A 57,671-nucleotide genomic window follows, 5' to 3' on the forward strand; every position below is an offset into this window, starting at 1 on the left:
GCGTGCACGACTTCCTGGCGGGCCTGCTGCCCGACTACATGCTCCCGTCCAGCGTGACCGTCCTCGACGCGCTCCCGATCACCGCCAACGGCAAGCTCGACCGGGCCGCGCTGCCCGCCCCCTCCGAGACCGTTTCCTCGGGCGGGCCGACCACGACCGACGCCGAGCGGCTGGTGGCACGGGTGTGGGCCGAGGTGCTAGGGCTCGCCGAGGTGGGCCCGCAGGACAACTTCTTCCGCGTCGGCGGCAACTCGCTGGCCGCGGTGCGGGTCGCCATGCACCTGTCCAGCGCGACCGGGTCCCGCGTCCTGCCCCGGCAGGTGTTCGCCGCACGGACCGTGAGCGCCCTCGCCCGCACGCTCGAGACGACTGGAGCAGCACAGTGAGCACCACAACGCCGGTGTCCGGACTGCAGCGCGGCCTGTGGTTCATGGACCGCTGGAACCCTGGTTCGCCCGCCTACCTCGTGCCGTGGGTCTTCGAGTTCGACGGCCCGGTCGACGCTCGCGTCCTGCACCGCGCCCTGCGGTTGCTGGTCGGGCGGCACGAGGCCCTGCGCACCACCTTCGATCTTGGGGCGGACGGTCCGGTCAGGACAGTCCACAGTGGGGTGCGGCTGCCGTTCGCCTCGGTCGCCGTCGACGGGCCAGCCGCTCTGCGCGTTTTGCTGGACAACGAGGCCCGTGTCGGGTTCGACCTGACCGAGGGGCCGCTGCTGCGGGCCACCCTGGTCACCGGGCCGGGGGTGGCGGACACGCTCGTCCTCGTCGTGCACCACATCGTGTGGGACGGCTGGTCGGCCGGGGTGTTCGAGCGTGAGCTGGCCGAGGTCTACACCGCGCTCGCCGCGGACCGGGAGCCCGACCTCGCTCCCCTGACCCCTGCCGCCGACTCATCGGTGTCCACAGAGGACTCATTGGCCTACTGGACCGGACAGCTCGCCGGAGCCCCCGCCGAACTGACCCTGCCCACCGACCGGCCCCGCCCGCCCAGCCGGACGTTCGCCGGCGGCACCGAGATGTTCGGCCTGCCGGCCGGTACCGCCGCCCGCGTCCAGGACCTGGCCGCCGACCTCGGCGCGACGCCGTTCGTGGTGCAGGTGGCCGCGTTCGCCGCGCTGCTGCACCGTTACACCGGCGCCAGGGACCTGGTGGTCGGCACGCCGGTCACCACCCGCGACCGACCCGAACTCGCCGGAGTGGTCGGCTACTTCGTCAACATCGTCGCCCTGCGCGTGCGCATCGACCCCGCCGCGACCTTCGCCGACCTGGTCGAGCAGGTCCGGGACACCGCCTTCGACTCCTACGCCTACCTCGACGCGCCTTTCGACGAGATCGTCGACGCGCTGGCGCTGGAGCGCACGGCCCGGCACGCGCCGCTGGTGCAGGTGGTGTTCGGCGCGCACGCCGAGGACCCGGCCCCGCTGCGTTTCGGCACCGCCACCGCGTCGCGGCGCATGCACCACAACGACACCAGCAAGTTCGACCTCACCTGGTCGACCTTCGACGACGGCGAGCTGCGCGGGGAGGTGGAGTACGCCACCGACCTGTTCGACCGGGAGACCGTGCTGCGCATGGCCGGCCACTGGCGCACGCTGCTCGCCGCCGCTCTGGACGCGCCGGACAAGCCGTTGTGGCGGCTGAGCCCGCTCGACGCCGCGGAGACCGCTGTCGCGCTGGCACCCCCGCGCGCCACCCAGGCCGCTGTGCCTCCGCTGGCACCGCCGTGCGCCGCCCCGGACACTTCCCCGCCGCTGGCACGACCGCGCGCCGACATGGCCACTCCCCCACCGCTGACACCGCCGCCCGCCGACATGGCCACCCCGCCGCCGCTGACACCGCCGCCCGCCGACATGGCCACCCCGCCGCCCTTGCACCGCGCGTTCGAAGCCGCCGTCGACGCCCACCCAGACCGCCTCGCGCTGACCCACGGCGACCGATCCTGGACCTACGCGGAACTCGACGCCGCCGCCAACCGCGTCGCCCACACCCTGGCCGCTGACGGCGTCCGCCGGGGCGATCGGGTCGGGGTGCTGCTGGAGCGCGGCGAGCGGGTCGTCACGACGATCCTGGGCGTGCTCAAGGCGGGGGCGGCCTACGTGCCCGTCGACCTGGCCACTCCCGCGGACCGGGCCGGCTTCGTCTTCGCCGACACCGGCGTCGAGGTGGTCGTGACCGACGACTACCTGGCCGGCCCGAGGCTGGCGGAAGCCCCGTCGCACCGGCCGGAGACACACGTCGGCCCGGCCGATCTGGCCTACGTCATCTTCACGTCCGGCTCGACCGGGAAGCCCAAGGGCGTCGCCGTCTCGCACGAGCACGTCGGCAGGCTGATGCGGTCGGGCCTGGAGCACTTCGCCTTCGCCGAGACCGACGTGTGGACCCTGTTCCACTCTTACGCCTTCGACTGGACCGTCTGGGAGCTGTGGGGCCCGCTGCTGCATGGCGGGCGGCTGGTCGTGGTGCCCCGCGTGGTCAGCCGTTCGCCCGAGGCGTTCGCGGACCTGCTGGCCACCGAGAGCGTCACCCGGCTGTGCCTGACCCCATCGGCGTTGCGGACGCTCGAGGGCGTGCTGCGCGCCTGGCCGCTGCCGTTGCCCGCGCTGCGCTCGGTCATGCTCGGCGGCGAGGCGCTGGACCCGGCCGTGGTCCGGCGGTGGTTCGCGCTGGAGCACTGCCCGCCCGCGGTCCTGTGCAACCTCTACGGCATCACCGAGACCACGGTGCACGTCACCACGCTCGACCTGCCTGACGCGGACAGGTTCGGCCGCAGCCTGATCGGTGAGCCCATGCCGCACCTCTCGGCGCTGGTGCTCGACGAACGCCTGCGGCCGTGCCCGATCGGCGTCGCCGGCGAGCTGTACATCGGCGGCGGGTCGCTGGCCAACGGGTACTGGGGCCGTGCCTCGCTCACCGCCCGGCGGTTCCTGCCCGATCCGTACGGCGTCGTGCCCGGCGGCCGGCTCTACCGCACCGGGGACGTGGCGCGGCGGTTGCCCGGCGGCGGCCTGGAGTACGTCGGCCGCTGCGACGACCAGGTCAAGATCCGCGGGTTCCGCATCGAGCTCGGCGAGGTCGAGGCCGCCGTCACCGCCCACCCGGCGGTCACCTCCTGCGTGGTGACCGTGCACGACGACAGGCTCGCCGCGTACGTCACCGTCGACGGCACGCCTCCTTCGTACGCCGAGCTGCGCGCGTTCCTCGCGGAAACGTTGCCGGAGCACATGATCCCGGCGACGGCGACCGTGCTCGCGGTGATCCCGCTGACCGTCAACGGCAAGGTCGATCGGGCCGCGCTGCCCGCCCCCGACTTCGACTCCGTGCGCGACACCGGCACGCACGTGGCTCCCTCCACACCGCAGGAGCACGCGCTCGCCGAGGTCTACGCCGACGTGCTCGGGGTCGACGGGGTAGGTGCCCGCGACAACTTCTTCCACCTGGGCGGCGACTCCATCCGCGCCGTGCACCTCGCGGGCAGGCTGCGCGAGCGCGGCTGGACCCTGGAACTGCCGGACCTGTTCGGCGCGCCGACGCCCGCCGAGCTCGGCCCGTTGCTGAAGTCCTGTACCGGCCCCGAGAAACGGTCGGCGCCGTTCGACCTGGTGTCCGAAGCCGACCGAAAAGCGCTGCCCGCCGATGTCGTGGACGCCTACCCGATGGTGGCCATGCAGATGTCGATGATCTTCCACATGGAGCTGTCCGACGACGCGGGCGGTTACCACAACGTCAACAGCTACCGGGTCGCCGGCACGCTCGACGAGACCGCGCTGCGCCGCGCCGTCGGCGACGCCATGACCCGCCACCCCGTGCTGCGGACCACTTTGGACGTTTCCCGCTACAGCGAGCCGCTGCAGCTGGTGCACGCCGAGGCACCGATCCCGGTGCACGTGGCGGACCTGCGCGGGCTGAGCCCCGAGGCGCAGGACGCCGCCGTCGCCGACGTGTTCGACGACAACGTCGCCGCCCGGTTCGACCTGCGCACCGCCCCGCTGTTCCGCGTCACCGCCCAGCACCTGTCCGACGACGCCTTCCAGCTCACCGTCGCCGAGCACCACGCCATCCTCGACGGCTGGAGCTTCACCTCGTTGCTCACCGAGGTCCTGGAACGCCACAGCGCGCTCTCGGCCGACCCCGGCCGGGCGCCACTGCCCGCACCCCGGTCCACGTTCCGCGACTTCGTCGCCGTCGAACAGGAAGCGCTCGCCTCGCAGGACAGCGAGCGGTACTGGAAGTCCACACTGGACGGAGCAAGCGGCACGATCTGGTCCAGCGGACCGCCGGAGCTGGACGAGCCGGAGATCCCGCGCACGATCGAGCACGTCGTCCCCGGCGCCGACGCGATGCTGCGCGACACCGCCCGCCGGCACGGCGTCACGGTGAAGACCGTCGGCCTCGCCGCGCACGTCGCCGCGCTGCACCGGATCACCGGCCTGCCGCGCTTCACCACCGGCCTGTCGGTCAACGGCAGGCTGGAGACCGACGGCGGCACCGAGGCGTACGGCCTGTTCCTCAACACCGTGCCCCTGGTGGTCGACTTCACCGAGAACGGTGCCGACCTGATCAAGGCGATGCACGAGGCAGAGGCGGCGATGCTCCCCCACCGCCGGATGCCCTTCGCCCGCATCGCCCGTCACCTCGCCGACACCCGGCTGGAGGCGTGTTTCGCCTTCCTGCGCTTCCACTCGCTGGGCAGGCTGGCCGACTCCCCGACCCGGCTGCTCGACGACCGCATCGGCTGCGAGCCGACCCTGCGCTACGAGCCGACCAGCTTCGCCCTCGGCGCCGCCCTGGTGCAGGACCCCTCGTCGGCACGGGTGCTCCTCGCCGTCGACCACCTGCCGTCCGTCGTCCCCGACGACATCGCCGACGCCTACGCGGACGCGTACGTCGAGGCGCTGCGAGTGCTCGCCGCCGACTCCACTGTGGACCTCCGGGTCCCGGAGTTCGCCCGGTAGCCCCAGATTTTCCCGTCAGAGAAAGGAACACCCATGGACACGTTCACCGACTTCGCCGTGGTGATGAACCACGAGGAGCAGTACTCGATCTGGCCGACCGAGCTGGACGTGCCGGCGGGCTGGCACACGGTCGGCAAGAGCGGCGCACAGCAGGACTGCCTCGACTACATCGACGAGGTGTGGACCGACATCCGCCCGCTGAGCCTGCGCACCGCGCTGGGGGTCTGACATGACCGCCACCACCGACATCGAGGGCGTGGTCGCGGCTGTCTGGGCCGACGTGCTCGGCGTCGAGCGGGTCGCGCCGACCGACGGGTTCTTCGCGCTGGGCGGCTACTCGCAGCAGGCGGTGCGCACCGTGCACCTGCTGCGCGACCGCCTGGGCGTGGCCGTCACGCTGCGGGACCTGATGTCGGCGGGCACGCTGGCCGACTTCACCGCCGCCGTGCGGGCACGTGCCGAGGCGGGTGCGCCCGCGCGGCCGGTGGTGCGCCTGACCGGTAGGCGCGGCACGCGATGACCACCGCCGTCGCCCGCCCGGTCGTGCTGGACGACTGGTCCTACCTGCCCTGCCCGCGAGGGCCGCGGGCACGGCGCCTCGTGTGCTTCCCGCACGCGGGCGGCGACGTCGGCACCTTCGCCGAACTGGCCGTCGCGGCGGGACCGGACGTCGAGGTGCTCGCCGTCCGCCTGCCCGGCCGGGGCGGGCGCTACACCGACCCGCTGCCGGGGACGTTCGCCGAGCTGACGTCCGCGGTCGCCGCGGGCGTCGGCCCCCGGCTCGGCCCGGACGCGGTGTTCTACGGCCAGAGCTTCGGCGCGCTGCTCGCCTACGAGGTGGCCATCGCGTTGGGGCCCAAGGGTCCCGCGGCGGTCGTGGCCGCCTCGGCCCCCGCCCCTGCCGACTGGGAACGCGCCGTCCGGCCGGTCGCGGCCGACCCCGCCGCCGGGGCGGAGCGGTTGCTCGCCGAGTGCGGGCTGACCGTGCCCGACGACGACGCGGTCCGCGCCATGGTGCTGGCCGTGCTGCGCGCCGACATCGCGGTCGGCGCGACCTACCGGCACCGGCCGGGCCCGCCGGCCCGGTTCGCCGTCCACGCCCTGGCGGGCGCCGCCGACTCCGGCGCGAGCCCGCCCAGGACGTGGGCGAACACCACCACGGGCCCGTTCACCTCGGCGGTGCTGCCCGGCGGGCACCTGCTCGTCGCGCCCGGCGACCCCGGACCGGCCGACCTCCTCCGAACCCTCTGCCTGGGAGCGCGCAGTGACCACCACGACCGTTGACCTGACCGATGCCCGCCTCTGGGCAGACCCCGGCATCGGCGCGCTCGTCGACGAGCTGCGCACCGCCGCCCCGGTCCAGCTCACCCACACCGCCCAGGACGGTCCGGTGTGGTCGGTGCTGTCCTATCAGCACTCCTCCGCCGTGCTCACCGACTCCGCCACCTACGGCTCCACCGGCGGCTCCCTGCTCGGCAGCGGCGGCGCACCCGCCGGCGCCGGGAAGATGATGGCGCTGACGGACGGCAAGCACCACCGCGACCTGCGGGCCCCGCTGCTGCCGTTCTTCTCCCCCAAGGGGGTGCGCGGCAGCACCGAGCGCATCAACGACCTCGCCGCCCAGGTGGTCGCCGACGCGGTCGCCAAGGGGCAGGTCGACCTGGTCGAGGTCATGGCCACGGTGCCGTTGGTGGTCATGTGCGACGTCCTCGACATCCCCGAGGGCGACCGCGACATGGTCGTGTCGGTGTGCGACGCGGCGTTCCTCGGCACCACACCGCAGGACCGCAGGGCCGCCCACCAGCGGCTCCTGCCGTACCTGTTCGAGCAGGCGATGCGGCGCCGGATGGCACCGGCAGGCGACCTGATCAGCGTGCTGGCCACGCACAGGGTCAAGGGCAGGCTGCTGCCGATCGAGGACGTCGTCCTCAACCTGGACAACATCATCGTCGGCGGCGTGCAGACCGTCCGGCACACCGCGGCGATGAGCATCATGGCGTTGCTGGACTATCCCGCGGAGTTCCAGCGGCTGCGCGAGGGCGCCGTCGGCGTCGACTCCGCCACGGACGAGCTGCTGCGCTACACCTCCGTCGGCCTGCACGTGCTGCGCACCGCCACCCGTGACACGCAGCTGGGCGGCGTCGACGTCCGCGCCGGCGACAAGGTCGCGGTGTGGACGTGGGCCGCCGACCACGACCCGGCCGCGTTCGACGCCCCGCACGAGCTGCGCCTGGACCGCGCGCCCAACCGGCACCTGGCACTGGGCGTCGGCCCGCACTACTGCATCGGCGCGCCACTGGCCAAGGCCGAGCTCGGCGCGGTCTACCGGGCGCTGCTGGACCAGGTCGCCGAGATCGAGGTGACCGGGGAGCCGGTGCACAACCAGTCGATCATCAACTTCGGCTTCGACCACCTGCCCGTCACCCTGCACGCGCGCTGAGAGAGGTCCTTTCCCATGTCCCAGACGACTGTCAGCGACGCACGCCCGTCCCCACCCCGAAGGCCCGGCTGGCCCCGCGTCGGCATCGTCCTGGGCGGCCAGGGCGTGTCGCTGATCGGCGATCAGGTGTTCTTCATCGCCGCGGTGTGGGCGGCCGCCCAGATGGGCGGGACCACCGCCGTCACGCTGGTCACCCTGGCCGAGTCGGTGCCGCGCGCCCTGGCGATGATCTTCGGCGGGGTGCTGTGCGACGCACTGGGACCGCGGGTCGTGCTGCTGCGCACCACGTCCGTGCGGATCGCGGTGCTCGCCGTGGCCACGGTGATAGCGCTGAACTCTCCGACGGTGTGGTTGCTCGTCGTCGTGGCCGCGCTGGAAGGCGCGCTGCTGGGACTGGGCACGCCGTCGTTCGGCACGCTCATGCCGCGCATGGTGGAGGGCGACCAGCTCGGCAGGGCGAACTCCATTCGCACCATGGTGGCCAGGTTCGCGCCGATCATCGGGTCGCCGTTCGGCGCGTGGCTCGTCGCCGAGGGGCAGCTCCCGGTCGCACTGGGCGTGGTGACGGTGGGCTGCGTGGTCGCGTTGCTGTGCCTGGCGCCGGTCACCAAGGAGATCTCCGCCCCCACCGCGGCGCCGAGCGGGGTGCCGATGTGGAAGCGCACCGGCGACGGGGTGCGGCTGCTGCGCTCCGACCGCAAGCTGCGGCTGCTGTTCCTCTCCGCGCTGTGCCTCGACTTCGCCTTCGCCTGGCCGATGAACCCCGGCCTGCCCGTGCTCGTGATCGACCGCGGCTGGCAGGTCTCCGCCGTGGGCCTGGTGATCGCCTGCTGGGCGGGCGGCGCGCTGGCCGGGGCCGGGATCAGCGCCGTCGTCGGCGAACGGATACCGCTGTCGGTTCGGCTGGTGGGCAGCGGCGTCGGCATCGGCGTGCTGCTGGTGGGCATGGTGTTCGCCCCGACCCTGGCTTTGACGGCCGTCCTGTCGGTGGCCCTCGGCGTCTGCTCCGGGCTCAACGGACCCGCGGCCGTCACGCTCTACCAGAAGGCAGCCCCGGCCGATCGGCTCGGCACCGCCATGGCGATGCTCGCGCTGGCGGGCATCGGCTGCGCCCCCTTCGCCTACGCCCTCTCCGGCGCCCTCGCCGGCCTCACCTCGCCCGAGATCGCCTGGGCGGTCACCGCGCTGGTCGCGTTCGGCGGGCCCATCACGGCCGCCCGCGCGCTGCGGATCCCTGCCTAGAAAGGAATGCCATGTCCGCACTGTCGTTCGGCCAGCAACGGTTGTGGTTCCTCGACCAGCTCGACGGTCCTGGGGCCGCCTACAACGTCCCGGTCGCCCTGCGGCTGCGCGGACCTCTGGACATCGCCGCCCTGCGCGCCGCCGTCGCCGACGTGGCGGACAGGCACGAGGTGCTGCGCACGGTCATCCCCGTGGTGGACGGGACGCCGGGGCACCTCGTGGTGGAGGACGCGAGACCGCCTTTCGAGGTGGTCGACGCCGCAGCGCCCGTCGTGGTCGCTGATGCCGGGCCACCGGCCGAGGTCGCGGACGCCGGGCCACCCGCCGAGGCCGCGGGCGCCGAACTGCCTGCCGCACTGGTCGCGGCGGCGTCCCGGCCGTTCGACCTCGCCACCGAGATCCCGTTGCGCACCACGCTGTTCCGGGCCGGGCCCGACGAGCACGTGCTGCTGGTGCTGCTGCACCACATCGCCGCCGACGGCGGCTCGTTCGGCCCGCTGTTGCGCGACCTCGACACCGCCTACACCGCCCGTGCGGCAGGCACCTCCCCGGACTGGACGCCACTGGAGGTCCAGTACGGCGACTTCGCCCTGTGGCAGCGCGAGGTGCTCGGCGCCGAGGACGACCCGGCCAGCCTGCTCGCCGAGCAACTGGCGTACTGGACGGACCGGCTGGCAGGCCTGCCCGAGCGGATCTCGTTGCCCGCCAATGGACAGGGCACAGGCGCCGGGATCGTCGAGGTGGAACTGCCCGCGGATCTCTGCGCGCGACTGGCCGACGCGGCCCGTGCGGCGGGCTGCACCCCGTTCGTCGGCCTGCAGGCGGCGGTCAGCGCCGTGCTGGGCCTGAACGGCGCCGGGCCGGACGTCGTGCTGGGCACACCGGTGTCGGGCCGGCAGGACCCCGCGCTGGACGACCTGGTCGGCTTCTTCGGCAACACCCTCGCGTTGCGCACCGACCTCTCCGGCGACCCCGGCTTCGGCGAGCTGCTGCGCCGGGCCAGGGAGACCGCGTTCGACGCCTACGCCCACCAGGACGTGCCGTTCGAGCGGGTCGTCGAGCGGCTCGGCGTGGACCGCGGTTCTCCCGCACATCCGGTCTACCAGGTCATGCTGGTCCTGCAGGAGGACCCGACCCCGCCGCGACTGGGCGGGCTCGACGTCGCCGTGGAACCGCTCGACCTCGCCGCGGCCAAGCTCGACCTGAGCGTGGTGTTCGCCCGCCGCGCCGACGGCGGCATGGACTGCCAGCTCGAGTACGCGGCCGACCGGCTCGACCGCCCGTTCGTGGCGCACCTCGGCGACGTCCTGGTACGCCTGCTCCGCATCGCACTGTCCACTCCGGACGTTCCGCTGTCCCGCCTGGGTCTGCCGGCCGCGCCTGCCGCACCGGTGCGCGCGGAGACGCCGGCGCCGGTCGAGGAAGCGCCGGTCCGCCGGGCACCGCGCGACGAGCGCGAGCGAATCCTTTGTGGACTGTTCGCGGACGTGCTCGGCCTGGAGTCGGTCGGCGTCCACGACGGGTTCTTCGCCCTGGGCGGGCATTCCCTGCTCGCGACGCGGCTGATCAGCCGCGTCCGCGCGGCGCTGGGCCTCGAACTGGGCCTGCGCGTCTTCTTCCGCTCGCCCACCGTCGCCGGGGTCGCCGCCGCCCTCGACCAGGCCTCGGGCACGGCACACCCGCCGCTGGTGGCCCGCCCGCGTCCGGAGACGGTGCCGCTCTCCCCCGCCCAGCAGGGCCTGTGGTTCCTCGCGGGCGTGCGCGGCCAGGACCGCGCCTACACCATCCCGTTGACCCTGCACCTGACCGGGCGTGTCGACGTGCCCGCCCTCGCCACCGCCCTGCGCGACGTCGTCACCCGCCACGAGAGCCTGCGCACGGTGTTCCCCGCCGTGGACGGGCAGCCGCGCCAGCACGTCCTCGCCGAGTTCGGCGACGTGCTCACCGCGCACCGGTGCCCGGCCGCCGACCTCGACCGGCTCGTCGACGAGGCCGCCCGCGCGCCCTTCGACCTCGCCGCCGACCTCCCGCTGCGCGCCACCCTGCTGTCCACAAGCGACACCGAGTCGGTGCTCGTGCTCGCCCTGCACCACATCGCGGGCGACGGCGTGTCGAGCGGTCCGCTGCTGCGCGACCTGGGCACCGCCTACGAGGCCAGGCTGGCAGGCCGCGCGCCCGGCTGGACGCCGCTGCCGGTGCAGTACGCCGACTACACCCTCTGGCAGCGGGACCTGGACCTCGACGGCCGCGTGGACTACTGGAAGGCCGCGCTGGACGGCCTGCCCGAGGAGCTGTCCCTGCCCTACGACCGGTCCCGCCCGGCCGACCCGACGCACGCCAAGGACGCCGTCACCGCCCAGGTCGACGCCGGCACCCACGCCACCCTGACCGCGCTGGCCCGCGCCAACCAGGCAACGCTGTTCATGGTCGTGCACGCCGCCCTCGCCGCCGCGCTGACCCGCATGGGCGCGGGCACCGACATCGTCGTCGGCACGCCCGTCGCGGGCCGCGCCGACGAGGTCCTCGACGACCTGGTCGGGTTCTTCGTCAACTCCCTGGTGCTGCGCGTGGACACCGGCGGCGGGCCCGCCTTCACCGATCTGCTCGCCCGCGTCCGGGAGACCGACCTGGCCGCCTACGCCGCCGCCGAGGTGCCCTTCGACCGGCTGGTCAAGGAGCTCAACCCGCCGCGCGTGCTCGCCCGCCACCCCCTGTTCCAGGTGGCGCTGTCGCTGACCGGCGGCGAGGACACCGGCGGCCCCCGCCTGACCGGACTCGACGTCCGTCTCGCCGACGGCGCGCAGGGCAACGCAAAATTCGACCTCACCCTGACCGTCGACGAGAAGCCCCGCGCCGGAGGTCTGGACTGCACGCTGGAGTTCAGCACCGACCTGTTCGACCCGGCCACCGCACGCCGTCTGCTCACCGCGCTCACCCTGGTCCTCACCGCCGTCGCCGCCGACCCCGGCCGCGCCGTCGACCGCCTGCCCGTGCTCGACCCCGCCGACACCGCGCTGCACAAGTGGAACGACACCGACGCGCCTTTCCCGGACGAGACCGCGCACGCCCTGTTCGCCGTCCGCGCCGCAGCCCATCCCGAGGCCATCGCGCTGATCACTGACGACGGCAGCGTCGGCTACCGCGAGCTGGACGAGCGGTCGAACCGCGTCGCCCGCCACCTGCGCGACTGCGGCGTGCGGCGCGGAGACGTCGTCGGCATCGCGCTGGAACGCGGCGTCGACCTCGTCGCCGCCGTGCTCGGTGTGCTCAAGGCGGGCGCGGCCTACACCGTGCTCGACCCCGCGCTGCCCGCCGAGCGCGTCCGCGAGATCCGCGCCGAGGCCGGCGTCGCCGAGACCGTCACCGCGGAACGGATGGCGGCGGCCACCGGGCTGTCCGCCGCGCCGGTCGAGGTCCCCGGTGCCCCCACGGACGCGGCCTGCGTCATGTTCACCTCGGGCTCCACCGGGCGTCCCAAGGGGATCCTGGGCTCGCACCGCTCGATCGTGGCCAGCCTGCTGTCGCAGTCGTTCCTCGACTTCGGCCCGCAGCAGGTGTGGCTCCAGTGCTCGCCGGCGTCGTGGGACGCGTTCGTGCTGGAGCTGTTCGGACCGCTGCTGTCGGGGGCCGCCTGCGTGCTGCACCCCGGGTCGCGTCCGGAACCCGCGGTCGTCGCCCGGCTCATCCCCCGGCACGCCGTCACCACCGCCTACCTGTCGGCCAGCCTGTTCAACTACCTCGTCGACGAGCACCCGGAGGTCTTCGCCGGGCTGCACCAGGTGATGACGGGCGGCGAGGCCGCCTCGACCCGCCACATCGGCGAACTGCTGCGCCGCCACCCGCACGTGCGCCTGGTCAACGGCTACGGCCCGGTGGAGAACATGATCATCGGTACCAGCCACGTCCTGGCGCCGGCCGACGCGCTCGGCCGGTCGGTCCCGATCGGCCGTTCCCTCGTCAACAAGCGCACCCACGTGCTCGACGCCGCCCTCCAGCCCGTGCCGCCCGGTGTGGTCGGCGAGGTCTACCTGTCCGGCCTCGGCCTCGCCGAGGGCTACCTCGGCCAGTCCGGCCTCACCGCGGGCCGGTTCCTCACCAGCCCGTTCGACGGCCCCGGCGAGCGCATGTACCGCACCGGGGACCTGGGCCGCTGGCGCGCCGACGGCGTGCTGGAGTACGTCGGCCGCACCGACGACCAGGTCAAGATCCGCGGCTTCCGGGTCGAGCCGGGCGAGGTCGGCGCGGTGCTCACCCGCCATCCCGCCGTCTCCCAGGCCGCCGTCGTCGTCCGCGAGGACCGGCCCGGCGACAAGCGCCTGGTCGCCTACCTGGTGCCTGCGGACGGCGCGCTCGACACCGCTCACATCCGCGCGCACGCCGCCGCCGCGCTGCCCGACTACCTCGTGCCCGGCGCGTTCGTCGTGCTCGACGCCCTGCCGCTGACCCCCAACGGCAAACTCGACCGCCGCGCCCTGCCCGCCCCGTCGGCCGAGGCCGCCGCCGAGCAGGCCCGGCCGCGCACGGCCCGTGAGGAGATCCTCTGCGGCATGTACGCCGACCTGCTCGACGTCGACAACGTCGGCGTCCGCGACAGCTTCTTCGACCTGGGCGGCCACTCGCTGCTGGCGGCCAAGCTCATCGCCCGCGTCCGCGCCACCTTCGGCGCGGAACTCGCGCTGGCCGACCTGTTCGCCACCCCCACCGTCGAGGGCGTCGCCGCCGCCGTCGACCGCGCCGAGGGCAGGCCCGTCCGCCCGCCCCTGGTCGCGGGCACCCGGCCGCGGGTGCTGCCCCTGTCGCCCGCCCAGTCCCGGCTGTGGTTCCTCAACCGCCTCGAGAACCAGGGCGGGGGCTACGCCGTCCCGTACGCACTGCGCCTGACCGGGGCGCTGGACCGCGTCGCGCTCGAGGCCGCCCTGCACGACGTGGTCGGCAGGCACGAGGCGCTGCGCACCGTCTTCCCCGAGATCGACGGCACCCCCAGCCAGCTCGTGCTCGACGAGTGGCGGCCCGCCCTGGACGTCGTCGGCCACGCCGGCCTCGACGCCGCCGCCCGGCAGGAGTTCGACCTCGCCGTCGACGCGCCGATACGCACCACTTTGTTCGTCACCGGCCCTGACGAGCACGTGCTTCTCCTGCTGCTGCACCACATCGCCGTCGACGGCGCGTCGCTGGGTCCGCTGGTCCGCGACCTGCGCACCGCCTACACCGCGCGGCTGGCGGGCGCCGAGCCCGGCTGGGCGCCGCTGCCGGTGCAGTACGCCGACTACACCCTGTGGCAGCGCGACCTGCTCGACTCCCTGCTGGCAGGCCAGGTCGAGCACTGGCGCGGCGCGCTCGCGGGCCTGCCGGACGAACTGGCGCTGCCCGCGGACCGCCCCCGCCCCGCCGTCGCCACCCACCGGGGCGGCACGGTGCCCGTCGAGATCGGCGCCGCTCTGCACGCCCGGCTGCTGGAGCTGGCCAAGAACCACCGGGTGACGCTGTTCATGGTCCTGCAGGCCGCTCTCGCCACCCTGCTCACCCGCGTCGGCGCGGGCACCGACATCCCGATCGGCACGCCGGTCGCCGGCCGCGCGGACCGCGCCCTCGACGACGTCGTCGGGTTCTTCGTCAACACCCTCGTGCTGCGCGTCGACACCACGGGCGACCCCTCGTTCACCGACCTGCTCGCCAGGGTCAGGGAGACCGATCTGAGGGCGTTCGAGCACCAGGACGTGCCGTTCGAACGGCTCGTGCAGGAGCTGAACCCGGCCAGGTCCCTGGCCAGGCACCCGCTGTTCCAGGTCTCGCTGGTGCTGCAGAACACCGGCCCGGCCGACCTGTCCCTGCCGGGCCTGGCGGTCGCCGAGCACGAGATCGGCGCGGAGAGCGTCAAGTTCGACCTGGGCCTGGGTTTCGCCGAGGCGCCCGGCGGAGGGCTGGACGGCTCCCTGGCATACGCCGCCGACCTGTTCGACGCCGGCACCGCCCAGAGTCTGGCCGACCGGTTCGTCCGCGTGCTGGCCGCCGTCGCCGCCGAACCCGGCCTGCGCACCCGCGAGATCGACGTCCTCGACCCGGCCGAGCGCACGCTGATCCTGGAGGACTGGAACGACACCGCCGCCGACGTGCCCGCCACGACCCTGCCCGCGCTCTTCGCCGCCCAGGTCGCCCGCACCCCGCACGCCCCGGCCGTCGAGTTCGACGGCACCGGCCTGACGTACGCCGAACTGGACGACCGCGCCACCGAGCTGGCCCGCGCCCTGCACCGCGCGGGGGCCGCCCCGGGCCGCACGGTCGGCGTGGCGCTGCCGCGCTCGCTGGACCTGATCATCGCGCTGTACGCCGTGCACAAGACGGGCGCGGCCTACCTGCCCGTCGACCCCGGCTACCCGGCCGACCGGGTGGCGCACATGGTCGCCGACGCCGCACCGGTGCTGGTCCTCACACCGGCGTCGCTGGCTGCCCTGCCCGCGGCCGCCGACGACACGCCACTGCCGTCGGCGACCCCGGACGACGCGGCGTACGTCATCTACACCTCCGGCTCCACCGGCAGGCCCAAGGGCGTGGTCGTCCCCCACTCCGGCATCGTGAACCGCCTGCTGTGGATGCAGGACCGCTACCGCCTCACCCGGTCGGACCGCGTCCTGCAGAAGACCCCGTCGAGCTTCGACGTGTCGGTGTGGGAGTTCTTCTGGCCGCTGATCACGGGCGCGGTCCTGGTCGTGGCGAAACCCGAGGGCCACAAGGATCCCGCCTACCTGGCAGGCCTGATCGAGCGCGCCGGCGTCACCGTCGCCCACTTCGTCCCGTCGATGCTGGAGGTCTTCACCGCCTCCGTCGCCCCCGGCCGCTGTCCGGGCCTGCGCCAGGTCGTCTGCAGCGGCGAGGCCCTGCCCACTCCCCTGGCCGAGCGCTTCGCGGCGGGCTTCACCGCCCACCTCGACAACCTCTACGGCCCCACCGAGGCGTCCGTGGACGTGACCTGGCAACGCTTCCGGCACGACCCGACCCCGTCCGTCCCCATCGGACGCCCGGTGTGGAACACCCAGGTCTACGTCCTCGACCCGGCCCTGTCCCCGGTGCCCGCCGGCGCGACCGGCGAGCTCTACCTCTCCGGCACCCAGCTGGCCACCGGCTACCTCAACCGCCCCGCCACCACCGGTCAGCGCTTCGTCCCCAACCCCCACCGCCCCGGCGAGCGGATGTACCGCACAGGTGACCTGGTCCGCTGGCACTCCGGCGGTGTGCTGGAGTACCTCGGCCGTACCGACGACCAGGTCAAGATCCGCGGCGTCCGGATCGAACTGGGTGAGGTCGCCGCCGCCGTCTCCGCACATCCGTCGGTGGCCCAGGCCGCCGCGGTGGTCCGCGAGGACCGCCCTGGCGACAAACGCCTGGTCGTCTACGCCGTCCCCGCTGAGCCAGCCGGTTTCGACGCGGCCTCCGTACGCGAGTTCGCGGCGCGGTCGCTGCCCGAGGCCATGGTCCCCGCGGCCGTCGTCGCCCTGACGAAACTGCCCCTGAGCCCGTCGGGCAAACTCGACCGCAGGGCCCTGCCCGCCCCCGACTTCACCCGCGCCCCCACCCGACCCCCGCGCGACCACCGCGAACGCGTCCTCTGCGCCGTGTTCGCCGACGTCCTCGGCCTGGACTCGGTCGGTGTCGACGACGACTTCTTCGACCTGGGCGGCCACTCCCTGCTCGCCACCCGCCTGGTCGACCGCGTCCACCGCGCCCTGGGCGTGCACACCACCATCCGCGCCGTCTTCGACGCCCCCACCCCCGCAGGACTGGCCACGCGCCTCGACGAGACCGGCACCGACCCCCTTAACGTCCTGCTCCCGTTGCGCTCCACCGGTTCCAGGGCACCCCTGTTCTGCGTCCACCCCGCGGCGGGCATCGGCTGGGTCTACTCAGGACTGCTCCGCCATCTCGACGACCGCCCCGTCCACGCCCTCCAGTCCCGTGCACTCACCGAAGCCTGGACCGGCACCCTGGACGAGATGGTCAAGGACTACCTGGCCGAGATCCGCGCCATCCAGCCCGAGGGTCCCTACCACCTCCTGGGCTGGTCGTTCGGCGCCCAGGTCGCCCACGCCATCGCCACCCGCCTCCAAGCCGAGAACGCGGAGGTGGCCTTCCTGGCCCTCCTCGACGGCTACCCCGGCACCCCCGGCCCGCCCTCGGCCTCCGATCCCACCGCGGACCTCCTGGCCTCCCTGGGCCGAACCTCCCTCGACGACCTCGTCCCCGTCCTCGGCGCCCGCGCCGTGGCCGCCCTCCCCTCCGTCTTCGCCCACAACCGCCACCTCTCCGACACGCACACCCCCGCGGCCGCCTACCGTGGCGACGCCCTGTTCTTCCTGGCCACCGAGGACCGCACCGACTCCTCACCCCACCCCGACGCGTGGGCTCCCCACATCACCGGCACTCTCCACCTCCACCCCGTCCCCGCCACGCACGGAGACATGACGCACCCCATCCCCATGGCCGAGATCGGCGCCACCATCGCCGGCCACCTGAACCGCTGACCCCTCCCCGCTGGGCCGAACGAGGTACGCGCTGTAACAGGGCCGCTGCTGACAGCGACCTTCCCCGTACTCGAACACCCGAATCCGGCTTGGAGGTCTCGGTGTCAGTGGTCGCGACGAGTGGCGAGGACAGGCAGCCGATCTACGTCGAGGTAGCCGTGGCGCCCCCGGCGGGCGGGGACTGGGACGACGACACGAGGGCCAACCCCGCCGAGAAGGTCATCGCGGTGGCCAGGGACCTGCTCGGTGACGGCGTCCAGCTCGCCCGCACGTGCGCGGAGCGGTTCACCGACGGGCTCAAGGACCTCGGCAAGGGCGTCGCGCCGGACGAGGTCGAGCTGCAGCTGGGCATCACGCTCGACGCCGAGCTCGGCGCGGTGCTCGCCAAGACGAAGACCAGCGCGCAACTGCAGATCACGCTGCGCTGGCAGCGGCCGGCGGAATCGTGACGGAAGAGCCGGGCACCGCGGTACTCCCCTACTCCTGCATCGTCGGCCAGGAGCAGCTGAAGACCGCGCTGGAGCTCAGCTACATCGCGCCGCGCATCGGCGGCGTGCTCGCCACGGGCGACCGCGGCACCGCCAAGTCCATGACGGTCCGCGCCTTCTCGATCATGATGAACCGGAGCCTGCCGGTCACGTTGCCGATCAACGCGACCGACGACCGGGTCCTCGGTGGCTGGCGGCTCGACGAGTTGGTGCGTGGCCGGGCGGTCGAGCAGCGGGGCCTGCTCGAGGAAGCCGGCGAGAAGGGCGTGCTCTACGTAGACGAGATCAACCTCCTCGACGACCACGTCGTGAACATCATCCTCGACGTCTCCTCCACCGGGATCCTCACGATCCAGCGTGAGGGCGTGGACCGGCAGGTCAACGTCGAGTTCACCCTCGTCGGCACGATGAACCCGGACGAGGGCGGTCTGCGCCCGCAGCTCCTCGACAGGTTCGGCCTCTCCGTCGACGTCCGTGCGGAGACCGATCCCGCCCGCCGCAGGAAGATCCTCGACACGGTGCTCCGCTTCGACGAGGCGCGCGCCAGGCCGGACGACCCGTTCCTGACCAGCGGGATGATCGGGGACTCCAACGTCAGAACGACACTGACGGAGGCCCGTGGACGCCTGTACGACGTCAAGTTCGAGTACGACATGACGTCGCTGTGCGCGGAGCTGGCCGCCGTCTTCGGGGTCAGTGGTCACCGGGGCGACGTGGTCACCGCGCTGGCCGCTCGCGCCCTCGCCGCACGCGAGGACGTGCCGGTTGTCACGCGGTCGCACGTGCGGGCGGTGGCACCGCTCGCGTTGCAGCACCGGCGCTCGCAGGCAGGGCAGCGCGGTCCGGTGCACTGGACGGCGGAGGACCAGCAGCGGCTCGACGAACTCACCGGCTGACCGTGACGACCGTTCCCGAGTTCGTCCTCCCCCGGCTGCTGGTGTGCTGCGCACTCGAGCCGGGTCTCGACGGTGTCCTCCTGCTGGACATGCCCACCCCGGCGTTGCTCACGATCGCCAGGCAGTTCGCCACCATCCTCGGCAGCGGCGCCGCGACCGTCGTCCTCGGCACACACGAGCACGACGACGACCTGTGGATCTCCTACGACAGCGGCACGTTCGTCCCCTCCCCGGGACGGCTGAACCACGACGGCCCGCTCGTCGTGGTCGCACCCGACCTCGCGCGGCTGAGCCTCGCGGCCGGGCCGCCGTAGCCACCCTGGGCTCGCCGGTGCTGCACCTCGAACGCCACGGCGTCTCCTGCACGAGGTCGAACACCACCTACTGGCTGGCGGCCTGCGCCAGTGAGGACATCGGCCGTGTCAGCCCGCACCTGCTCGACCGCTTCACCGCCCGGCTGCCCGCGGCCAGGGCCGTGCCGCTGATCAACCCGATCGCCCGCGTGCTCGCCGCGCTGAACGGCGAGGCCGAGCCCGAGTACCCGATCCCCGACGCGCCTGCCGCCTGGTTGCGCATGCTCGCCGACAAGGTTCCCCCCGCGGCGGTGAGTCCGGTCGCGGTCGGCCGAGCCGTCGCGTTGCACGACGCGGCCGTGGGCATGCGCCGGCCGCTCGCCCTGCTGCGGCTGGCGAGGGCCTTCGCCCGGTTCGACGGCGCGTCCGAGGTGGAGGCCTGGCACGTCGACGAGGCAGCGGCGTTCATCGGCCTGTCCACCACGGCCAAGAACGACCCCGCACGGCCAGCCGAGCAGCACCAGGCCACTGAGGCTGAAACTCCCGAAGCGCGCCCTTCCGCCACACCCCGGCAGCTTCCGGCCGGCGGACCCGGCGGTCGGACCGGCCTCGTGCCCACCCCGATCATGGAGGGCGGCGCCGGCGAGGCCTTGGAACCGATAGCGCTGGCGCTGGCCGGCAACCCCTATCCGGAGGACGTCGCCGAACCCGAACGCGAGGCGACTCCGCTGGTCCTGCCGTGGCAACGCCGCAGCGGCACGCCGTCGGACCGGGGCGAGGTCGTCGGCACCGAGCCCACGAACCGGCTCGTCGACATCGCGTGGAAAGCGACGTTCCGCGAAGCCGCCAAGTACCAGGTGATCCGCGGCCGCACCGGCGCGGACGAACCTCTCCTGCTCTCGCCGTCGGACCTGCGCCGCCACCGGCGCACGCCGAAGGCCGACCACCTGCTGGTGCTGGTGCTGGACCACACCTGTCACCGCGACTGGGACTGGATGCCCGCGCTGGCCGAGCACCTGCGCGCCGCCTACACCCGGCGCTCGACGGTGTGCGTGGTCGACGTCGGCGCGCCCGGTGCCGAGGTTCCCGTGCGCGCCCAGCGAACGATGGCGCGCAGTCTGCTCGACCCGCGCGTCGCGGCGGCGCTGGAGAACACCCACGGAACCGCCACCCCGCTCGCACACGGCCTCGAACTCGCCCGCACCACCCTCTGCCACGCCCTGCAACACGGCCGTACCCCCGTTGACGAGGCCACGCTTGTCGTGGTCACCGACGGGCTCGGCAACGTGCCGCTCGACGCGAGCCTCCGCGGCGCGGTCGACGGGCTCGTGCGGGGACAGGGCATCGACGACGCGATAGCGGCGGGCCGCGCGATCGCGGAGCTCGACGGCGTTCGCCCGGTCGTGGTGCTGCCACCGCGCCTGCCACTCCCGGACGTGCCGCTGGACCTCGCGCGCGCCCTCGGCCCGGATTGCCTTGTGGTGTCATGAGTTCGCTGACCAGACTCCTGACCGGCACCAGCCCGGCCGTCACGGCGGGGCCGGTACCCGCCGCCGCGCAGGAGGTCGTCGCCGAGCTGCCGGACGCGCAGCCGATGGGCGAGTTCGTCGCCGACATCTCGACCCGGCTCGACCAGAGCTACGCGATGCTGGTCGTGAACAGGGCGGGTCCCGACGCGTTCACCATCACCGGCAAGCACCGCGACAACCGGCTGCACCTGCGGGCGAGCACGATGCCGCGGCCCGAGCTGGCACTCGGTGACATGGCGGACAACGAGAGCGCGGCCAGGGAACGGGCCCGCAACATCCGGTACCTGATGCAGAGCTGGTCCCGCCAGGCCGAGTCGTTGCGGGAGTGGGTGGAACGCCTGCGGGCCACCGTGGGTGACGGCAACCTCCGCCTGGTGGTGTGGGACGACACCGGCTACGAGATCCCGTGGGAGCTGCTGTACCTCCCTGGCGACGAGCAGGAAGGCCGGGCGGACGGCTGGCTCGGTCAGCTGCTCGCCGTCACCCGCATGGTCACCATCCACTCGTTCGACCCGCGCCGGCGCCCGAACCCGCTGGAGCTGGGCGACCACGTCTGCACCGGCGACGCGGTCGCGTGGGCCATCGACGACATGCGGGCCGACCTGGCCTCGATCAACCGGTTCAACCCGTTGCGCTGCCGCTCCAACGACGAACTGCTCGACCGCCTCTACGACACCGCGCCGCTCGGCCTGGTCTACATCGCCGCACACGGGAAGTTCTCGGACAGGATGACCGAGCTGACGCTGGACGACCTCGGCCTCGAAGCGTTCGACTACGGCGATCTGCCCGGCCTGCACGCCTCGCACGGGCTGGTGTTCATGAACGCCTGCCACTCCGGCCGGCTGCTCAACGACGTGCGCGTCAACCTCTCGCTCTTCGGCTTCGCGGAGCTGTTCCTGCGCCAGGGCGCCGCCACCGTGATCGGCGCCGCCGGCAAGGTCGACACGGACATCGCGCGGACCGTGGCCGACCAGATCTTCCAGGAGATCGTCCGCGACCCCGCCATCCCCGTCGCCGAGGCCGTGCGCCTCGTGCGGGCGCGTGCCGCGACCAGAGTGGACGGTCGCCGGCCGGCGATGGAAGCGCTCAAGGAGTTCCTCTACACCTTCATGTACGTCTGCTACGGCAACCCCTTCACGCGGCTCGCCGTGCCACCGGACGGAGGCGGCGATGACTGACCGCGCGCTGCCGCTGGAACCAGTCGTGAGCTGGCCGCGGGAGGTCTCCCCCGAGCACGGCTACCTCGTCACCGCCGACCTCCGCGCGCTCACCGCCACGACCGAATGGCCCTACGAGGACGAGGAGTTCGAGTTCACCTGCGTGCTCGACGCCTACCCGTTGTTCGACAGCCGCACGATCGGCGAGCCGACGCTGGTGCTGCACCGGTTCGGCGGCACCTACCGTCCCGTCCGGTTCGCCATCACCCCGCGCGCCTCCGCGATCGAGGAGCTCGACTCGGCGGAGCAGTCGATGTGGCTGACCTACATCAACCGCTGGGGCGCTCCCATCCACACCGTGCGGCTGCCGCTGCGGTTCTCCGACGACGCGATCGCCCAGCCTTCGGCCTACACCTCCATGAGCGAGGAACCGGAACCGCTGACGACCGGCGCGTGGAGCCCCCTGGGCGCCACCTACGACGGCGTGGGCACGAACTTCGCCCTGTTCAGCGAGGTCGCGGAGGCCGTCGAGCTGTGCCTGTTCGATGACGACCGCAACGAGACCCGAATCCGGATGACCGGCCTCACCGACTTCGTCCACCACGTCTACGTGCCGGGCATCGGGCCGGGGCAGCGGTACGGCTTCCGGGTGCACGGACCGTACGACCCGGCGCAGGGCCTGCGCTGCAACCCGAACAAGCTCCTGCTCGACCCGTACGCCAAGGCCGTCTCCGGCGAGCTCGGCTGGGGCCAGTGGGCCTCCGGGGACGTCCACTACGACCAGGCCCTCTACGGGTACGCGATCGACGATCAAGACCAGTACAACGACACCGACTCGGCCCCGTACGTGCCGCTCTCCGTGGTGATCTCCCCGTTCTTCGACTGGGAGGACGACCGGCCGCCCCGAACCCCGATGGCCGACACGGTGATCTACGAGACGCACGTGCGCGGCATGACCATGCTGCACCCGAACATTCCGGACGAACTGCGCGGCACCTTCACCGGACTGACCCAGCACGTGATCGTCCAGCACCTGCAGTCGATCGGTGTCACGGCCGTGCAGTTGTTACCGGTGCAGCAGTTCGTGCACGACCGGAACGTCCTCAACCGCGGCCAGCGCACCTACTGGGGCTACCACACCATCGGCTACTTCGCTCCGCACAACGACTACGCCGTCTCCGACCCGGTACGCGAGTTCAAGGAGATGGTGAAGGCCTTCCACAGCAACGGTATCGAGGTGATCCTCGACGTCGCCTACAGCCACACGGCGGAAGGAAACCACCTCGGCCCGACGCTCTGCTGGCGCGGCATCGACAACCGCACCTACTACCAGCTCGCCGACGACGACCCTCAGTACTACGTGGACTACACCGGCACCGGGAACACGCTCAACAACCAGGCACCCCAGACGCTGCGCATGATCATGGACTCCCTGCGGTACTGGGTGACCGAGATGCACGTCGACGGGTTCAGGTTCGAGTTCGCCGCGACGCTCGGCCGCGACCACGGCGAGTTCAACCGCCTGTCGCCCATCTTCTCGATGCTGCAACAGGATCCGGTCCTCAACAGCGTCAAGCTCATCGCCGCGCCATGGGACGCCGGCGGGGACCAGCTCGGCCGTTTCCCGTCACCGTGGTCGGAGCAGAACAACAGGTACAGCGCGACCGTCCGCGACTTCTGGCGTGGCGAGCGCGTCCAGCCCACCGACCTCGCCGGCCGTCTCGCCGGATCGGCTGACCTCTACCAGCGGCAGGGACACCGCCCCACGGCCTCGATCAACTACGTCACCACTCACGACGGGTTCACCCTGCGCGATCTCGTCTCCTACGACCAGAAGCACAACGAGGCGAACGGCGAGGACAACCGCGACGGCAGCGACGACACCCGGTCGTGGAACTGCGGCGTCGAAGGCCCCACCGACGAACCGGCCGTGCTCGGCCTGCGCGCCCGCCAGCAACGCAACTTCCTCGCCACACTCCTGCTGTCCCAGGGCGTTCCGCTGCTCAGCCACGGCGACGAGCTCGGCCGCACCCAGCAGGGCAACAACAACGCGTACTGCCAGGACAACGAACTGACGTGGATCGACTGGCCCAACGCGGACGCCGAGCTGGTCAGGTTCGTGGCGGAGCTGGTCCAGCTGCGCCGCCGGCATCCCGCGTTCCACAGCGCGAACTTCCTGAACACCGGCAACGAGATCGCCTGGTTCGGGCCGGACGGTGAATCGCTGCGGGACTCCGACTGGATCGCGGACGAGTACCGGACACTGTCCATGCTCCTCGCAAAGAGTGAGCTGCTGTGCGTCTTCCACGCCGGCTTCGACGAACGCGAGGTCGTCCTGCCACAACGCAAGTCGGTCAGGCGCTGGTCAGTGCTGCTCGACACGGCCGGGTACGAGACCCGCAAGGCGATCACGGGATCCAGCATCCGGCCCGGCCGTTCCGTGCTGGTGTTGCGCGGGCTCAGGTGAAGAACAACTGCGAGACCGCTGCCATTGGGTAGGCGGCGAAGCTACCGCAGCTTCGCCGCCTACCCGGTCAGGTCACACACGGCCTAGCAGAGAACCAGGCCGTGTCGATCAGTCGCCGTGGGGGTTCTGAATCGACACGTGGACGTGGTCGTAGTGACCACCGGTCACACCGGACCCGCCGGTGTACGTGCGCCAGCCCTCGGACGCGCGGGCGACGCTCCAGATCTTGCCCTGCCAGATCACGTACCGGACGTCGAGCCTGCCGGCGTACTTCTGCAGCCAGTACGCCAGCTTCCAGCCCTGGGCCTTCTGCGCCGCGGACGGGTAGGAGCCGATCGCGCTCGAGATCGTGCAGTCGAGCGCGTTGCCGGTGTTGTGGTTGCTCGTCGAGGGCTGGTAGCTGCGGTAGGCGCCCACCCAGCAGTGCTTCTCACCGGTCAGCCGGGCGATCTGGTCGTCGACGAACTGCGTGCGGGCCGTCGCACTGGGCGCCCGGCTGGTCGCCGACGGGTGCGGGTTGTTCGGCGGTGCCGCGTAGGTCGCGCCGCCACCGCCGCCGCCACCGTTGTCGTTGAGCCGATGCGAGGCGTTCTCGTTCTTGAGGGTCGCGTTCAGGTTGACCTTGCCGCCGGCCGCGATCGTCTGCTTGGCACCGGCGTATCCGCTGTTGTAGTACACCGTGACCGGACCGCTGGTGCGGTTCCAGGCAGCAGCGGCCTCGTTCTTCACGCACAGGCCCTTGCCGTTGCCCGCGCTCTTGAACTCGTAGCAGCTCGGCTGGCTGTCGCCGTAGTCGGAGATCGACGTGGCGAAATCGGACAGCGAGCCCTGGTGGTTGCTGTTGTAGTACAGGCAGAACTCGCCTGCCTCGCACACCCCGTTGCGGGCCGTCGCCGCGGACGCTGTGGCCGCGCCGAAGGACACGCTGATCAGCGCACCCATCAACGCCGCGACGGTGACTCTCTCCAACACCCTCACGAGATCTCCTGTTCCTCGGTCGGACCTGCGCTTTCGAGGCAGGCACGGCCAACCCTGACGTCCGACCGGCCCAGATCCTGCCCAGATTCCATATCGCATGGAAACCTGCCTGGTCCCAAGTTCAGTCAGACAGGTACGACTGCCCGGCAATTGCCCTGTTTCGCCCACACGTCGTAGTCGGGCCCGGCACACTGGCAACGTGGAATTCCGCATCCTGGGGCCTCTGGAGGTCCGCGACCTAGGTGCGGCCGTCGCGCTGGGGGGCTCGCGACAACGGGCGGTGCTGGCGGCACTGCTGCTCCGGGCCAACCAGACGGCGAGCGTCGGCTACCTCGCCGAAGCCGTGTGGGAGACACCGCCCGCCACACCGGCGTCCAACCTGCGCACCTACGTCGCGGGGCTGCGGCAACGCCTCGGCACGGCGCGGCTGTCCACCCGTCCGGGCGGCTACGCGCTGGCGGTGCAGGCGGGCGAGCTGGACCTGCTGGAGTTCGACAGGCTGAGCACCGCCGGCGACCAAGCCCTGCGGAACGGGGAGTTCACCGCCGCGGCGGAGTCCTACGATCAGGCGCTGCGGCTGTGGCGCGGCTCCGCGCTGGAGGGCCACGCGGCCGGCCCTGCGCTGTGCGCGGAGCTGGCCAGGCTGGAAGAGCAGCGGCTCGCGGTCGTGGAACGGTACGTCGAGGTCCGGCTGCGACTGGGCCACCACGCCGATCTTGTCGGCGAGCTGCGCAAACTCGTCACCGAACAGCCGCTGCGCGAGAAGTTGTGGGCACAGCTCATGCTCGCCCTGTACCGCTGCGGCAGACGGGCCGACGCGTTGAACGCCTACCAGCAGGTCTACCGCGTGCTGGACACCGAACTCGGCGTCACGCCCGGCCAGTCCCTGCGCGAACTGCACAGCAGGCTGCTCTCCGACGACCTGGCTCCGCAGCGCGTTCCGACCGACCAGCGCCCGCGGCAGCTCCCGCCGGAGGCCGATCACTACACCGGCCGGGACGCGGCGCTGGACGAGCTGTTCTCGTTGGCGACGAGGGAATCGGCGGTGCTGCCGATCGTGACCGTGACCGGCTGCCCCGGCGTCGGGAAGACGGCGTTCGCGATCCACGCCGGCCACCGGCTGGCCGAGTCGTTCCCGCACGGCCAGCTGTTCGCCGACCTGCGCGGAGCCGATCCCCGGCCGCACTCACCGGACGAGGTGCTGGCCCGGTTCCTGCGCGAACTGGGCGTGGCCGGCGTCGACGTCCCCGGCCCCGGGGAGGAGCGGGCGAGCATGTTCCGCGACCGGCTGGCGGGCAGGCGGGTGCTGGTCGTGCTCGACAACGCCGCGTCGGAGGACCAGGTCAGGCCGCTGCTACCCGGTCACGCGGGCTGTTGCGTCCTGATCACCAGCAGGAGCAGGCTGACCGGCCTCGACACGTGCAAGCGGATCCGGTTGGACGCGCTGGACGCGGCCGACTCGGTGCGCCTGCTCGGCAAGCTGGTGGGCGACGACGTGGCCGGGCGCAAGACGGCGAAGCGCATCACCGCGCTGTGCGGTGGGCTGCCGCTGGCGTTGCGCATCGTCGGCATGAAGCTCCGCTCGTTGCCCCATCTGACCGCGGACGCGGTGGCGCTGCGACTGGCGGACGAACGGCACCGGCTCGACGAGCTCGTCGGCGGTGACCGCGAGGTGCGGGCCAGTTTCCTGCTGAGCTACGCCAGTCTGGACGAAGCGGAGCAACACGCGTTCCGGCTGCTGGCACTGCTGCCCGGCCCGAGTTTCCCGGCCTGGGCGGCCGCCGCGGCGCTGGAGAAGGACCTGTTCTCCACCGAGCGTCTGCTGGACCGGTTGGTGGAGGCCAACCTGCTGGAGTGCGCGACCGGTGCCGCGGGCCGTCTTCGCTACCACTTCCACGACCTGCTGCAGCTGTTCGCCGAGGAGAAGGCCCAGCAGGACAGTCCGGCGCCAGAACGTGAACAGTCGGAGCGCCGCGTCCTGAACGCATACCTGCACATCGTGCGGCAGGCCGACATCCGGCTCGAGTTCGGCGGCCTGACGGAGTTCGAGCCCCCCGCACTGGACCTCGGCGCGCCAGGCCTGGTCGATGACCTGGTGGCGGACGCCCCGGCCTGGCTGGACGAGGAACACCCCTGCCTGCTCGAGGTGATCGACCGCGCCGTCCACATCGGACTGGACGAACTGACCTGCCAGTTCGTCGCGTCGATGGGCGCCTATCTCGAACTGCGTTCCCAATGGGACGCCCTGGTACACGCGCTGGAACCCGGCCTGGCCGCCGCCCGCCGCCTGGGCAGCGCCTACTGGACCGCGTACGCGCTGTTCGCCCGGGGCTTCACGGCCAGGGAGCAACGCGACTTCGCGTTGTGCGAGAAGCTCTTCCGCGAGTGCCTCGAAGTCCTGCCCGCCGCGGGCGACGCCCTCCTGGAAGTGGTGACCAAGCTGTCCGTCGGCGTCGGTCTGCGGCAGCAGGGCATGCTCCAGGCTGCCGCGACGTGCTTCACCGACTGCCTTGACCGCCTGGCCACCCTCGACAATCCGCGGTGGCTCGCCTACACCCTGCGCGAACTGGGCGTCCTGCACCAGTACCAGGAGAACTGGCACGAAGCGGAACGGTGCCTGCGCCAGGCAAGCGACGAGTTCGACCGCCTCGGCGACCGGCGCTGGCGGGCCGCGTCATTGCTCGAGCTGGGCATCGTGCGACTCGAACGCGGCGACCGGCCGGCCGCGCTGGAGATGCTGACCACGAGCCAGCAGGCGTTCCGCGACCTCGGCGACCGGCGCCGCGAGGCCGCGTGCTGGCGCAACCTCGCCTATCTGCACCTCGGCAGCGGCGACCTGAACCAGGCCTACGCCTGCGCGGTGCAGAGCCGGGAGCAGTTCGCGCTGACCCTGGACGAGCACGGCATGGCGTGCACCGAGGTGTGTCTCGGCGACATCCACCTGGCGATGGGCGAACGCGGCCAGGCGCAGGCGCTGATCCGACGTGGCCTGGCGATGTTCGAGACGCTCGGCGACCCGCGCTGGCTGTCCAGGGCCCGACGCAGCCTCGGCCACGCCACATCCACAGCGGAAAGCACTGCTGCGGCAATCAGGTGAGCGAGTTCTGTTCCGTTGTGCCGGAGCAGCCGCACGACCCGCGCCTTCGACCACACCGGCACCGTGTCCAGAGTGGTCACCACCCGGACGGCAAGCACCTGCGCCCCAAGCCGTCGGGCCGGCTCACCGGTTCGCACTGGGCAGCGGCGAAGCGGACTATGATCCGGAGTCGTGCCACGATCGAGTGAAGCGTGCGTGACCTGCCGCCCTGATACCTCGGTGGCGGTGTCCGGCGCGCTAGAATTCGAAGATCACGCCCGGAAGCCCGGAAACCCGGAAGCCCGGAAACCCGGAAGCCCGGAAACCCGGAAACCCGGAAACCCGGAAACCGAGTCCGTCCGCTGGGCCACGTTCCGCGCCCAACGCCGGGTGCTCGTCGTGGCCCGCACCCTCACCTCGGCGATCCGCCTGCTGGAAGCACTTCCGGTGTTCGCGGGCGATCATCGGGTACAGGTGCTGTTCACTGTGGACACGCGGTCGAGGTTCTCTTCCGGTGCCGTTGAGCTGATCCGCGGGCTTCCGGCACACGCCATCCCGTGGGAGACCGCTCCGGACATCGACTGCGATCTGGTGCTGGCGGCCAGCGAGAAGATCGACTTCCAGCCCGCCCGCGCGGTTCCGGTTCTCGTGCTCCCCCACGGGGTCGGCTTCCACAAGCACGTTCCCGACGTGGACTCCGCGGAGACCAGGGTGTCCGGTGTGGTGGCTCCCGAGGTGCTGCGGCAGGGCGGCGCGCGGATGCTGGTCACCCATCCCGACCAGGTACGGCATCTCACCACCCTCGTTCCCGAAGCGGCCGGCCGGACCGTTCTCGGCGGCGACACCAGCTTCGACCTTCTCACCGGCAGCGCGTCGGTGCGCGGCCACTACCGGGACCGGCTCGGGCTCACCGGCGGGCAGCGGCTGGTACTGCTCACGTCCACCTGGTCTGGGCAGTCCTTGCTCGGCACCCACCCGGAGCTGGCGGAACGGCTGCTGCGCGAGCTGCCCGTGGACGAGTACCGGGTAGCCGCGGTGGCACATCCCAACGTGTGGGCGTGGCACGGGGCGTGGGAGGTCCGCCGGATTCTGGACACCGCGCTGAAGTCCGGCCTGTTGCTCGTGGAGCCCACGCAGGGCTGGCACGCGGCCATGATCGCTTCGGATGTCGTGCTCGGCGATCACGGCTCGCTCAGCCTGTACGCCGCGGCTTCCGGCCGCCCGCTGGTGCTGGCCGCGTTCGGCGACGAGGTCGTCGACGGAACTCCGATGGCGGAGCTGGGACGCACCGCGCACAGGCTGGATCCCGCCGGAGACCTGCGCCCGCAACTGGACGCCGCGATCAGGGAACACGACGCGGCGAAGGCGGAACTCGTGGCGGATGCCCTCTTCGCGTTGCCCGGCCGAGCGCTGCAGGTGTTGCGCGCCTGGTGTTACGACGCCCTGAGACTGTCCGAACCGGACCGTCCGCAGCCGTCGTTGACGTGCCCGGACCCACGCGAGGCGCTGCCGTCCGTGTACTCCTTCGAGATCACCGGGACAGTCCACAACGGAGCGACGGTCGCCCTGAACCGCTTCCCTGTTCAGGCAGGCGGCCACCGGCCACCGCCCGGCTCCACCGCGATCCGTCACGTCGGCGTCGACGTGCGCGAGCGCAACCTGAGGCGGTTCGCCGATGCCGCGACCATCGTGCGCGGTGAGACGGACGACGACAACCGAATCGGCAACTGGCTGATCACCACTCTCGAGCGGTTCCCCGGCTGCCGCATGACCGGGCACGCCACCCCCCGCGGATGCGACATCATGATCCGCGACGGCCGGCGCCTGAGCCTCCACGCACCCGCCGCACTGCGCGACGCGGGGTTGCTCACTTCCGCGCTCTACACCCTCATGGCCGCCGGGTCCGGCCTTCCCGGCGAGTTCGAACTCCGGGTGGGCGACCGGAGCGGCACGGTCACGGTGTCCCGGTGAGCCGCCGCAACACGGCCCTCAGCCCGGTGACGTCGGCACCCTGGGCCAGGCGGATCTCCACCACCCGCTCGAGATGCGGCACGGCCGCCGCGGTGTCACCGAGCACGTCCACCAGCGTCAGGCGTGCTTCGGCCTCGTACTGCGTCATTCCCGCCGCGGTGAACCAGCCGGCCGCGCGTTCCAGATCGGCCTGAGCCTCGCGGAGCTGACCGGCCTCCCGGCGCAGCGCGCCGAGGCCGATCAGCGCGCGACCGGCCATGCGGGAGTCGCCCACGGCTTCCAGGGCCTCGTGAGCCTGCCGCATCGTGGCGAGGGCCTGGGTGTGCTGACCCGCCGCGTGCAGGGCTCGCGCGAGAAAGAACATCGCCAGCGCGACGCCTCTGTCCGAACCCGCGACGCGGCTGCCTTCCATCGCGCGCTGGTAGGCCTCGACGGCCGCGGCGGGATCCGTCTGGTCGAGATGGCGGCCGGTGAACTCCCACACCGAGGCCGACAGCAGGGCGTCGCCCGCCCGGCAGGCCTGTTCCCGCGCGAGGCGCAGTTCCTCCTCCGCGCGATCGTGCTCGCCGAGATCCGTGTACGCCCGGGACACCACACTGCGCAACCGGGCCTCAGCGGCGGGATTGCCCGCTCGCCGTGCGGCCCTGGCACCCGCCTCCGCCGACTCCGTCCAGTCGTCGAGGTAACGGCGGTTGAGGTACAGCGCCGTCAACGCCTCGGCGAGTTGCCAGACCGCGTCGTCGCGCCCCTCCCGCCCGGCCCAGCGGACCAGGGCCAGCAGGTTGGCGCGTTCCGCGACCATCCAGTCGATCGCCTGCCGCCTGCCCGCGTCGCCGTCCGGAAAGGGGTTGGCCGTGCCGCCGGTGAGCGCGAGGTGGTCGGCGACGCGCAACCGATTCCCCATCACCGCCTGGTCCGCGTGGCACAACCGCGGCAGGTAGTGGTGCAGTGCCTGGTCCAGCACCTCGATCTGCCGGCTCGGCGGCTCCTCACGCAACGCGCACTCCCGCGCGTGCAACCGCACGAGGTCGTGAAAGGCGAACCGGTCGGCAGCGCGTTCGTCCAGGAGGTTGGCCTGGACCAGCGGGTCGAGCAGGTCCCGTGCTCGCTCGGCGCTGGTGCCCAGCAACTCGGGAACGAGATCAAAAGCGATGTGCGGGAACGGCAACAGGCCCAGCACCCGGTACAGGGCGGCCGCGTCCGAGTCGAGGGCACGATAGGAATTGTCGAACACGACGGACACGACCTGTTCTCCTCCTACGGACAACGCGGCCAGCCGCCGCTCCTCGTGCACCAGCTCCGCGGCCAGTGCCGCCACCGTCAGGTGCCGCCGGGCCAGCAGACGCGCCGCCGCGACGCGCAGGGCGACCGGCAGCCCGGCGCAGGCCGCCGCCACGACAGCGGACGCCTCCGGATCCGCCTCGACCCGCCCGTCCCCGCAGAGCCGGGACAACAGCTGCACGCCTTCGTCCGCCGTCAGCGGCGCGAGTTCCACCACCGTCGCGCCGTCGAGGGTCAGCTCGACGAGCTTGCTGTTGCTGGTGACGAGAACGACGCTGCGACCGCCGCCGGGCACGAAGGGCGCGACGTGGCTCGGTTCGGTGACATCGTCGAGCACCACCACCCGGCGACCATCGGCCATCTTCGTGCGGAAGAGGCTGGAACGGCCGGTCAGGGTCGACGGGATCTGCGCCTCGTCCACCCCCAGCGCGCGCAGGCACTCGGCAAGCCCGTCACCCACGGCGGTGCCGTCCGGTGTGCGCAGCGCGGCGAGATCGACGTACAAACGCCCGTCGGGAAACGCCTCTCGCTGCCGCGCCACCCACTTCCTGACGATTTCACTCTTTCCGACGCCCGCCATGCCACTGACGAGAACGACCTGCGGCGAACCTCCGTCTCCCGCCACAGCGTCGATTCGCGTCATCTCGTGGACCCGGTTGACGAAGCGCGGAGTCGTCCGCGGCACCTGGTCCGGCACCGCGAGCCGCACCGCCGGAGGCTGGTTGATGACGATGTCACCGGTGACCGACCCCGCCTGCACAGCCGAGCCGGTGGCACCCGAAAGCACGTTCTGGACCTCGAACGCCTCGTCGGACCGACGCGAGTCCTGCTGCCCCATGCGACCCCACCCTCGCCAACCGTGATCAAGGGGCCACGCTACGCCATCCGGCAGGTCGAACGGGGCCATATCGTCGTCAAGGCGGAGCCGGCGCGTCTCTCGGCCTAGACGGTGCCCGCTGAGCTGGAGATCGTCCCAGTGGGCACGCCACAGCGAGGTTGTCGCGTGCCGCAAGAGCAGATCAGCCAGTGCGCAGGAGCAGGCCCGTGTAGAGGCGCACCGCGGCGGTGGCCAGGTTCGGCACCCTGATCTCACGGTCCACCCGGAAGTGCCCGCGCAGCGCGGGTTGCAGGCGTTCGCGGCGGTCGCCGTACTGGCTTGGGCCCTGCCGGGTGAGCAGGCGGAGGGGGACGTTCCACAGCGCGCCGGTGCCCGGCGTGCACAGCACGAGCGCGCCGCCCGGCCGCAGCACGCGGCGCATCTCCGCGCACGCCGCCTCGATGTCCGGCACATACTCCAGGGTGCTCACCGACACCAGGCAGTCGAACGACCCCGTGTCGTAGGGCAGGTTCTCCACGCTCGCGGTGGTCAGGGTCGCGCTCACGCCGTGGCGGGCCAGGTTGGCCTCCACCTCGGCGCGCTTCTGGTGCGGGTCCACGCCGTGCAGGTCGTCGCAGTGGCGGGCGAGCTCCGGCAGGAACACGCCGCTGCCGTAGCCGATGTCGAGCAGCCGCGGGAACCTCGTGCCGGCCAGCAGGTCCACGATGATCCGGAACCGCAGCCGTTGCACGCCGCGCAGGACCGGAAGGTGGTTCCAGGTGGGGTGGTCCACGTCGCTGGTCGGGGTGAGGCCGTCCTTGGGCAGCAGCGCCAGTGGCCGGTCGGGCTTCATCGAGACCTCATCTCGGTAGCAGGAGTCGGGAGAACGGCCGGCGCGTGCCGGACGACGGTCAGGAACCACCAGCCCAGCGCGACGTTGCAGGCGGTGAAGGCGGCGACCATGCCCGGCGCGCCGGCGAACACCCCGCCCGCGGCCTGCAGGGCCAGACCGGGCACGAAGGCCGCGGTCAGCGCGGTGCGGACGCGGGCCAGGCCGAGCGACGGCTGGACCGTGACCACGCAGAACAGCACGACCACCAGGGCGTGGGCCGTGGCGCCGGCGGCGGTCAACGCCAGGAGTGCGGCGTTCAGGTGGTGCAGTGCGCCGGCGGCGGCCAGGCCCGCTGCCACCAGCACGACCGCGCCGGTCACCGACAGCGCGATGGCGCGCGGGGCGTACCGCAGGACGGCGCGCCTGCCGGTGGCCGGGTCCCGCCGGGCCAGCAGGGAGATCAGCACCGAGGCCAGCGAGTCGGTGAACAGCACGCCGATCACCCGTCGGCAGCTGCCGACGTAGAGCGCGTAGACGGCCACGGCCGCCGGGCCCGCCGCCTGCACCAGGAGGATCACGTCGAACGCGAAGAGCAGGGCCAGCAGCGACTGACCGGTGCTGTAAGCCCAGCCCTCACGCAGGAACGTCCGCGCAAGCACCGGATCGGGACGTCCCGGCACGCATCGCGCCCCGGCCAGCATGCCGGCCGCGCAGAGGGTGTTGCCCACGGTGACCATGACCGAGTACGTGCCCGGATCCCCCTCCCCCACCACGGACAGCACCGCGGCCAGGTACGAGAGTCCGAGCGCGAGGCGCCAACCGGAGGCGAGCAGCTGCCGGTCCCGGATGCGCAGCAACGACTCCGCGAGCGTCAGCATCGCCGCCGACGCGCCGAGTCCGGCCGCGTGCCACAGCAACGCCGGTGCCGAGACGGCGAGAAGCACGGCGCAGTAGGCGAAAACCGTCACCACGGCCGCGGCCGCGACGAGCGCCAGCGCCGTCCCGGTCACCACCCGGTCGTCGGACCGGGCCGCCATCGCCCGGCTGGCGGCCACGTGCACACCCCACAGCATCGGGATGCCGAGGACCACGCCGACCGCCTGCACCGCGACGAACTCCCCGAACACACCGAAGCCGTCGTAGCGGGCGATCAGCAGGCTGGCGACCGTGACCAGCACGCTCGCGCCGGCCGAAAGCCCGGCCGGCGCCCAGGAACGCGCCGCGATCACCGGCGTACCGCCTCGGCGTAGACCCGCAGCGTGCGGTCGGCGGCCGCCTCCCAGGAGTGGTGGTCGAGGACGTACCGGCGGGCGCGGTCGCCCAGCTCCGGGTCGTCGGCGGAGAGGGCGCGCCGAACCGCGGCCGCCAGCTCGTCCACGGACATCGTGGTGGTGCGCAGGCACGTGCCCTCCCCACTGCCCACCACGGCCTCGTCGAACCCCGGCCCGACGACCGTCCGCGCCCGCAACGCCATGGCCTCCAGGGCGACGAAGCCGAACGGTTCGTAGGCCGAGGGGAACGCGCACACGTCGGCGGCCACGAGGTGGTCGCGCAGCTCGCCGGTGCCGAGGAACCGGCCGAGCACGTGCACCCGGTCCCGCAGCCCGAGCCGTGCCACCAGGCGGTGCAGACGCTCGTCGGGCCCGATCTCCGGCCAGCCCGACCCGGCCAGCACGAGGGTCACGTCCGGGATCCGGCCGATCGCCTCCACCAGCTCGGTCACGCCTTTGTGCGCCGCGTACCGGCCCGCGAACACCACCAGCCGCTGCCCGTCGGGCAGGCCGTAGCGCGCCCGCACGTCCTTGCGCACGACCTCGCGCTCGGCGGCGTCCGGGCACGGCATCCGCCACGCCTTACCGGCGCCGTGCGACACGACCACCGCGTTGCCGGCGAGGCAGGGCACGGCGGCCACGGTGTCCGGGGAGGGCACCACCACCAGCCGTGCCCACCGGCTCATCACCCTCGTCAGCAGCCGTCCGGCATACGCGACCGCGCCGCGGCCGCCCTCCCCGCGGAAGATCTCCGCGGAGTGGACGTGGAAGCACACCGGCAGCCGCAGCAGCAGTGCGCACACCAATCCGGCGGGCGCGCACATCCAGTCGTGGACGGCGACCACGTCGGGCCGCCGTCGCACGACGTAGCGGATACCGGCGAGGTTCAGCCGTGCCAACGCGATCGCCATGCCCAGCCGCGTCCTCGGCTGACCGGTGGGCACCCGGTGCACGGTCACCCGGCCGTCGCCGGACTCGGGTGGGAGGCCGCGGTGGCGCGACGCCCCCACCAGGTGGACCTCGGCGTCGCGCGACGCGAGCCCGCCGAGCAGCCCTTCCACGTAGGTCCCGATGCCGCCCAGCGGATCCGGCGGCGCACCGGTGGACACCATGACGACCCGCATCACAGCACCCTCCCCAGCGCGAGGCACGCGAGCCACACCACGGCGTTGACCACCAGCGGCACGTCGGTGAGCACGTCCTGGCCGGGCTCGCCACCGCGTTGCGCCGCCAGCAGGTACGCGTATCGGCACAGTGCGAACACCACGAACGGCACGGTGACGACGGCGAGCACGGCGGACTGCGGTTCCGGCCCGGACAGCACGAACATCTCGTAGCTGAGCAGGGTCGCGGCCAGCAGCACGGCGACGAGCTGGTCCAGCAACGGCACCGAGTAGCCGGTGAGCGCGGGCCGTTGCGCAACGGCCAGGCTGCGCACGCCCGCCAGCTCGTGCCTGCGCTTGCCCAGCGACATGAGCAAGCAGGTGAAGTACACGCACAGGATCAGCGCGGGGTTGAACGGCGCCGCCACCGCGAGGCAGCCCGCGACGGCCCGCAGCACGAACCCCGCCGCGACCACGCTGACGTCGATCAGCGGGTAGTGCTTGAGCTTGAGGCAGTACGCCAGGTTGAGCACGAGGTACCCGGCGACGGTCGCCTGCACCGGCGGCGGCAGCATCGCGCCGCATCCCAGCAGCACCGCCACGCACGCCACGCCGAGCAGCGCCGCGCCCAGCGGGCTGACCCGACCGCTCGCCACCGGCCGGTAGCGCTTGTCCGGGTGCAGCCGGTCCTTGTCCCGGTCGAGCCAGTCGTTGAGGACGTACACCGCCGAGGAGGCGGCGACGAACGTGGCCGTTGTGGACAGTGCCACGAGTCCGTTCTGCCACAACGCGATGGGGTCCACGACCAGCGGCACGATCAGGACGAAGACGTTCTTGACCCACTGGCGCGGCCGCAGCAGCACCAGCCACGCGGGCAGCCGCGACCGCCGTGGCCGGCTCTCGGGTGTGGAACGAACCTGTTCGGGCACAACGGGTCCGTCGCTGAGCCGCCTCACGAGCGCCGACCGCCCAGCAGCCGCAGGAACGCCTCTTCGTGCGCGTCCAGCGACGTCTCGCCACCGAACAGCTTCGTCGCCGCCTCCTGGCCCGCCTCGCGGTCCTCGGCGGGCAGGGCGGCCATCTCCAGCAGTGCCTCCCGCAACGCCACGGGGTCGCGCGGCGGCACGAGCCGGCCGAACCCGGTGGCCGCCACGGGGTGGTTCGCGCCGGGCAGGTCGGTGGCCACCGGCGGAACACCCGTCATCATCGCCTCCACCTGCACGATGCCGAACGACTCGGCGATCGACGGCAGCGCGAACACGTCGATGGAGGCGTAGAAGTCGCGCACCTGCTGATCGCGCAGCAGCCCGGTGAACCGGATCCGCGTGTCACCGGCGGCCTCGCGGCGCAGCTCGGCGATGTTGCTGCCGCCGGCCACGTTCCGGTCGTCGCCGGCGATCAGCAGCCGCGCGGCCGGGTCGTCGATCGCCCGGAACGCGCGGATGAGGTGCTCGATGCCCTTCTCCACGGCGATCCGGCCCATGAACCCGATGTGCAGACCGTCCCCGTCACGCAGCACGGGAGCGCCGCCGGTGCGGTCCAGGCACGGGGACGGGATGGGCAGCAGGGCGCGGCGCCGGATGGTGGGCCAGATCCGCGATCCCCGCGCCTGCACCTCGCTGTTGGTGATGACGAGGTCGGCCTTGCGCACCGCCACCTTGCACACCTGGTCGACCGCCCACAGCCCAAAGCGGTTCACCGCGCCGTCGGGCAGGAACGCGTCGATGTGGTAGGTGACGACGAGCTTGGCGCGTCGGCGCGCGGCGGCGACGAACGCCGCCTCGGGGTTGGGCAGGTGCATGTGCAGCAGGTCGGAGCGGGCGGCGAGCCGCCCGGCCAGTACCGGCAGCGCCGGGCTGAGGAACCCGCGGCTGACCTTGGCGAGCACCGGCGCGCGGAACACGTGGACGCCGTTGAGGACCTCGTGGCGGGGTAGCGCCGGGTCGTGCCGGGCGCAGGCCACCGCGACCCGCCAGCCGCGGCGCGCCAGGCCCTCCGCGGTCAGGCGCGCCGACTCGGTCAGGCCGCTGACGTAGGGGGCGTAGTAGTCGAGCATCACCGTCACGTCGAACTGTCGTGCGTGCGGCACAGTGGTTCCCTTTCTCAGGTCTCAAGACGCGGGCGGGACGGCGATCCTGATCTCCTGCGCGGCGTGGTCGGAGAACGCCTCGCCGCCGCCGAAGCGGTAGCCGGGCACGACCAGGTCGCCGGAGGTGTAGAGCCAGTCCAGCCGCCAGAGACGCGGCAGCGAGTAGTCGGAGACAGGCCAGGACGGCGTGGACGAGGTGCCACCGCCGGGGTGGTGCGAGCGGGTGCCCGCGCCCAGCCCGGTGAGCTCCATCCAGGGCGAGTTGAGGTCGCCGGCCACGACGACCGGGTTGCGGTTGGCGGCGAGGTCGGCGCGCAACCGGTCGAGCTCGCGCAGCCGCCAGGTGCCCTGCTCGTGCAGGAACCGGTAGAACTCAGGGCTGAACGGGTCGTCGCCGATGCGGAACGGCACCGGCAGGTGCACGTTGTAGAACGAGACCGTGCGGCCACCGACCAGGACGTCGGTGCGCTGGGACTTGCGGCCCTGCCAGTACCAGCCGGTCTCGGTGCCGGGGTCGGGCTGGTGGTGCGTGGCGACGACCGGCAGCCGGCTCAGCGTCAGCAACTCACCGTCGGCCGACACCTCGTAACCGGGGAACTCCGCGCGCAGCCGGGCGGTGTCGTCGATGCGGACCGGCCGGTCGTCGCCCTCCCAGTACAGGTACTCCTGCAGCAGGTAGACGTCGGCGTCCTGGCCGCGCAGGAACGCGTAGAAGGCGTCCTCGTCGTCGGACATCCGCCAGTAGTCGGTGGACCAGGCGAAGACCTTGACCTCGGTGCCCGTCGCGCGGGTGTCGTCCGGCCACGCCGGCACGTAACCCGACAGGTAGGCGCCGGCCAGCAGCAGGACGGCCAGCACGAGGGCCAGCCCCCGCCGCACGGGCCGGGCGAACCAGGTGGCCGCGAGCAGCACCGCCGGCACCACCACCAGGGCGACCGGCGGGGTGGCCTCCAGCACCAGCCACACCCACCACTCCCCCACCAGCAGGAAGTGCAGGACGAGGAACACCGCCCACGCCACCGCGGCGGTCACGACGAGCCGCGTCCCCCAGCACCACCGACGCCCCTCTTGGTCCTTTGTGGACTCCGTCGTGGTTTCGGTTGTCATGTCAGAAGAACACCTTCGCAAGGCCCAGGACGCCCTGCCGCCACGGGTCGCGGCTCGTGCGCCCGCCCCCGGCGGCGGGCGCGTCCGCCCGTCGCGCGCGCCACCACTCGTAGGTCTGCAGGATCGCGTCGCGGTTGGACCTGCGGGGCCAGAACCCGAGCCGGTCGCGAGCCTTGTCGACGCTCACGAACGAGTCGGCGAGCAGCTTGTGCACCAGCCGGCCGTACACGGGCGAGAGCCGGGTCCGCTCCAGGCCCTTCAGCACGGCCACCGCCGGTCCGCTGGGCACCGACACGATCCGTTTGCCGTGCCCGGCCGCGTCCAGCACCGCCTGGAAGTCGGTGCGCAGCGTGCCGAAGTCCGCGGCGCCGATGTTGTAGGTGTCGCAGGCGATCGACTCCGGTGCCCGCAGCACGGTGACGACCGCGTCCACCAGGTCGTCGAGCGCGAGCATCTGGATCCGCACGTCGCCCTTGCCCAGCACCGGGAAGTTGCGGCCCTCCTCGGCCCACTGGAACAGCATGTCGAACAGCCCCATCCGACCCGGTCCCAGGAACGTCTTGGGCCGCAGCACCGGCAGGCACATGCCCTCGTCGCGGAACCGCTGCGCGACCACCTCGGCCGCCGCCTTGGCGCCGCTGTAGGTGTCCACGGGCTCGTGCGGGTGCTCCTCGGGCGTCGGCACCAGGCGCGGCAACCCGTAGACGGCGGTCGAGGAGATGTGCACGACCCTCGTGACCGCCGCCGCGCGCGCCGCCTCCAGCACGGTCGTGGTGCCCTCCACCACGATGGACCTGATGTCGGCCGCCGGATAGCTGGGCAGCGCGGAGGCGCAGTGCACCACCGCGTCGGCCCCGCCGAACGCCGGTGCCAGTGCGCGCGGGTCGCGGATGTCGCCCGTGCTCGACGTCAGCCCCGGTCGTTCCGGCACCGGCCGCAGGTCGAACGCGCGGACCTCGTACCCGTCGCGCACCAGCCGTTCCACCAGGTGCGAGCCCAGCACGCCGGCCGCACCGGTGACGGCGACGCGGGTCACCACGACGTCACCCGCTCGCGGATGAACCGGCCCAGCAGGCGGGTCATGCCCTCCTCCAGCGTGGCGTCGAGGGCGTCGAGGAACCGTTCCGCGTCCTCAGGTTCGGCCACCAGCGGTGGACTCACGACCAGCGGACTGCGGCCGTTGAGCGTGTTGTAGGTGTAGATGCCGTGCTTGCGGTACAACGTGTCGATCACCGCGGCGGTCACGACCTTGGTGCGGATCAACGGGTCCTTCGCCAGGCCCGCGGGCAGCTTCGCGATCAGGTCGAGGACCTTGGGACCGCCGGTGAGGAACACCCCGAACAACGCTCCCGCGCCGCGCACGTCGGCGACACAGTCCGGGTGGGCCTTGCGGATGCGTTCCAGTCCGGGCGCCAGAACCGCTTCCAGCGCGCGGGCGCGTGCCGGGTAGTCGTCCTCGACGGCGATGGCGATGGCCTCGATGGCGGTCGCGGTCTCCTCGCCGAACCCGTAGTAGGTCGTGCTGGTGCTCTGCATCATCGCGTCGGTCATGTTGTCGTAGGCCTTGCGGAAGACCGGCTCGCGCGCCACGTAGGCGGAGACCGAGGACTTCCCGCCACCGAAGGACTTCGACGTGGTGACCACGTCCGGGACCAGCCCGTCGTACCGGGTGAAGTGGAACATGCTGCCGGTCTTGCCCCAGCCGGTGTAGATCTCGTCGAAGACCAGCACGATGTCCTCGGCGGTGCACAGCTCCCGCAGGCCGCGCAGGAACTCCTCGGAGCACCACCGCATCGTGGAGGCGCTGAAGGGTTCGACCAGCAGCGCGTAGACGTCGCTGCGGCCCCGTGCGTCGCGGGAGGCGTCGATCTCGCGGCGCACGGAGCCGAGGTCGTCGTAGCTGAACGTGCCGATGCCCGGGATCGTCGGGAACGCGAAGTGGTTCTGCGTGCCACCGGTGAGACCGCCGGAGCCGAGCAGCTTGCCGTGGAAGCTGTTGTCCGCGCGCAGGATCCGCCGCCGCGCGCCGCCGTGGTACTTGTAGGCCAGCTTGACCGCGCCCTCGACGGCCTCCGCGCCGGAGTTCGGCACGAACGAGCGCGTGAGGTCGCCGGGCAGCACCGCCGCGAGGTTGTGGCCCAGCGCCGCGAGATAGGGCGAGAAGTAGGTCTTGTGCACCTCCATGCGCCGTCGTTCCTGGAACCTCCGCCGTGCGGCCAGGATGCGCGGGTGGTTGTGCCCGTGGTTGAGGACGCCGACACCACCCGTGAAGTCCAGGATCCTGCGGCCGTCGCGGGTGTACACGTAGGCACCCTCGGCGTGGTCGACGAGGTCACGGCCGAAGCCGAACGACGTCATCAGCCGGACCTGGCTCCTGTTGACGTACTTGCGGTAGAGCTCGTGCACCTGCGCTACATCGAGTTTCTCGGCCTCGTCCAGACCGATCAGGTCCGCCACTTGTCCCCCATGCCGTTGTGGACCGCCTCTTGCCGGTCACGCCACTAGACTCTGCCGTGGTCGCGATCACAGGGGACAGGTCCGCGACCGGACATTGACCGGACACTCTGGGGGAACTGATGTCCGACGATCCAGGCGGCCGATTAGCGCCGGGCGGGCTCGGTGAGCTGGTGCGCGCCTGGCGGACCAGGGCGTTGCTGACGCAGGAACAGCTGGCCGGACGGGCGGGGCTGAGCGTGCGGACGATCCGGCGGCTGGAGAACGGCACGCTGCGGCGGCCGCGCAGCGCGTCGGTGCGGCTGCTGATCGACGCGCTGCGGCTGGAGGCGGCGGAGGCGGACGTGCTGGCCGCCGTCGCGCGCGGTCTTCCGGCACCCGCTGCCTCTCCCGAACGGCTGCCCGCGACACCACGGACGGCGCCCACTGCCTCTCCCGAACGGCTGCCCGACCCGCCCGCGACACCACGGGCGGCACCCACGCCCGTCGCGGTCCGCCAGCTGCCGGCCGGGACCGCGGGCTTCACCGGCCGCGACCCGTTGTTGCGCCGGCTGGACACGGTGCTGACCGATGCGAGCGAGGACGCCACACCGATCGCCGCGATCACCGGACCGGCCGGTGTCGGCAAGACCTCGCTCGCCGTGCACTGGGCACACCGGGCCGCGCCGCGGTTCCCGGACGGCCAGCTGTACGTGGACCTGCGCGGCTTCGACCCGAGCAGAACGGCGGTCGACCCGTCGGAGGCGCTGCGCGGTTTCCTGACCGCGCACGGGGTTGCGCCCGACCGCGTCCCCGCCGGCACCGAGGCGCAGGCGGCGCTGTACCGCAGCCGGTTGGCCGGTCGTCGTGTGCTCGTGCTGCTCGACAACGCCCGCGACGCCGACCAGGTGCGCCCGCTGCTGCCGGGCGACGGGGCGTGCGCGGTGCTCGTCACCAGCCGGACCCCGCTGGTCGGGCTGGTCGCCGGCGAGGGCGCGCACCCCGTGATCGTGGACGTGCTGCCGCCCGCGGAGGCGAAGCGGATGCTGGCGCGGCGCGTCGGTCAGCGCCGCACGGCCGCGGAACCCGCGGCGGTGACGGAGATCGTGGAGCTGTGCGCCCGCCTGCCGCTGGCACTCGCCGTGGTGGCGGCACGGGCGGCGACCCGCCCCGGTTTCCCGTTGGCGCGCTTCGCTACCGAGCTGCGCACGGCCCGTTTGGACGCTCTGTCCGGCGGAGACGCACGGGCGGACCTGCGCAGCGTGTTCTCGTGGTCGACGCGGGCGCTGAGCAGACCCGCGGCCTGGCTGTTCCGTTTGCTGGGCACGCATCCCGGGCCGGACACGAGCGTCGCGGCGGCGGCCAGCCTGGCGGCCCTGCCGGTGCCGCGGGTGCGGGCACTGCTGACCGAGCTCGCCGACGCCCACCTGGTCCTGGAGCATCTCCCGGACCGCTTCACGTTCCACGACCTCCTGCGCGCGCACGCCGAGGAAACCGCGCGAGAGGAGGAATCCGAGGCCGACCGGCGGGCCTCGACGATGAGGATCCTCGACCACTACCTCCACACCGGACACGCCGCCGCCGTGCTGCTCAACCCGCAGCGCACCGAGGTGACCCCCGCCGCGCCACACCCAGGAGTGCGGGTCGAGGACATCACCGCCTACGCCGACGCCACGGCCTGGTTCGTCGCGGAACACTGCGTCCTGCTGGCGGCGACCGAACACGCGGCCCGCCACGGCGCCGACCGCCATGCCGCCGAGCTCACCTGGGTGGTGTCGGGTTTCCTGGAACGCCAGGGCCACTGGGAGGACTGGATCCGCTGCCAGCTCGTGTCCCGGGCGGCCGCGGCCCGGCTCGGCGACCTGTCCCTGGAAGCCGCCGCCCACCGCAACCTCGGCCGCGCGCACGCACGGCTGGGCCGCGTGACCGAGAGCCGCCACCACTACGCGCGGGCGCTGGAGCTCTACCAGCGGGCAGGCGACCTCGGCGGCCAGGCCAGGACGCACACGAACCTGGCGCTGCTGCTGGAACAGTCGCACGACTACGCCGAGGCCCTGAACCACGCCCAGCGCTCGTTGTCGCTCCACCGCCTGCTGGCCGACGACGGCGTGGGCCACGCCAACGCCCTCAACACGGCCGGCTGGTGCTACGCGCTGGTCGGCGACTACGACCAGGCACTGGTGCACTGCCAGGAGTCGATCGTCCTGCACCGCCGCATCAAGGACCGCGACGGCGAGGCCGCGACCTGGGACACGCTCGGCTACTCGCACCACCACCTCGGCAACCACCGGCAGGCGGTGACCTGCTACGAGACGGCGATCAGGCTGTACCGCGAACTCGGCGACCACTACTACGAGTCGATCAGCCTGCTGCACCTCGGCGACCTGCACGGCGAGTCCGGCGACCCGGCCGCCGCGCACGAGCACTGGCAGCGGGCGCTCACCATCCTCACCGACCTGGGGCACGCGGCGGCCGAGGACGTCCGCGCACGCCTGCGCAACGGCACGGTCAGCAAGCCCGCGATGACGCCGTAGCGCTCCCCGACGGGCGGTACGGACAAGGCGCGAGCCCAGGCGCAGATCGCTGACCCCGAACCGGAAGGTCCGGCACCGGGAGGTGGTCGCGGTCGCGGAGATCACCGAGGCCATCGCGCCAGGCGTGGTGAGCCTGCCCTACGGCTGCCGGGGCCATAAAACAATCCTGAACGCAAATTCTTCCAGAGGGCACACAATTGTCCCGACCGCAAATACATCCCTGGGCATACCGCCAGTTCCACCGCAATAGCGTTGACAAGAATCTCCGAACTTGACAATGCTTCGCGCGCTTGCTTATCGTCGGTCAGGTTTTCGTCAATCGACATCCGAAGGTGTCCATGACCGCGCCTGCAACGCTGCCGAAGTCGCGGCAGCAGTTGATTCTTGCCGTTCTCATGGTGTGTTCACTGCTGATTTGGCTGGACAACACCGTCCTCAGCATCACCCTGGAGACCCTTGCCGATCCCGTCCGCGGACTGGGCGCCGGCCCGGCAGAGCTGCAATGGGCCACCGGCGCGTACACCCTGGTCTTCGCGACATTGATGTTCACCGCCGGCGCGCTGGGCGACAGTTTCGGCCACCGGAACGTGCTCGCGGCCGGACTGGTGATCTTCGCCGCGACCTCGATCTGGGCGGCGTACGCCGGCGACGCGGGACAGCTGATCGCGGCCCGCGCCGCGATGGGCATCGGCGCCGCTTTCATCATGCCCGCCAACTTCGCCATCCTTTTGTGGACGTTCACCGGTCCGGGGCGAGCGACGGCGATCGCCATTTCCTCGACGGCGACCGGCGTCGGAATGGCCGCGGGCCCGGTCCTCGCCGGGGTCCTGCTCAGCCATTTCTGGTGGGGTTCGGTCTTCCTGATCAACGTGCCCGTTGTCGTGGTGGCGTTGGCCGGAATCATCCTGCTGGTCCCCAATTTCCGCAGCCCCGTCGTGCGACCGCTGGACCCGGCCGGGATCCTGCTGTCGATCAGCGGGCTCGCGACGCTGACCTACGGCCTGATCCGCGCGGGACAGGTGGACACCTGGAGCCGGTGGGACGTCTGGGCACCGATCGCGGCCGGGCTGGCCCTGCTCGCCGGGTTCGTGCTCGTCGAACTGCGGACCAGGGAACCGAGTTTCGACCCTCGGCTGCTGGCGCAGCGGGTGTTCGGCGGCGGCAACCTGTCCATGTCACTGCTGCTCTTCTCCGTGGCTGCCGTCACCTTCTACAATGCGTTCTATCTGCAGGGCGCGCTCGGCTTCTCGCCGCTGAAGGCGGGCTTGGCCAATGTGCCGGCCGCGATCGGCGCTGTCGTGGGTGCGCCGCTGGGCGCACGCATGGTCCGCCTGTGGTCCTTGCGTGCGGTCGCCATACCTTCGCTCACGGTGGCGGCGTTCTCCTTCGGCGCGGTCGGCTTCTTCGACCTGGACACCTCGCTCACCTGGATCTCGGTCGTGTTGCTGATCCAGGGCCTCGCCGTCGGCATGGTGCTGGCGCCGGTGACCGGAGCGCTGATCAGCAGCCTGCCGCTGGAACGCTCCGGCGCCGGTTCGGCCGTCACCAACACGGCGCGCCAGGTCGGCAGCGTGATGGGGATCGCGGTGGGCGGCACGATCATGTCGATCGCCTACCGGAACGCGATCGAACCCTCGCTCGGCGACGTCCCGCCCGCACTGCAGGACAGCGTCCGCGTGTCCGCGGAGCAGGCCAGGCACGTCACCGGCACTCTCGACCAGCCCGCTCTCGCGGTGGCGGCAGACCGTGCGTTCATCCACGCCATGCACGTCGGCGCGGTCTGGATCATGGTCATCGCCCTCGTCGCGACAGCCGTGCTGGTGTTCGCCCTGCGTCCCACCGCAGGACGCACGGGGCCGCCGCGGGAGGCCGAGGACGGTCCGGACAGCAGCCGCTTCGCGGCGGAGGGCGTCTCGCACGCCGGGTGACCGTGGGCTGAGCTGGACGGCGCGGCGGGGGTGCCCCACCGCGCCGTTCTGCTGCCCGGAGACGGTTATGCGGTTGCTCCGCATCGATCGGCGGCGACCCGCGCCAAGGTGCGGTGGCAGACCTTGCCGGTGCGGCCGACCGGCAGGCCGGGCACGGTGAGCAGGAACTCGGGCAGTTTGGGCTTCGCCAGTCCCCGTGCGGACAGGAACGCGGTGAGGCCGGGAAGGTCGAGTTCCTGTCCATTGCGGATGGTCACGATCGCGCAGAGCCGTTCGCCCATCTCGGTGTCCGGCACCGGCACGCAGGCTACCTCGCCGACCGACGGATGCCCGCCGATCGCCAGCTCCACCTCGGCGGGACTGATCGTGTAGCCGCCGCGGATCACCACGCGTTTCGCCCTGCCGGTCACGTGCAGCCGGCCCGTGCCGTCGAGGTGGCCGCGGTCGCCCGTGCGCACCCAGCCGCCGTCGAGCCGGTGGCGGGCGTCCAACTCGGGCGCGCCGACGTAGCACAGTGGCGTCATCGGGCCCCGCGCGCAGATCTCGCCGTCCACGATCCGGATGTCGCACACCGCGGGGTCCGGGACGCCCACGCCGTTCTCCGGTGTCGTCGTGTGGCAGTTCACGCCGTCCGACGAGCCGTAGACGGTGATCACGTCGACGCCGAACCGCGCGCGGCACGCGGCGAGGGTCGCGGGCGGCAGCACATCGCCGCTCGACACCAGCGCGACGAGGCTGGAGACATCGGATCCGGCGGGGTGATCCGCGAGCCGGCGCCACATCGTCGGCACCGCGAACACGTGCGTCGGACGGTGCTCGGTGATCAGCCGCATCGCGGTGTCCGGCGCGAACCGCCGGGTGAGGATCAGCGTGCCGCCCAGACAGCACAACGTGATCGGCACACCGAACGAGCCGAACGACGACGTGAGCGAGACGAGCACCAGGTCGCGGGGCACAGCCACGGAACCATGCACTGCGCGCAGATAGTTGGCCCGGCCACCCCCGAAAGCGTTGTGCGAGTAGGCGACCATCTTCGGTTCCGCTTCCGAGCCGGACGACAGGAGGATCTTCGCCGGTGCCTCCGGAAGGGGTCGTCCGTGGCTGCGGATGCCCGGTTTCCCGCTCACGACCCCACCGGCGATCAGCGCGCTCGCGCCGGCACGGGAGAGCAACGTGCCGGCGCCTGCGGGGACCGGTAACACCACCGCGCCGACGGCGAGCACCGCCAGTTCGGCGACGACGGCGGCACGTCCGTCAGGTTCCTGGACACCGATGATGTCGGTGGTGCCGTACGGCAGCCGGGTGGCGAGCGCGCGGACGAGCAGATCCAGTTCGGCGTAGGAGAGCTCGCCCTCGTCGTCGATCAGCGCTGTGCGGTCCGGATGTTCCCGGACCCGGTCGCGGAACAACGAGTGCAGGTCGCGGTCCGGGCAGTACCCCTGGGCGACCCAGTCCCGGCGCAGCCGGGCGGGAAGCAGGTCGCGCAGCACCGTCCCGGTGGCGGACACCCACGTCATGACGTGAACTCCCACGGCGACGAGACCAGGACGCACTCGTCCCGGACGAGGGCACGGGCGAAGCGGGGGTCCGCGGCGAGTGCGGCCAGGTCGTCGCACACCGGCACGGTCAGCGGTTCGGCGCATCGGCGCCGCGGCCAGGCGTTCATCCTGCTCGCCGCGGACAACAGCGACGAGTCGACCCGAGTGGCGCCGCGGGTCAGCGCGGCCACGACGCCGTGCGCGCTCACGACTCCCCCGAACACGTCGACGATCGTCATCAGCGAGGGTGGCACTCCGCTGTGCGCCTGCACGACGAAGTCCGTTCCCAGCGGCGGGTTCGGGCCCAGCGCGGTGCCCCAGCCCGACGCGTGCGCGTACACGATCCCCGGCCGCACCCGCGCGAGATCGGTGTGGCGCAACGACCACTGCTCCGCCTTGCCCGGCGCCCAGTTGTGCAGGAACACGTCCGCGCTCGCCGCGAGATCGAGCACCTCCTGCCTCCCGCCGGGGGTGCCCAGGTCGATCTCGACCACGTCCTTGCCCCGGTTGAGCGCACGGAACCGGGCCGACGTGTCACCGGCCATCGGCGGCACCCAGCGCAACGGGTCACCGCCTGGCGGCTCGATCCGCAGCACGGTCGCGCCGAGCAACCGCAGCAGGTGCCCCGCCAGCGGTCCCTGCACCCGGCGGCACGACTCGAGCACCACCAGCCCGGACAACGGCAGCAGCTCGGCCGGCCGTCCGCGCCGGTGATCGCCACTCGCGCCGCTCAGCACGAAGGCAGGCACGTAACTGATTGGCTGGTCCGACACCCGCACCAGCGTCATGCCGGTGCGACGGGCGATGTCGGTGAGCCACGCCAGCGGGTACGCCGCGAGTACCTCGGCCAGCCGGGGCAGCGGACAGGTCGCCGTCGCGAACCGGTGCAGGAACGGCCGCCACCCCTGCGACACGGCCCGGTCGTCCGCACCGAGTGCGGCCCAGAACCGTTGCCACACCGATGGATCGAGCGCCTCGATCTCGAACGCGATCCCCTCGGCCGAGTGAAACGGCGGCCCGCCAGGCGAGTGCGGTTCGGCCGGGTCGTCCGCCGTCGCCGCCGCGAGGTACTGCGCGACGGCAAGCAGAGCGGCCTGCGCCAGCGAGGTGGACACCGAGTGCAACGGGATTCCCCGCGCCTGGGCGAACCTCAGCGCCTCCAAGCCCAGTTCCGCCAGCTCCGCCGCGACGATCGAGGCGTAGTCGAGGCCGAGCGGCGTCGGCCTGCCGAACCGGCGGCCGTGCACGTGCATGATCCCGCACGCGGCCTGCACGTCCTGTTCTCCCGCCAGCGGCAGGTCGACCGGCCCGGCCACGGACACCGCGTCGAGCGAGAGCGTCACGCTGGCCGCCTTCCGTGCACCGAGTAGACGACGCACGACGACGCGCGGAACCGTGGATCGGCCATGACCGCGCGCACCCCGGCGAGCTGCTCGTCGGTCATGCCCGCCGCGATCAGCTTGTCCCGCAGGTGATGCGTGTGATGCACCAGCAGCCGTACACCCGGCGATCCCGCGTGCCACGGGAACAGCGCGGGCATCGGGTCGACGTCGACGAGCCCTGCCGCCACCATCGACGCGGCCGCCCGCCTGCCCCACGTGCCGTCTCCGCCCGCGGCGCGGAACGTCCGTTCCTTGGCGGCGAGGAACGTCTCGTACAGCTCGGCCGCGCGTTCGTCCGGCGCGAGCAGCACCGGGCCGTAGGAGATGTCGAACTCGTCGATCTGCATCCATCCGCCGGGCTTCAACGCGCGCACCAGCTTGCGCAGCACGGCCTCGCGTTGCGGGATGTGCTGCAACACCAGCCGCGCGTGGATGAGGTCGAACTCGTTGTCCGGCAACAGGTCGTGCACCACGTCGTGCTGGAGGACCGTGAGCCCGCGCACCGGGGCGATGTGCTCGGGCTTGATGTCGGTGGCGAGCACCGAGCCGGCGCGGGCCGCGAGCCAGTGTGCGACGGTGCTGCCACCCGCGCCGACCTCCAGGCAGCGCCAGCCCGGACCGACACCGGTCTCGGCCAGCCGTGCCAGCGTGATCGGGTCGTAGGCCTCGCTGAGGCACCGATGCTGTTCGGTCGCGTGCACGCTGTGGTTGTCGAAGACGTAGGTCGTGGTCACGTCCACCTCCCTGAGCCGTTCGTGTCGGCGGCGCCGACCAGCCGCGCCAGCAGTTCGAGTCGCCGCACCTTGCCGGTGCCGGTCCGCGGCACGTCGTCCCAGCGCAGCACCACGGGCTCGGCCATCGGCGGCAGGCCGGCGACCGCGCGCCGCCAGGCGGCCGGGTCCAGTCCGGCGTCGGTCACCACCACGGGAATCGGACGCGCTCCGGGCGCGGCGAGCAGGACGCACTCCTCCACGTCGGGCAGCCGGTCCTCGACGGCGTCCTCCACGGCGAGGCAGCTGAGTCCCGCCGCCGTGTCCACCTCACGGTCCAGCAGCGTCACCACGCCGGTGCGGCTCACGATCCCGAGGTCGCCGGTGTTCCACCACGGCCCGTCCGCCTTGGCGTCCCAGCGGTCCTGCTCGCCGACGTAGCCCGCGCACCGGGCGCGGGTGCGGGCGAGCACGAGTCCCGCGGTGCCACGCGGCACCGGCTCCAGCGTCTGCGGGTCGACCACGCGCAGCCTGGCCATTCCCGGCATCGGCCTGCCGAGATCACGGGTCGTGTGCGCGGTGCGCCGGGTGAGGAACCGGAACGACAGCGGCCCGGTCTCGGTCTGCCCCCAGCCCTGCATCCACAGTGGACGACGGTGGCGCGACGCGTGCAGCATCGTTCTGATCACCGGCGGATGCATCGCGTCGTAGGTGCTGACGAACCGGCGGACCGCGTGGAACGGGTTGTCCGGCCCGGCCGCGAGCGACCGCCAGCGCACGTAGGCCGACGGCAGCGCCTCCAGCACGGTCGGCGGGTGCGCGCCGAACGTCCGTGCCGCCGAGGACGTGTCGCTCAGCAGCACGATCTCGCGCGGTGCGAGACACAGCGCTGACGCGGTCCAGCAGAACGTGCGGCCGTGCGCGTACGAACTGGCGTTGCCCATCACGTCGTCGCGCCGGGTGCCGATGACCGGCCAGCGCACCGACTCCGGTCGCGCGAGCCGGTCGATGATCGTCCGGGTGGTGTGCACGACGAGCTTGGGCACACCGGTGGTGCCGGAGGTGTGGTTGATGATCAACGGAGCGTCGTCGTGCCTGCGATGGGGCGCGGGTGGCCGGGCCGCGGTGAACTCGTCGATCCGCAGCACCCTGGGGGCGCTCATGGTCCTGTCGGTGACGACGAGCGCCGGATCGAGGCGCTTCAGCAGGATTTCCAGCGTGTCGTCCGGCAGATGGCCGGACACCAACGCGGGCACCGCGCCGAGCCGCACCGCCGCGCACGCCAGCAGGTCGTAGTCCCAGTGGTTGCGCTTGACGACGGCGACCCGGTCACCCGGCCGCACTCCCGCTTCGTGCAACCAGCCCGCGGCGTCGAGCACCAGCTCGGCGAGCTGCGCGATGGTGTACGTGTCGCCCTCGCCGGGCGCGATGTCGAACGGCCGGTCCAGGCGCACGATCGTCGCCGCGCCGGAGCACTGTTCGAACAACGTCCCCATGTCATGTGGCTTCACACCCGCTCCTCCTTCCGGGCCAGGCGATGCGCCGCGCGCAGACCGGACCGCACCGCCGCCTCGCTGCACGGGCTCAGGTACACCCAGTCACCGGCGTAGTCGACGACCCCGCCCGGCCCCGCCTCGAACTCCGGCCGCAACGCGAGCGCCTGCGGCGTCGCCTCGGGCAGCGCGTGCCGGAACCGCCGCACGATCGCCCTGCCGGTGGCCGCACGGAGTCCGGGCACGAGGCGTTCGGCCGCGTCGGTCAGTCGCACCGCCACTTCCTCGTCGGATGCCCGCATCAGGTCCCCGGCGACGGACGGATGAGCCATGACCGTGACCAGGCCCCGGTTCTCCGGCGCGCGGCCGGAGTGCTTGAGGTGGTCGAAGATGATCGTGGAGACCGTGCCGTTCTCGGCGGTCGGGATCACCATCGCGTAGTCACGGCGGCCCAGCGGCCGGTCGAGCAGCAGGTGCGCCTTCACCACGGACGAGAACGAACACGCGTCGATGAACTCCGACCCGTGCTCCGGGTACACGAGGCGAACCACCGGCGCCGGCACGGCCAGCACGACCGAACGGGCGCTGATCTCCTTACCGGCCAAGAAGATCCGGGCCGAGGAACCGTCGCTGACGACCCGATCGACCTGAGCCGAGGTGGTGACGTCCACCCGCGAGGCGAGCGCGCGGGCGAGGGTGTCCATGCCGTCGCGGTAGGTCCGCCAGGTCGACACCGGGCCGATCGAGGTGAGCAGCGCGAGGAACGGTGCGATGGCGGAACGTCCTGGGTCCCAGCCGAAGAATCCCGACACGACCGGCTGGCACAGATAGTCCAGCAGGTCACCCCGGCACGCCTCGGCGACCGTGGCGTGCGACGAGTCCTCCGGGCGTTCCAGGTCGAACCGCCCGCGCAGCAACCGCAGCAGCTCCAGCCGGGCTCGCACGGACAGGCCCGCCCCGGTGATCAGGCCGCGTGCGCTCGCAACTCCTGGCCGCGCCCGGCCGCGCCACATCGCGATGCCCCGGCCGATCCTGGGCACCGCGCCGCGGTCGATGCCGAGCTCTGCCAGCAGCTTCCACGTCTCCGGGTAGCCGGTCGACGGGATCTGTTCGGCGCCGGTGTCGATGAGGAAACCGTCCTCGCGCACCGTCGTCATCCGGCCGCCCACGACGCCGGCCGCCTCGAAGACCCGCACCTCCCTGCCCGCGGCCCGCAGCCGGAACGCGGTGGTCAGCCCGGCGACACCCGCGCCGATGACGGCGACGTCGAGGTCGGTCACGTGAAGACCACCAGGTTCACGACGACCAGCGCCAGCACGGTGATCCGGTGGATGCGGATGCCGAGCATCCTGGCCCGCAGGATGTCGTGCTGGGCGAACCCGATCCACACCTGCCTGGTCCGCAGCACGATCGTCGGCAGCAACGCGAGCGGGAACCACCACGGGCCGCCCAGCGCGGGCACCGCGAGGATCAGCGCGAGCTCGGCCACCGACACCGCGATGACGAAGAACATGTTGCCACGCGGTGACGTCAGCGCCGCGACGGTGGGCCTGCCGACCGACCGGTCCCCTGCCACGTCGTTGGTGTTGGAGTACACGCCGAACAGCAGCGGCCCCAGCCCGAACAGCAGCGCCTGAGCCAGCACGAAGCCGTCGATCCGGCCGGTGGCGAGGCCGTACGGCGCGAGCACCAGCGCCCAGCCGAGCCCGGCGATGAAGAACTCCTGGAAACCGTGGTAGCTGAGCTTCACGCCCCACGAGTACTGCAACGAGAAGAAGTACGTGACCGCGATCAGCGCAAGCGTCCACAGTGGAGTGTGTGGCGCGATCGCGATGGCGGCGAGCCAGAGCAGCGCGCCGATCACGCCGGTCACCCAGGCGAACCGCAGCACCTGGTCCTCGGTCAGCGTGCCCGCCACCAGTGGCTTGCGATACCGCCTGCGGGCCCGGTCGTCGGGCGAGTAGTTGGTGACGTCGCTGCCGTCGCGGTAGCCGGTGAGGTCGTCGAGCGCCACCATCGCGGCGATCACGAACACCTCGCCCAGCAGGAACACCCCGGTGGTGGTGAGCACGCCCGCGTCGAACCGCAGCGCGGGGACGAGCAACGTCCACACCACGACCACGCCGAGGTAGTAGTCGAGGATGTCGAGCTTCGCGAGCCGGAAGTAGGCGGTGCCACGCGTGCGCGTGATCGTCGTCATCGCGGGTCCTCCAACGCGATCAGCGCGGCGAACGAGCGGTCGCCGCCGTAGGTCAGCTCGTGCCGTTCGACCAGCCGGGAACCCGGCAGCAGGGCGAGGTAGTCGTCGAGGTCGCGCAGCCGCGAGTACCGGCCGACCGGGATGTCCGCGTGCTCGTACTCCACCAGCACCAGGTGCCGCGCCGCGCCCGCGATCGCCCGGCACGCTCTGGCGATCTCGTCGTCGTCCAGCACGTGCATCAGGACCCACACGCAGACCGCGACGTCGAACCTCTTGTCCCGCCAGGGAAGCCGCTGGACCGCCGCCTGCCGGAACTCGACGCCGGGCAGGTGGGCACAGGCCGCGCGGGCCAGGTCGAGCATGCGTGGCGTCATGTCGATCGCGGTGACGGCGTCGGCCCGCGCGGCGATGACCGGGGTGATCCGGCCCATGCCGCAGCCGATCTCCAGTGCGGACCCGATCGGGCCGAGCGAACGCAGGTGGTGCGTGACGAGCTGACGGGTCCGGGCGGTCGTGCTCTCGGCGAGCGCGGCCGGTTGTGAGGCACGCATGACCCGGGCCAGACCGGGGCGTTCGGCCCGCCTGCGCCACTCGTCGGCGATCTCGTCCGGTGCGGGAACCTGCGTTGCCTGGACCTTCATCCGGACTCCTTGGCGAATCGGCACACCGCGTCGGCGATGTGCTCCACCTGCGCGTCGGTCAGATGTGGGTAGACGGGGATGGCGAGGGTGCGCCGCGCGGCCAGCTCGGCGGCCGGCCAGACGCCGCCGCCGGCGTACGGGGCGAACGCGGGCTGCCGCGGAAGTGCGGCGGGATAGTAGATGTGCGATCCGATGCCTTGGGCCGCAAGGTGATCGCGCAAGGCGTTCCGGCGTTCAGCGAGCAACGAGTAGACGTAGTAGCACCGGCCGTCGCTGGCGGGCGGTGGTGCGAGCACCCCGCAGCCGGCCAGCTCGCCGAAGCGTTCGGTGTAGTACTCACCGATGCGCGCCCGGCGTTCGAGCCGTTGCGGGAGCGTGGCGAACCGGTGCAGCTGGAACGCCGCCATGATCTCGTCGAACCGGCTGTTGTAGCCGATGCGGTGGTGCACGAACCGCGTCCTGCCGTCCTGGCCGTGGTTGCGCAGCATCCGCACCGCCGCCCCGATTTCGGGGTCGGCGGTGACGACCATGCCGCCCTCGCCGGGCATGCCGAACGTCTTGACCTGGACGAAGGAATAGACGCCCGCGTCGCCCCACATGCCCGCGGGCGTGCCATCGAGCATGCCGCCCTGAGCGACCGCGGAGTCCTCGAGCAGCCGGACGCCCGCGCGGTCGGCGATCGCGCGGATCGCGGGCATGTCGGCCATCACCGAGAACATGTGCGCGGGCATGATCACCTTGGTGCGCGGGGAGATCAGCCGGTTGATCTCGGCGGGGTCGGCGACCAACGTCCACGGGTCGACGTCGGCGAAGACCGGCACCGCGCCGAGCATCGCCGGGGCGGCGGCGAGCGGCGCGCAGCCGAACGCCGGCACGATCACCTCGTCGCCGGGACCGACGTCCATGGCACGCAGCACCAGCGACAGGGCCGCGGTGCCACTGCCGCAGGCGATCGCGTCGGCGGCGCCCACCGAGTCGCGGATCATCTCCTCGAACCGGGTGGTGTGCGCGCCCAGGATGAACTTCTGCTCCGGCGCCAGACCGATGCTCTCGACGATGTCCAGCAACGTCTCCTGCTCGCCGTCGAAGAGGTCGGGCGGGAAGAACGGCAGGGTCATGGCCGGCCTCGGTAGAAGTCGCGAATTGAACCGCACACCTTTTCCACGGCCGCGGCAGGCATGTCCGGATAGAGGGGAAGTGCGAGGGTGTGCCGGCACGCCGCCTCGGCATTCGGGAAATCACCGGAACGATGTCCCAGGTCGCGGAAACAAGGCTGCAGGTGTAGCGGCACCGGGTAATACACTTCGGTCTGCACGCCCTGCGCCGACAGGTGCGCGGCCAGGTCGTCGCGCGCCTCGGCTTCGATCACGTAGACGTAGAACACGCCACCTGGACGGGCCGCGGGCAGCTTGCGCACGCCGGGCACCCCCGTGAGCAGCTCCGTGTAGTGCGCGGCGAGCTGCGCGCGGCGGGCGATGTCCGCGTCCAGCCGGGTGAGCTTCGCGAGCAGCACCGCGGCCTGGATGTCGTCCATCTTGCTGTTCATCCCCGGCAGGCCGGTCTCGGTCGAGATACCGGGGAAGTTGTCGATCGTGCGCCCGAACCGGCCGTGGTGGCGCAGCGCGTCGACCGTGTCCGCGATGCGCGGATCGTCGGTGAGCACCGCGCCGGCGTCACCGATCGCGCCCAGCGTCTTCGTCGGGAAGAACGACAGCACGCCGCCGGCCCCGAGCAGGCCGGCATGCGTACCGCGGTGGCGCATCCCGATCGCCTCGGCGCTGTCCTCGACCACCGTGAGACCGAGTCGCCAGGCAACGTCGAGCACTTTGTCGATGTCCACGAGCTGCGAGAAGAGATGTACCGGCATGACGAACCGCGTGCGCTCGCCGGCGACGTCGGCCACTGAGGCGGGATCGATGCCGTACCCGTCGGGCTCGATGTCGGCGAAGACCGGGCGGCCGCCCGCGAGCACGACCGAAGACGCGGACGCGATGAACGAGAAGGCGGGGACGACGACCTCGTCACCCGGCCGCAGACCGGCTGCCCTCAGCAGCAGTACCAGCGCGTCCGTGCCGCTGTTCACCCCGATGACAAAACGGGCGCCGGTGTAGGCGGCCAGCGCCGACTCCAGCTTCGCGACCTTGTGGCCGTGTGAGTATTTGCCATTCTCGATCACGTCGACAATGTGTCGCCGAGTGGTGGGCCACAGTTCTGCGAATGTGGCCGATTGTATATGGAAAGGGATCGACAGCGTACCCACCTCCGGGGGTGAATGACCGTTTCCGAGAGTAGGGCAGCTGATCGGGCCGGTGATCCGGTTCACTCTTCCTGGTCAAGAAGGAGTGGCGGGCATTGACACCTTCGGCACTGCTGCCGCTAGCGTCGAAATCGGCCTGAATTCCCGTTCGGAGATGGGGCTCAACCGTGCAGTCACTCGTGGTGGGACTCGGCCGTGCCGGAGCAGGTCTGCACCTGCCGGTGCTCGCGAAGGCGCGGGCGCGCGAGCCGGAGCTCCTCGGTGGTGAGGACGTCGTGGCGTGCGACCCGCGCCGCACGCCTCCCGACCGGCCCGGTCTCGTCACCACGGCGAGCATCGGCTCGGCGGCCGCCGGACTCGATCCCGCCGGCACCGTGGTGCACATCTGCACCCCGCCGGTCGAGCGGCACGCGGTGATCACCGAACTGGCCGAGCTCGGCTTCCGCAACATGATCGTGGAGAAGCCGCTCGCGTCCGACGCCGACGACCTCGCGCGGATCATCCGGGTGCGGCGCAAGCACCGGCTGCACATCGAGGTCGTCGAGCCGTGGCTCAGCAGCACGCTCACCAGGCGGCTGATCGAGCTGACCCGCTGCGGCCTGTTCGGCCCGCCGAAGTCGATCACCATCGTGCAGAACAAGCCGCGGTTCCGCCGTTCGCTCGCGGCGCCGGGCCACCCGACGGCGTTCGACGTCGAGCTGCCGCACGGCGTCGCGCTCGCGTTGCGGCTGGCCGGCGCCGCACGGGTCACCCACGCGGCGGGAGCCGATCTGGAGGTCGACGGGCAGTTCAGCGCCCGGATGGGCGGCGCGGACGTCGGTCTGCGGCACATCTCGGGCGTCCGCACCGAGATCAGCTCCGACCTCACCTGCCCGGTGCGGGAGCGGCGAGTCACCATCGACTTCGCGAACGGCAGCGCGGTCGGGCACTTCGCGGTGAGCGATGACGACGACCACTCGCAGCTGACCGTGCGGGCGAACGGCCACCGGGAGCACCTGGTGCTCCGCGACGACTCGCTGACCGAGTGGATGATCCAGGCCTACCGCAGGTTCCGGGAGGGCGGCGAGCAGACGCGCGGGTTCAACTTCGCCGCCGAGGTCGTGCAGCTGTTGTCGGTGGCCAAGAACATCTGCGCGGAACCGGTGGTGCCCACGGCTCGCACGGAGGCCGGTTTCGTGGCGGTGGCTCACCATGCCGGCTGACCCAGGGCCTGTGCCGAAGTCCGTGTTCGCGACAGCCGGGCCTGAGGCGGCCCCTGCGGGCACGGCCGGAGGACCCACATACGACAGCGGTATGCGGGCCCTCCGGCCGCACCGCCAGGAACCACCTCAGGCGCGGCTCCCATCGAACGAGACTTCGACACAGGCCCTGGTCCTGGCGGGTATCGCCGACGAGGCGGCGCACGATCTCTCCACCCAGATCGAGGTGCTCACGGAGCTGGGCTGGCCCGCGATCGAGCTGCGCACGGTCGACCGGCTGGCCGTCGCCGACCTCACCGACGCCCGGTTCGCCGCGGCGGCGACGGCGCTGGCGGACGCCGGGCTGCGGGTGATCTGCCTGGACTCGCGGATCGGCAACTGGGCCCGTCCGATCACCGCGGACTTCGAGCAGGATCTCGCCGAACTCGACGTGCTCGCCCGGCGGGCCCGGTCGATCGGCACCCGGTACCTCCGGATCATGTCGTATCCCAACGACGGCCTGAGCGATGCCGGCTGGCGCACCGCGGTGGTCACCCGGATCAGGGCGCTCGCCCGCAGGGCCGAAGCCGCCGGTGTGACGCTGCTGCACGAGAACTGCTCGGGCTGGGCGGGCACCGGCGCCGCGCGGATGCTCGAGCTGCTCGACGAGGTCGCGAGCCCGGCGCTGAAGCTGTTGTTCGACACCGGGAACGGCGTCGCGCACGGCTACGACAGCTTCGACCTGCTCGGTGACATCGTCGGCCATGTCGAGCACGTGCACGTCAAGGACGCGGACGCGCACGGGTTCACGATCCCCGGCGAGGGCACCGCGCGGGTGGCGGACTGCGTGAAGCTGTTGCGGTGCAACGG

The 57,671-nt window shown here is 72.0% G+C and carries 39 protein-coding genes (2 of these 39 running past the window's edge); 20 read left to right on the forward strand and 19 right to left on the reverse strand.

Features of this window, described 5'->3' with window-relative positions; genetic code table 11:
* From BLR21_RS04830 to glgX, 14 genes are all read left to right on the forward strand, one after another.
* On the forward strand, positions 1 to 386 hold the end of the coding sequence (locus BLR21_RS04830) for a non-ribosomal peptide synthetase (protein WP_090004344.1). Its footprint begins 4,249 nt before the window's first position; the window shows 386 of its 4,635 coding nt (coding positions 4,250-4,635); the start codon falls outside the window, past its left edge; the stop codon is at positions 384 to 386.
* A complete protein-coding gene (locus tag BLR21_RS43115; RefSeq protein ID WP_256334462.1) occupies positions 383 to 4,954 on the forward strand; it encodes a non-ribosomal peptide synthetase in 4,572 nt (1,523 codons plus the stop codon). Before BLR21_RS04830 ends, BLR21_RS43115 begins: the two co-directional genes overlap by 4 nt.
* Before the next feature lie 33 nt (positions 4,955 to 4,987).
* Positions 4,988 to 5,182, forward strand: a complete 195-nt coding sequence (locus tag BLR21_RS04840) for an MbtH family protein (protein ID WP_090004345.1) — start codon at positions 4,988 to 4,990, stop codon at positions 5,180 to 5,182.
* Between the two features lies 1 nt (position 5,183).
* Positions 5,184 to 5,474, forward strand: coding sequence for a phosphopantetheine-binding protein (locus BLR21_RS04845; RefSeq protein WP_090004346.1), 291 nt, complete (start codon positions 5,184 to 5,186; stop codon positions 5,472 to 5,474).
* Positions 5,471 to 6,238 carry a thioesterase II family protein gene (locus BLR21_RS04850; protein ID WP_090004347.1) on the forward strand — a complete coding sequence of 256 codons (768 nt, stop codon included), beginning with the start codon at positions 5,471 to 5,473 and terminating at the stop codon, positions 6,236 to 6,238. Before BLR21_RS04845 ends, BLR21_RS04850 begins: the two co-directional genes overlap by 4 nt.
* Complete coding sequence (locus BLR21_RS04855) at positions 6,219 to 7,394, forward strand: cytochrome P450 (protein WP_090004348.1); 1,176 nt, start codon at positions 6,219 to 6,221, stop codon at positions 7,392 to 7,394. Before BLR21_RS04850 ends, BLR21_RS04855 begins: the two co-directional genes overlap by 20 nt.
* Before the next feature lie 15 nt (positions 7,395 to 7,409).
* Positions 7,410 to 8,636: an MFS transporter gene (locus tag BLR21_RS04860; RefSeq protein WP_090004349.1), complete on the forward strand. Its 1,227-nt coding sequence runs from the start codon at positions 7,410 to 7,412 to the stop codon at positions 8,634 to 8,636.
* 11 nt (positions 8,637 to 8,647) lie between these two features.
* Positions 8,648 to 17,152 (forward strand): non-ribosomal peptide synthetase, encoded by an 8,505-nt coding sequence (locus BLR21_RS04865; protein WP_090004350.1) that lies wholly within the window; start codon positions 8,648 to 8,650, stop codon positions 17,150 to 17,152.
* A 101-nt stretch (positions 17,153 to 17,253) separates the two neighbouring features.
* Positions 17,254 to 17,601, forward strand: a complete 348-nt coding sequence (locus BLR21_RS04870; protein ID WP_143027602.1) for a CU044_2847 family protein — start codon at positions 17,254 to 17,256, stop codon at positions 17,599 to 17,601.
* On the forward strand, positions 17,598 to 18,536 hold the full coding sequence (locus BLR21_RS04875) for an AAA family ATPase (protein ID WP_090004352.1): 939 nt from the start codon (positions 17,598 to 17,600) through the stop codon (positions 18,534 to 18,536). The genes BLR21_RS04870 and BLR21_RS04875 overlap by 4 nt, the downstream gene beginning before the upstream one ends.
* A 2-nt stretch (positions 18,537 to 18,538) precedes the next feature.
* A complete protein-coding gene (locus tag BLR21_RS04880; RefSeq protein WP_090004353.1) occupies positions 18,539 to 18,850 on the forward strand; it encodes a hypothetical protein in 312 nt (103 codons plus the stop codon).
* Positions 18,851 to 18,867: 17 nt separating this feature from the next.
* Entirely contained in the window at positions 18,868 to 20,319 is a 1,452-nt protein-coding gene (locus BLR21_RS04885; protein ID WP_090004354.1) for a hypothetical protein, read from the forward strand.
* Complete coding sequence (locus BLR21_RS04890; RefSeq protein WP_090004355.1) at positions 20,316 to 21,536, forward strand: CHAT domain-containing protein; 1,221 nt, start codon at positions 20,316 to 20,318, stop codon at positions 21,534 to 21,536. The genes BLR21_RS04885 and BLR21_RS04890 overlap by 4 nt, the downstream gene beginning before the upstream one ends.
* Before the next feature lie 397 nt (positions 21,537 to 21,933).
* A complete protein-coding gene (gene glgX, locus BLR21_RS04895; protein ID WP_090004537.1) occupies positions 21,934 to 23,982 on the forward strand; it encodes a glycogen debranching protein GlgX in 2,049 nt (682 codons plus the stop codon).
* A gap of 108 nt (positions 23,983 to 24,090) precedes the next feature.
* Here the strand turns inward: glgX and BLR21_RS04900 are convergent, their stop codons facing one another.
* Positions 24,091 to 24,960, reverse strand: a complete 870-nt coding sequence (locus tag BLR21_RS04900) for a peptidase inhibitor family I36 protein (protein ID WP_256334463.1) — start codon at positions 24,958 to 24,960, stop codon at positions 24,091 to 24,093.
* A 199-nt stretch (positions 24,961 to 25,159) separates the two neighbouring features.
* Here BLR21_RS04900 and BLR21_RS04905 point away from each other — a divergent pair, with 199 nt between their 5' ends.
* Positions 25,160 to 28,057: an AfsR/SARP family transcriptional regulator gene (locus BLR21_RS04905; RefSeq protein WP_176929454.1), complete on the forward strand. Its 2,898-nt coding sequence runs from the start codon at positions 25,160 to 25,162 to the stop codon at positions 28,055 to 28,057.
* 378 nt (positions 28,058 to 28,435) lie between these two features.
* The gene (locus BLR21_RS04910; RefSeq protein WP_143027603.1) at positions 28,436 to 30,007 is read left to right on the forward strand and encodes a hypothetical protein; all 1,572 of its coding nucleotides are present in this window, start codon (positions 28,436 to 28,438) and stop codon (positions 30,005 to 30,007) included.
* On the opposite strand, the gene BLR21_RS04915 is transcribed toward BLR21_RS04910, so the two are convergent.
* The 9 genes from BLR21_RS04915 to BLR21_RS04955 form a co-directional block, all read right to left on the reverse strand.
* Complete coding sequence (locus BLR21_RS04915; RefSeq protein WP_176929455.1) at positions 29,991 to 32,126, reverse strand: tetratricopeptide repeat protein; 2,136 nt, start codon at positions 32,124 to 32,126, stop codon at positions 29,991 to 29,993. The two genes, BLR21_RS04910 and BLR21_RS04915, sit on opposite strands and share 17 nt — an antisense overlap.
* 181 nt (positions 32,127 to 32,307) lie before the next feature.
* Positions 32,308 to 32,958, reverse strand: a complete 651-nt coding sequence (locus BLR21_RS04920) for a class I SAM-dependent methyltransferase (protein ID WP_090004359.1) — start codon at positions 32,956 to 32,958, stop codon at positions 32,308 to 32,310.
* Positions 32,955 to 34,166, reverse strand: a complete 1,212-nt coding sequence (locus BLR21_RS04925; protein ID WP_090004360.1) for a hypothetical protein — start codon at positions 34,164 to 34,166, stop codon at positions 32,955 to 32,957. Before BLR21_RS04925 ends, BLR21_RS04920 begins: the two co-directional genes overlap by 4 nt.
* Positions 34,163 to 35,332: a glycosyltransferase family 4 protein gene (locus BLR21_RS04930; RefSeq protein ID WP_090004361.1), complete on the reverse strand. Its 1,170-nt coding sequence runs from the start codon at positions 35,330 to 35,332 to the stop codon at positions 34,163 to 34,165. The genes BLR21_RS04925 and BLR21_RS04930 overlap by 4 nt, the downstream gene beginning before the upstream one ends.
* Positions 35,332 to 36,240: a UbiA prenyltransferase family protein gene (locus tag BLR21_RS04935; RefSeq protein ID WP_176929456.1), complete on the reverse strand. Its 909-nt coding sequence runs from the start codon at positions 36,238 to 36,240 to the stop codon at positions 35,332 to 35,334. Before BLR21_RS04935 ends, BLR21_RS04930 begins: the two co-directional genes overlap by 1 nt.
* A gap of 23 nt (positions 36,241 to 36,263) precedes the next feature.
* Entirely contained in the window at positions 36,264 to 37,400 is a 1,137-nt protein-coding gene (locus tag BLR21_RS04940; RefSeq protein WP_218130733.1) for a glycosyltransferase family 4 protein, read from the reverse strand.
* Between the two features lie 21 nt (positions 37,401 to 37,421).
* A complete protein-coding gene (locus tag BLR21_RS04945; protein WP_143027604.1) occupies positions 37,422 to 38,507 on the reverse strand; it encodes an endonuclease/exonuclease/phosphatase family protein in 1,086 nt (361 codons plus the stop codon).
* A gap of 1 nt (position 38,508) precedes the next feature.
* On the reverse strand, positions 38,509 to 39,546 hold the full coding sequence (locus BLR21_RS04950) for an NAD-dependent epimerase/dehydratase family protein (RefSeq protein ID WP_090004364.1): 1,038 nt from the start codon (positions 39,544 to 39,546) through the stop codon (positions 38,509 to 38,511).
* The gene (locus BLR21_RS04955) at positions 39,540 to 40,964 is read right to left on the reverse strand and encodes an aspartate aminotransferase family protein (protein WP_218130734.1); all 1,425 of its coding nucleotides are present in this window, start codon (positions 40,962 to 40,964) and stop codon (positions 39,540 to 39,542) included. The genes BLR21_RS04950 and BLR21_RS04955 overlap by 7 nt, the downstream gene beginning before the upstream one ends.
* 119 nt (positions 40,965 to 41,083) lie before the next feature.
* Between BLR21_RS04955 and BLR21_RS04960 the strand changes: the two genes are divergently transcribed.
* Positions 41,084 to 43,474: an ATP-binding protein gene (locus tag BLR21_RS04960; RefSeq protein ID WP_090004365.1), complete on the forward strand. Its 2,391-nt coding sequence runs from the start codon at positions 41,084 to 41,086 to the stop codon at positions 43,472 to 43,474.
* 338 nt (positions 43,475 to 43,812) lie between these two features.
* Positions 43,813 to 45,402, forward strand: coding sequence for an MFS transporter (locus BLR21_RS04965; protein ID WP_090004366.1), 1,590 nt, complete (start codon positions 43,813 to 43,815; stop codon positions 45,400 to 45,402).
* Between the two features lie 65 nt (positions 45,403 to 45,467).
* Here the strand turns inward: BLR21_RS04965 and BLR21_RS04970 are convergent, their stop codons facing one another.
* From BLR21_RS04970 to BLR21_RS05010, 9 genes are read right to left on the reverse strand one after another with little or no spacing between them, the layout of a single operon-like run.
* Entirely contained in the window at positions 45,468 to 46,919 is a 1,452-nt protein-coding gene (locus BLR21_RS04970) for a class I adenylate-forming enzyme family protein (protein ID WP_090004367.1), read from the reverse strand.
* Positions 46,916 to 48,283: a CoA transferase gene (locus BLR21_RS04975; RefSeq protein WP_090004368.1), complete on the reverse strand. Its 1,368-nt coding sequence runs from the start codon at positions 48,281 to 48,283 to the stop codon at positions 46,916 to 46,918. The genes BLR21_RS04970 and BLR21_RS04975 overlap by 4 nt, the downstream gene beginning before the upstream one ends.
* Positions 48,280 to 49,062, reverse strand: coding sequence for a class I SAM-dependent methyltransferase (locus BLR21_RS04980; protein ID WP_090004369.1), 783 nt, complete (start codon positions 49,060 to 49,062; stop codon positions 48,280 to 48,282). The genes BLR21_RS04975 and BLR21_RS04980 overlap by 4 nt, the downstream gene beginning before the upstream one ends.
* Positions 49,053 to 50,528, reverse strand: a complete 1,476-nt coding sequence (locus BLR21_RS04985; RefSeq protein WP_090004370.1) for a class I adenylate-forming enzyme family protein — start codon at positions 50,526 to 50,528, stop codon at positions 49,053 to 49,055. Before BLR21_RS04985 ends, BLR21_RS04980 begins: the two co-directional genes overlap by 10 nt.
* 11 nt (positions 50,529 to 50,539) lie before the next feature.
* Positions 50,540 to 51,805 (reverse strand): protoporphyrinogen/coproporphyrinogen oxidase, encoded by a 1,266-nt coding sequence (locus BLR21_RS04990; RefSeq protein ID WP_090004371.1) that lies wholly within the window; start codon positions 51,803 to 51,805, stop codon positions 50,540 to 50,542.
* On the reverse strand, positions 51,802 to 52,725 hold the full coding sequence (locus BLR21_RS04995; protein ID WP_090004372.1) for a UbiA family prenyltransferase: 924 nt from the start codon (positions 52,723 to 52,725) through the stop codon (positions 51,802 to 51,804). The genes BLR21_RS04990 and BLR21_RS04995 overlap by 4 nt, the downstream gene beginning before the upstream one ends.
* Positions 52,722 to 53,366, reverse strand: coding sequence for a class I SAM-dependent methyltransferase (locus tag BLR21_RS05000; RefSeq protein ID WP_256334464.1), 645 nt, complete (start codon positions 53,364 to 53,366; stop codon positions 52,722 to 52,724). The genes BLR21_RS04995 and BLR21_RS05000 overlap by 4 nt, the downstream gene beginning before the upstream one ends.
* Positions 53,363 to 54,484, reverse strand: a complete 1,122-nt coding sequence (locus BLR21_RS05005; RefSeq protein WP_090004373.1) for a DegT/DnrJ/EryC1/StrS family aminotransferase — start codon at positions 54,482 to 54,484, stop codon at positions 53,363 to 53,365. Before BLR21_RS05005 ends, BLR21_RS05000 begins: the two co-directional genes overlap by 4 nt.
* The gene (locus BLR21_RS05010) at positions 54,481 to 55,611 is read right to left on the reverse strand and encodes a DegT/DnrJ/EryC1/StrS family aminotransferase (protein ID WP_090004542.1); all 1,131 of its coding nucleotides are present in this window, start codon (positions 55,609 to 55,611) and stop codon (positions 54,481 to 54,483) included. Before BLR21_RS05010 ends, BLR21_RS05005 begins: the two co-directional genes overlap by 4 nt.
* A 179-nt stretch (positions 55,612 to 55,790) precedes the next feature.
* Here BLR21_RS05010 and BLR21_RS05015 point away from each other — a divergent pair, with 179 nt between their 5' ends.
* Positions 55,791 to 56,825, forward strand: a complete 1,035-nt coding sequence (locus BLR21_RS05015) for a Gfo/Idh/MocA family oxidoreductase (protein ID WP_090004374.1) — start codon at positions 55,791 to 55,793, stop codon at positions 56,823 to 56,825.
* Positions 56,826 to 56,916: 91 nt separating this feature from the next.
* Positions 56,917 to 57,671 carry the 5' portion of a sugar phosphate isomerase/epimerase family protein gene (locus tag BLR21_RS05020; protein ID WP_090004375.1) on the forward strand. 127 nt of this gene lie beyond the right edge of the window, so the window shows 755 of its 882 coding nt (coding positions 1-755); it begins with the start codon at positions 56,917 to 56,919; its stop codon lies off the right edge, out of view.

It is taken from the genome of Lentzea albidocapillata subsp. violacea (assembly GCF_900100275.1).
GTDB lineage: Bacteria > Actinomycetota > Actinomycetes > Mycobacteriales > Pseudonocardiaceae > Lentzea > Lentzea violacea.

Excerpts from the sequence above, each read along its gene's own strand:
- BLR21_RS04845 (WP_090004346.1), top strand. The coding sequence starts at position 5,184 with ATGACCGCCACCACCGACATCGAGGGCGTGGTCGCGGCTGTCTGGGCC.
- glgX (WP_090004537.1), top strand. The coding sequence starts at position 21,934 with ATGAGCGAGGAACCGGAACCGCTGACGACCGGCGCGTGGAGCCCCCTG.
- BLR21_RS04970 (WP_090004367.1), bottom strand. The coding sequence starts at position 46,919 with ATGACGTGGGTGTCCGCCACCGGGACGGTGCTGCGCGACCTGCTTCCC.
- BLR21_RS05005 (WP_090004373.1), bottom strand. The coding sequence starts at position 54,484 with ATGACCCTGCCGTTCTTCCCGCCCGACCTCTTCGACGGCGAGCAGGAG.
- BLR21_RS04945 (WP_143027604.1), bottom strand. The coding sequence starts at position 38,507 with ATGACAACCGAAACCACGACGGAGTCCACAAAGGACCAAGAGGGGCGT.
- BLR21_RS04890 (WP_090004355.1), top strand. The coding sequence starts at position 20,316 with ATGAGTTCGCTGACCAGACTCCTGACCGGCACCAGCCCGGCCGTCACG.
- BLR21_RS04915 (WP_176929455.1), bottom strand. The coding sequence starts at position 32,126 with ATGGGGCAGCAGGACTCGCGTCGGTCCGACGAGGCGTTCGAGGTCCAG.
- BLR21_RS05000 (WP_256334464.1), bottom strand. The coding sequence starts at position 53,366 with ATGAAGGTCCAGGCAACGCAGGTTCCCGCACCGGACGAGATCGCCGAC.
- BLR21_RS04920 (WP_090004359.1), bottom strand. The coding sequence starts at position 32,958 with ATGAAGCCCGACCGGCCACTGGCGCTGCTGCCCAAGGACGGCCTCACC.
- BLR21_RS04850 (WP_090004347.1), top strand. The coding sequence starts at position 5,471 with ATGACCACCGCCGTCGCCCGCCCGGTCGTGCTGGACGACTGGTCCTAC.
- BLR21_RS04995 (WP_090004372.1), bottom strand. The coding sequence starts at position 52,725 with ATGACGACGATCACGCGCACGCGTGGCACCGCCTACTTCCGGCTCGCG.
- BLR21_RS04840 (WP_090004345.1), top strand. The coding sequence starts at position 4,988 with ATGGACACGTTCACCGACTTCGCCGTGGTGATGAACCACGAGGAGCAG.
- BLR21_RS04985 (WP_090004370.1), bottom strand. The coding sequence starts at position 50,528 with ATGGGGACGTTGTTCGAACAGTGCTCCGGCGCGGCGACGATCGTGCGC.
- BLR21_RS04930 (WP_090004361.1), bottom strand. The coding sequence starts at position 35,332 with ATGCGGGTCGTCATGGTGTCCACCGGTGCGCCGCCGGATCCGCTGGGC.
- BLR21_RS04860 (WP_090004349.1), top strand. The coding sequence starts at position 7,410 with ATGTCCCAGACGACTGTCAGCGACGCACGCCCGTCCCCACCCCGAAGG.
- BLR21_RS04960 (WP_090004365.1), top strand. The coding sequence starts at position 41,084 with ATGTCCGACGATCCAGGCGGCCGATTAGCGCCGGGCGGGCTCGGTGAG.
- BLR21_RS04865 (WP_090004350.1), top strand. The coding sequence starts at position 8,648 with ATGTCCGCACTGTCGTTCGGCCAGCAACGGTTGTGGTTCCTCGACCAG.
- BLR21_RS04965 (WP_090004366.1), top strand. The coding sequence starts at position 43,813 with ATGACCGCGCCTGCAACGCTGCCGAAGTCGCGGCAGCAGTTGATTCTT.